The sequence below is a fragment of the Mesoterricola sp. JemC181 genome (assembly GCF_055384585.1).
This window is the reverse complement of sequence record NZ_AP045076.1, coordinates 2182094-2237018: the sequence shown is the minus strand read 5'-3', so window position 1 is coordinate 2237018 and position 54925 is coordinate 2182094. Positions and strand designations below refer to the sequence as shown.

At 68.7% G+C, this 54925-nt stretch carries 56 protein-coding genes (2 of these 56 cut by a window edge); 26 read left to right on the top strand and 30 right to left on the bottom strand.

The features are described from left to right. Positions 1-311: the final stretch of a hypothetical protein gene (locus ACZ5MC_RS09780; RefSeq protein WP_306600150.1), read on the top strand. It extends 4750 nt beyond the left edge of the window; only the last 311 of its 5061 coding nucleotides appear in the window; its start codon lies beyond the left edge, outside the window; the stop codon is at positions 309-311. A gap of 56 nt (positions 312-367) precedes the next feature. On the opposite strand, the gene ACZ5MC_RS09775 is transcribed toward ACZ5MC_RS09780, so the two are convergent. Both ACZ5MC_RS09775 and priA read right to left on the bottom strand, forming a co-directional pair. Next, positions 368-1336, bottom strand: coding sequence for a DUF1573 domain-containing protein (locus ACZ5MC_RS09775; protein WP_306600149.1), 969 nt, complete (start codon positions 1334-1336; stop codon positions 368-370). A gap of 29 nt (positions 1337-1365) precedes the next feature. Then, entirely contained in the window at positions 1366-3651 is a 2286-nt protein-coding gene (gene priA, locus ACZ5MC_RS09770; protein ID WP_464517639.1) for a replication restart helicase PriA, read from the bottom strand. 116 nt (positions 3652-3767) lie between these two features. Here priA and ACZ5MC_RS09765 point away from each other — a divergent pair, with 116 nt between their 5' ends. From ACZ5MC_RS09765 to ACZ5MC_RS09740, 6 genes are all read left to right on the top strand, one after another. Next, positions 3768-4508 carry a response regulator gene (locus ACZ5MC_RS09765; RefSeq protein ID WP_306600147.1) on the top strand — a complete coding sequence of 247 codons (741 nt, stop codon included), beginning with the start codon at positions 3768-3770 and terminating at the stop codon, positions 4506-4508. Positions 4509-4693: 185 nt separating this feature from the next. Further along, the gene (locus ACZ5MC_RS09760; protein ID WP_464517638.1) at positions 4694-8467 is read left to right on the top strand and encodes a response regulator; all 3774 of its coding nucleotides are present in this window, start codon (positions 4694-4696) and stop codon (positions 8465-8467) included. 177 nt (positions 8468-8644) lie between these two features. Beyond that, positions 8645-8959, top strand: coding sequence for an STAS domain-containing protein (locus tag ACZ5MC_RS09755; RefSeq protein ID WP_306600145.1), 315 nt, complete (start codon positions 8645-8647; stop codon positions 8957-8959). Next, entirely contained in the window at positions 8960-11680 is a 2721-nt protein-coding gene (locus ACZ5MC_RS09750; RefSeq protein ID WP_464517637.1) for a chemotaxis protein CheA, read from the top strand. It abuts the gene before it with no gap. After that, a complete protein-coding gene (locus tag ACZ5MC_RS09745) occupies positions 11677-12138 on the top strand; it encodes a chemotaxis protein CheW (RefSeq protein ID WP_464517636.1) in 462 nt (153 codons plus the stop codon). Before ACZ5MC_RS09750 ends, ACZ5MC_RS09745 begins: the two co-directional genes overlap by 4 nt. Before the next feature lie 61 nt (positions 12139-12199). Further along, positions 12200-16141 carry a methyl-accepting chemotaxis protein gene (locus ACZ5MC_RS09740; RefSeq protein WP_464517635.1) on the top strand — a complete coding sequence of 1314 codons (3942 nt, stop codon included), beginning with the start codon at positions 12200-12202 and terminating at the stop codon, positions 16139-16141. On the opposite strand, the gene ACZ5MC_RS09735 is transcribed toward ACZ5MC_RS09740, so the two are convergent. From ACZ5MC_RS09735 to ACZ5MC_RS09700, 8 genes are all read right to left on the bottom strand, one after another. Continuing rightward, positions 16138-16914, bottom strand: a complete 777-nt coding sequence (locus tag ACZ5MC_RS09735; protein ID WP_464517634.1) for a DUF5777 family beta-barrel protein — start codon at positions 16912-16914, stop codon at positions 16138-16140. The two genes, ACZ5MC_RS09740 and ACZ5MC_RS09735, sit on opposite strands and share 4 nt — an antisense overlap. Next, positions 16911-17375, bottom strand: coding sequence for a DUF2231 domain-containing protein (locus ACZ5MC_RS09730; RefSeq protein ID WP_306600140.1), 465 nt, complete (start codon positions 17373-17375; stop codon positions 16911-16913). Before ACZ5MC_RS09730 ends, ACZ5MC_RS09735 begins: the two co-directional genes overlap by 4 nt. 10 nt (positions 17376-17385) lie before the next feature. Next, complete coding sequence (locus ACZ5MC_RS09725; RefSeq protein WP_306600139.1) at positions 17386-17721, bottom strand: c-type cytochrome; 336 nt, start codon at positions 17719-17721, stop codon at positions 17386-17388. Between the two features lie 106 nt (positions 17722-17827). Continuing rightward, a complete protein-coding gene (gene lpxD, locus ACZ5MC_RS09720) occupies positions 17828-18892 on the bottom strand; it encodes a UDP-3-O-(3-hydroxymyristoyl)glucosamine N-acyltransferase (RefSeq protein WP_306600138.1) in 1065 nt (354 codons plus the stop codon). A gap of 72 nt (positions 18893-18964) precedes the next feature. Next, complete coding sequence (locus ACZ5MC_RS09715; RefSeq protein ID WP_306600137.1) at positions 18965-19291, bottom strand: GNAT family N-acetyltransferase; 327 nt, start codon at positions 19289-19291, stop codon at positions 18965-18967. After that, entirely contained in the window at positions 19288-20046 is a 759-nt protein-coding gene (locus tag ACZ5MC_RS09710; RefSeq protein ID WP_464517633.1) for a histone deacetylase family protein, read from the bottom strand. Before ACZ5MC_RS09710 ends, ACZ5MC_RS09715 begins: the two co-directional genes overlap by 4 nt. A gap of 4 nt (positions 20047-20050) precedes the next feature. Continuing rightward, complete coding sequence (locus ACZ5MC_RS09705) at positions 20051-20668, bottom strand: MBL fold metallo-hydrolase (protein WP_464517632.1); 618 nt, start codon at positions 20666-20668, stop codon at positions 20051-20053. Positions 20669-20670: 2 nt separating this feature from the next. Next, the gene (locus tag ACZ5MC_RS09700) at positions 20671-21285 is read right to left on the bottom strand and encodes a CheR family methyltransferase (protein WP_306600134.1); all 615 of its coding nucleotides are present in this window, start codon (positions 21283-21285) and stop codon (positions 20671-20673) included. 127 nt (positions 21286-21412) lie between these two features. Here ACZ5MC_RS09700 and ACZ5MC_RS09695 point away from each other — a divergent pair, with 127 nt between their 5' ends. From ACZ5MC_RS09695 to ACZ5MC_RS09675, 5 genes are read left to right on the top strand one after another with little or no spacing between them, the layout of a single operon-like run. After that, positions 21413-22261 carry a CheR family methyltransferase gene (locus tag ACZ5MC_RS09695; protein ID WP_464517631.1) on the top strand — a complete coding sequence of 283 codons (849 nt, stop codon included), beginning with the start codon at positions 21413-21415 and terminating at the stop codon, positions 22259-22261. Positions 22262-22265: 4 nt separating this feature from the next. After that, positions 22266-22646: a response regulator gene (locus ACZ5MC_RS09690; RefSeq protein ID WP_306600132.1), complete on the top strand. Its 381-nt coding sequence runs from the start codon at positions 22266-22268 to the stop codon at positions 22644-22646. Positions 22647-22682: 36 nt separating this feature from the next. Further along, positions 22683-23804 carry a protein-glutamate methylesterase/protein-glutamine glutaminase gene (locus ACZ5MC_RS09685; RefSeq protein ID WP_464517630.1) on the top strand — a complete coding sequence of 374 codons (1122 nt, stop codon included), beginning with the start codon at positions 22683-22685 and terminating at the stop codon, positions 23802-23804. Next, positions 23801-24667, top strand: coding sequence for a CheR family methyltransferase (locus ACZ5MC_RS09680; RefSeq protein ID WP_306600130.1), 867 nt, complete (start codon positions 23801-23803; stop codon positions 24665-24667). Before ACZ5MC_RS09685 ends, ACZ5MC_RS09680 begins: the two co-directional genes overlap by 4 nt. Continuing rightward, a complete protein-coding gene (locus ACZ5MC_RS09675) occupies positions 24664-25041 on the top strand; it encodes a response regulator (RefSeq protein WP_306600129.1) in 378 nt (125 codons plus the stop codon). The genes ACZ5MC_RS09680 and ACZ5MC_RS09675 overlap by 4 nt, the downstream gene beginning before the upstream one ends. A gap of 58 nt (positions 25042-25099) precedes the next feature. Here ACZ5MC_RS09675 and ACZ5MC_RS09670 read toward each other — a convergent pair whose 3' ends face one another. From ACZ5MC_RS09670 to ACZ5MC_RS09655, 4 genes are all read right to left on the bottom strand, one after another. Next, positions 25100-25519: a GxxExxY protein gene (locus ACZ5MC_RS09670; protein WP_306598196.1), complete on the bottom strand. Its 420-nt coding sequence runs from the start codon at positions 25517-25519 to the stop codon at positions 25100-25102. Between the two features lie 220 nt (positions 25520-25739). Beyond that, complete coding sequence (locus ACZ5MC_RS09665; RefSeq protein WP_464517629.1) at positions 25740-26780, bottom strand: IS630 family transposase; 1041 nt, start codon at positions 26778-26780, stop codon at positions 25740-25742. A 123-nt stretch (positions 26781-26903) separates the two neighbouring features. Further along, a complete protein-coding gene (nadC, locus tag ACZ5MC_RS09660) occupies positions 26904-27743 on the bottom strand; it encodes a carboxylating nicotinate-nucleotide diphosphorylase (protein WP_306600128.1) in 840 nt (279 codons plus the stop codon). A gap of 2 nt (positions 27744-27745) precedes the next feature. Continuing rightward, positions 27746-28096: a histidine triad nucleotide-binding protein gene (locus ACZ5MC_RS09655; protein ID WP_464517628.1), complete on the bottom strand. Its 351-nt coding sequence runs from the start codon at positions 28094-28096 to the stop codon at positions 27746-27748. A 64-nt stretch (positions 28097-28160) separates the two neighbouring features. Here ACZ5MC_RS09655 and ACZ5MC_RS09650 point away from each other — a divergent pair, with 64 nt between their 5' ends. From ACZ5MC_RS09650 to ACZ5MC_RS09640, 3 genes are all read left to right on the top strand, one after another. Next, entirely contained in the window at positions 28161-28619 is a 459-nt protein-coding gene (locus tag ACZ5MC_RS09650) for a tRNA (cytidine(34)-2'-O)-methyltransferase (RefSeq protein WP_306600126.1), read from the top strand. A gap of 72 nt (positions 28620-28691) precedes the next feature. Then, positions 28692-28970 carry a hypothetical protein gene (locus tag ACZ5MC_RS09645; protein WP_306600125.1) on the top strand — a complete coding sequence of 93 codons (279 nt, stop codon included), beginning with the start codon at positions 28692-28694 and terminating at the stop codon, positions 28968-28970. Continuing rightward, positions 28967-29260, top strand: coding sequence for a hypothetical protein (locus ACZ5MC_RS09640; RefSeq protein WP_306600124.1), 294 nt, complete (start codon positions 28967-28969; stop codon positions 29258-29260). Before ACZ5MC_RS09645 ends, ACZ5MC_RS09640 begins: the two co-directional genes overlap by 4 nt. Before the next feature lie 62 nt (positions 29261-29322). On the opposite strand, the gene ACZ5MC_RS09635 is transcribed toward ACZ5MC_RS09640, so the two are convergent. Further along, positions 29323-30267: a diacylglycerol/lipid kinase family protein gene (locus ACZ5MC_RS09635; protein ID WP_464517627.1), complete on the bottom strand. Its 945-nt coding sequence runs from the start codon at positions 30265-30267 to the stop codon at positions 29323-29325. After that, the gene (locus ACZ5MC_RS09630; protein WP_464517626.1) at positions 30264-31088 is read right to left on the bottom strand and encodes an RluA family pseudouridine synthase; all 825 of its coding nucleotides are present in this window, start codon (positions 31086-31088) and stop codon (positions 30264-30266) included. The genes ACZ5MC_RS09635 and ACZ5MC_RS09630 overlap by 4 nt, the downstream gene beginning before the upstream one ends. 88 nt (positions 31089-31176) lie before the next feature. Between ACZ5MC_RS09630 and ACZ5MC_RS09625 the strand changes: the two genes are divergently transcribed. From ACZ5MC_RS09625 to ACZ5MC_RS09615, 3 genes are read left to right on the top strand one after another with little or no spacing between them, the layout of a single operon-like run. Further along, entirely contained in the window at positions 31177-32004 is an 828-nt protein-coding gene (locus tag ACZ5MC_RS09625) for an MlaE family ABC transporter permease (RefSeq protein ID WP_306600121.1), read from the top strand. Next, positions 31997-32671, top strand: coding sequence for an ATP-binding cassette domain-containing protein (locus ACZ5MC_RS09620; RefSeq protein ID WP_306600120.1), 675 nt, complete (start codon positions 31997-31999; stop codon positions 32669-32671). The genes ACZ5MC_RS09625 and ACZ5MC_RS09620 overlap by 8 nt, the downstream gene beginning before the upstream one ends. Then, a complete protein-coding gene (locus tag ACZ5MC_RS09615; RefSeq protein ID WP_306600119.1) occupies positions 32668-33630 on the top strand; it encodes an MlaD family protein in 963 nt (320 codons plus the stop codon). The genes ACZ5MC_RS09620 and ACZ5MC_RS09615 overlap by 4 nt, the downstream gene beginning before the upstream one ends. On the opposite strand, the gene ACZ5MC_RS09610 is transcribed toward ACZ5MC_RS09615, so the two are convergent. The 9 genes from ACZ5MC_RS09610 to ACZ5MC_RS09570 form a co-directional block, all read right to left on the bottom strand. Continuing rightward, the gene (locus ACZ5MC_RS09610; protein ID WP_464517625.1) at positions 33631-34404 is read right to left on the bottom strand and encodes a hypothetical protein; all 774 of its coding nucleotides are present in this window, start codon (positions 34402-34404) and stop codon (positions 33631-33633) included. Positions 34405-34541: 137 nt separating this feature from the next. Next, positions 34542-35294 (bottom strand): hypothetical protein, encoded by a 753-nt coding sequence (locus ACZ5MC_RS09605; RefSeq protein ID WP_464517624.1) that lies wholly within the window; start codon positions 35292-35294, stop codon positions 34542-34544. A gap of 101 nt (positions 35295-35395) precedes the next feature. Continuing rightward, entirely contained in the window at positions 35396-36097 is a 702-nt protein-coding gene (locus ACZ5MC_RS09600; protein WP_306600115.1) for a flagellar brake protein, read from the bottom strand. Positions 36098-36106: 9 nt separating this feature from the next. Continuing rightward, on the bottom strand, positions 36107-36847 hold the full coding sequence (locus ACZ5MC_RS09595; protein WP_306600114.1) for a metallophosphoesterase family protein: 741 nt from the start codon (positions 36845-36847) through the stop codon (positions 36107-36109). A gap of 125 nt (positions 36848-36972) precedes the next feature. Next, positions 36973-38130, bottom strand: coding sequence for a thiamine phosphate synthase (locus ACZ5MC_RS09590; RefSeq protein WP_464517623.1), 1158 nt, complete (start codon positions 38128-38130; stop codon positions 36973-36975). 7 nt (positions 38131-38137) lie between these two features. Continuing rightward, positions 38138-38293, bottom strand: a complete 156-nt coding sequence (locus tag ACZ5MC_RS09585) for a hypothetical protein (RefSeq protein WP_306600112.1) — start codon at positions 38291-38293, stop codon at positions 38138-38140. A gap of 30 nt (positions 38294-38323) precedes the next feature. Beyond that, positions 38324-40441, bottom strand: coding sequence for an ATP-binding response regulator (locus ACZ5MC_RS09580; RefSeq protein WP_464517622.1), 2118 nt, complete (start codon positions 40439-40441; stop codon positions 38324-38326). A gap of 37 nt (positions 40442-40478) precedes the next feature. Continuing rightward, positions 40479-41966, bottom strand: coding sequence for a DUF7125 family protein (locus tag ACZ5MC_RS09575; protein WP_464517621.1), 1488 nt, complete (start codon positions 41964-41966; stop codon positions 40479-40481). After that, positions 41963-42346 carry a hypothetical protein gene (locus tag ACZ5MC_RS09570; protein ID WP_306600109.1) on the bottom strand — a complete coding sequence of 128 codons (384 nt, stop codon included), beginning with the start codon at positions 42344-42346 and terminating at the stop codon, positions 41963-41965. Before ACZ5MC_RS09570 ends, ACZ5MC_RS09575 begins: the two co-directional genes overlap by 4 nt. Positions 42347-42695: 349 nt before the next feature. Here ACZ5MC_RS09570 and ACZ5MC_RS09565 point away from each other — a divergent pair, with 349 nt between their 5' ends. Beyond that, the gene (locus ACZ5MC_RS09565) at positions 42696-43034 is read left to right on the top strand and encodes a ferritin family protein (RefSeq protein ID WP_306600108.1); all 339 of its coding nucleotides are present in this window, start codon (positions 42696-42698) and stop codon (positions 43032-43034) included. Positions 43035-43062: 28 nt separating this feature from the next. Further along, positions 43063-43872: a family 1 encapsulin nanocompartment shell protein gene (locus ACZ5MC_RS09560; protein ID WP_306600107.1), complete on the top strand. Its 810-nt coding sequence runs from the start codon at positions 43063-43065 to the stop codon at positions 43870-43872. Between the two features lie 168 nt (positions 43873-44040). Here ACZ5MC_RS09560 and ACZ5MC_RS09555 read toward each other — a convergent pair whose 3' ends face one another. The 4 genes from ACZ5MC_RS09555 to ACZ5MC_RS09540 form a co-directional block, all read right to left on the bottom strand. Next, positions 44041-45273 (bottom strand): ISL3 family transposase, encoded by a 1233-nt coding sequence (locus ACZ5MC_RS09555; protein ID WP_464517769.1) that lies wholly within the window; start codon positions 45271-45273, stop codon positions 44041-44043. 370 nt (positions 45274-45643) lie between these two features. Further along, positions 45644-45865, bottom strand: a complete 222-nt coding sequence (locus ACZ5MC_RS09550) for a hypothetical protein (RefSeq protein WP_306600106.1) — start codon at positions 45863-45865, stop codon at positions 45644-45646. After that, positions 45862-46134 (bottom strand): hypothetical protein, encoded by a 273-nt coding sequence (locus ACZ5MC_RS09545; RefSeq protein WP_306600105.1) that lies wholly within the window; start codon positions 46132-46134, stop codon positions 45862-45864. Before ACZ5MC_RS09545 ends, ACZ5MC_RS09550 begins: the two co-directional genes overlap by 4 nt. Before the next feature lie 253 nt (positions 46135-46387). After that, entirely contained in the window at positions 46388-48181 is a 1794-nt protein-coding gene (locus ACZ5MC_RS09540) for an ABC transporter ATP-binding protein (RefSeq protein WP_306600103.1), read from the bottom strand. Positions 48182-48282: 101 nt separating this feature from the next. Between ACZ5MC_RS09540 and ACZ5MC_RS09535 the strand changes: the two genes are divergently transcribed. Genes ACZ5MC_RS09535 through ACZ5MC_RS09510 form a run of 6 tightly spaced genes read left to right on the top strand, consistent with a single transcriptional unit; the run spans position 48283 to position 54374 of the window. Continuing rightward, entirely contained in the window at positions 48283-48810 is a 528-nt protein-coding gene (locus ACZ5MC_RS09535; protein WP_306600102.1) for a LabA-like NYN domain-containing protein, read from the top strand. After that, positions 48811-50508 (top strand): M28 family peptidase, encoded by a 1698-nt coding sequence (locus tag ACZ5MC_RS09530; protein ID WP_464517620.1) that lies wholly within the window; start codon positions 48811-48813, stop codon positions 50506-50508. Further along, complete coding sequence (locus ACZ5MC_RS09525) at positions 50509-51561, top strand: 3-dehydroquinate synthase (protein WP_464517619.1); 1053 nt, start codon at positions 50509-50511, stop codon at positions 51559-51561. Then, positions 51558-53471, top strand: a complete 1914-nt coding sequence (locus ACZ5MC_RS09520; RefSeq protein WP_464517618.1) for a tetratricopeptide repeat protein — start codon at positions 51558-51560, stop codon at positions 53469-53471. The genes ACZ5MC_RS09525 and ACZ5MC_RS09520 overlap by 4 nt, the downstream gene beginning before the upstream one ends. After that, positions 53468-53935, top strand: a complete 468-nt coding sequence (locus tag ACZ5MC_RS09515) for a hypothetical protein (protein WP_306600098.1) — start codon at positions 53468-53470, stop codon at positions 53933-53935. The genes ACZ5MC_RS09520 and ACZ5MC_RS09515 overlap by 4 nt, the downstream gene beginning before the upstream one ends. Positions 53936-53945: 10 nt before the next feature. Beyond that, a complete protein-coding gene (locus tag ACZ5MC_RS09510) occupies positions 53946-54374 on the top strand; it encodes a hypothetical protein (RefSeq protein ID WP_306600095.1) in 429 nt (142 codons plus the stop codon). Here ACZ5MC_RS09510 and ACZ5MC_RS09505 read toward each other — a convergent pair. Further along, positions 54361-54925 carry the end of a M13 family metallopeptidase gene (locus tag ACZ5MC_RS09505; RefSeq protein ID WP_464517617.1) on the bottom strand. 1454 nt of this gene lie beyond the right edge of the window, so the window shows 565 of its 2019 coding nt (coding positions 1455-2019); its start codon lies off the right edge, out of view; its stop codon occupies positions 54361-54363. The two genes, ACZ5MC_RS09510 and ACZ5MC_RS09505, sit on opposite strands and share 14 nt — an antisense overlap.

Genomic DNA, 54925 nt, shown 5'->3' with positions numbered 1-54925 from the left:
TCCCCACGGCCGCCGATCCCTGCACGGGCGGTTCGGGCAAGACCCAGACCAGCATCATGTGCGACCTGCTCAATCCCATCGTGGCCGACTCCCGCACCAACCAGAACTGCACCAGCGGCGTGGTCTGGGAGCCCATCGGCATCGCGTCCGACTTCTCGGCCCTGGGGACCCGCGGCGTGATCCAGATCGGCACCACCGCCGTCAACAACCCCGGGGCGGGTGCCAGCGCAACCACCCTGGCCACCAAGACCATCACCGGAAAGAGCACCGACCGGTATCCCAAGGCCCGGGTCTGGCGAACCGTCCACTAGGCTCCTATTGACGGCGCCCCCGCCGCCACCGCAAGGTGGCCGCGGGGGCCGGCCGTTCAATCCACGGCCGCGGTCACCCGGACCTCGAGGAACCGCTGGGATGGGTCATCAAGCCCCAGGATCACCTTCTCGTCATAGGTCCCTGGCGAGGCCGCTCCCGACAGCACGACCTTGATCGCGTGGCTGGGGGCAGCCCCCCCTGGCAGGGTGGGCACAGAAAGGAGCGAACTGGTCGTGCGGGCAGAGAGCACGCGGAAGGGCTTCCCTTGCCGGTGCTTCACCACCATTCGTCCGTACAGTTCCAGGCCGGCCTTGCCCGCCAATGCCACCCGGGCCGGGGAGGCAAGGATCGGCATCCGCCGGTCCCAGTTGACCCGCACCGTGATGACCGATTCCCGGGGGTTGGACAGGTGGAGGTCGATGAAATCCGTCCCGGAGAACTTCTCCGAGGGCAGGCGGTCCGCCACCAGGACCAGGTCCAGGAATGCCGCGGTGCCGCTCTCCCGGGTGGCCACTCCCAGCCAGGGCGCGGGCGAAAGCTGGACATCGTCGATCCGGATGGGCTGCCCGGTGGCCGACTCAAGCTTGACCACGGCCTTCCGCCGATCCTTCGCCTTCAGGTCCTGGAAGAACACAATGTCCTGACCGATGAGGACGTCCATCCGGACTTCCGCCTTGAGCGTGAGCGTCTGGATCGGATTCGCCGGGTCATCCGAGTGGATCTCGACAAATTTCGTGACCTCGCCCCGGAGCCCCGCGGCCATGAAGGCGACTTCCAGTTCCGTGGACTCCCCCGGCAGAAGGATTTCCTTGCCGACGACCGTGGACGTGCACCCGCAGGACGGCTTGACGCCCAGGATCCGAAGCGGGCCGCCACCCGCATTGGTCACCTTGAACCGGAACCGGCTGGTGCTCTCCCTTTCCACCTTCCCGAAATCGTGACGAAGCGTGTCCAGAACCATCCGGGGCGGGGCCTGGGCAAAACAAAGCGCCGGCATCAACACCGCGATCAGGGCAGGCCGCATGGAAATCCCTTCGACCCCCAGATTCTAGCCTAGACGCCGAAATTGAGGGGATCCCGGTCCAGCGTCACGGGCCCCCCCGGCTCCAGCGGCGCGGCGCGCATGGCCTCCCCCAGGGGGCCCCGGGCCGCCGCCTTGAGGATGAGCTGCATGCGGTAGCGGTCCTTCACCTTGGGGATGGGCGACTCCAGGGGGCCCAGGATGCGCAGGCCCGGGACCGTCTCCAGGCGCGCCCGCAGCCTGCGCAGCGGCTCCAGGGCCTCCCGGGGGCTGTCGCCCTCGCTGCGGTAGAGGCTCATGGCGGCGTAGGGGGGATAGCCCAGGGCCTCCCGGTAGGGCAGCTCCTCGGCGGCGAAGGCTTCGAAGTTCTGGGCCACGGCGTGGACGATGGCGGGGTGGTCGGGGCTGTAGGTCTGCAGGAGGACCCGCCCGCTGAGCTCGGCCCGCCCCGCCCTGCCCGCCACCTGGGTGAGGAGCTGGAAGGTGCGCTCGGCGGCCCTGAAGTCGGGGATCTTGAGGCCCAGGTCCGCATTGAGGATGCCCACCAGGGTCAGCTTGGGGAAGGTGTGGCCCTTGGCCAGCATCTGGGTGCCCACGAGGATGTCCACCTCGCCCGACTCCGCCGCCAGGAGGCCGGCCTCCAGGGAGCCCCGCCGGGTGGTGGTGTCGCGGTCCAGGCGCAGGATGCGGGCCTCCGGGAACAGGAGCCGCAGCTGGTCCTCGATCTGCTCGGTGCCCTCGCCCACGCCGCGCAGGTGCTCGGCCCCGCAGTGGATGCAGACCTCCGGAGGGGCCGTTTCATAGCCGCAGAGGTGGCAACGGAGGCGGAAGGCGCCCTTGTGGTAGGTGAGGCTCAGCGCGCAGTGGGGGCAGTCGAAGGTCTTCCCGCAGGCCCGGCACATCCAGAAGTTCTCGAAGCCCCGGCGGTTGAGGAGGAGCATGCACTGCTGGCCCAGGGCCAGCGCCTCCCGCATGCCCTTGAGCAGCATGGGCGAGAACACCACCTTCCTGCGCTCCTCCTTGTAGCATTCCCGCAGGTCCACCACCTTCACCGTGGGCAGGGTCACCCCCGCGGGCCGCTCCATGAGGCGAAGCAGGTTGTACCGGCCGTTCTGGGCCGCGTGCCAGCTCTCCAGGGACGGGGTGGCGCTGCCCAGGACCACGGGGCACCCCTCGAGCTGGGCGCGCTTGACCGCGAGGTCCCGGGCGTTGATGCGGGGATGCTCCTCGCTCTTGTACGAGCCCTCCTGCTCCTCGTCCACGATCACCAGGCCGATGTCCTTCAGGGGCGCCAGCACGGCGTTGCGCACCCCCACGAAAAGCGGCGCCTCGTCCTGGAGCAGGCGCAGCACGTCGGCCTGCTTTTCGGTGGCGTTCAGGCCCGCGTGGCCCACGGCCACCTTCCCCGGGAAACGGGCCTCCAGCCTCGCCAGGAGCCGCGGCGTCAGCCCGATCTCCGGCACCAGCCACAGGACCCGCCTGCCCCGCGCCAGCACCTTGCCGGCCAGTTCCAGGTAGACCTCGGTCTTGCCGCTGCCCGTGATGCCGTAGAGGAGGGTGCCGGAGAAGGCGTCCAGGTCCACGGCGGCCACGGCCCGCAGCTGCTCCTCGTTCAGGACGACGGTGCGGTCCGCGCCCTCCTCCCGGCGCTGGCTCATGAGGTCCAGGCGCTTCACCCGCTCCAGCACCCCCTGCTTGACGAGGTTGGCCACCACGGCCGGGCCCACGGCGCAGGCCTCCAGCAGCGGGGTTTCCAGCATGGCCCCCCCGGCGCCCTCCAGGGCCAGGAGGACCTTGGCCTGGGAGGGGGTCACCCGGGGCGGGTTGGGCGCGGCGGTGCGCCGCACCTCCGTGACGCCCGCGCCCCGCAGGCCCCGGCGGTGGAAGAGGGTGGGCAGGTCCAGGGTCCCGGCCTGCCACGCGGCTCCGGCCTCCGCCAGGCCCGCCCAGTCCCCCGCCTCCCGCAGGTCGCAGAGCCGGATCCCGGAAGGAAGGGGCGTCTCCCAGTCGGCCACCACCGCGTGGGGCAGGCAAAGGGGCAGCAGGTGCGCCAGTCCGCAGCCGTAGTAGCGCCCGGCGAAGTCCAGCAGCTCCCACAGCCGGGGCGGCAGGAGCGGGAAGGGGTCCAGGACCGTGTCCACGGGCTTGAGCTTCACGGCCGGCGGGGCCGGGTCCGGACCCAGCACCACGCCCAGGGTCCGGCCCGCGCGCAGGCGCACTTCCACCCGCATTCCGGGCTGGAGTCCGGCGGGAGCGAGGTACGTGAGCGGGGGGAGGGGCCTGGCGAGCTCGATGCGGGTGGGGATCAGGGAATCCATGCAGGGCGATGATAGCGCGGCCGGGGCCCCGCAAAGGAATCCCCGGACGCCCCCGGAGGCGGTTAAACTGCATAACCGCATAACTCCCCCCATCCCCCGAATTCCCAAGGTCCTCCATGGAAACCAAAGGCCATCTCCTCATTGCCGACGACGAGGAAGCGTACCTCCGGACCATCGCCCAGCTCCTCACCCTCCATGGGTTCACCGTGGACTGCGCGTCCAGCGCCACGGAGGCGAGGGAGAGGCTGGAGGCCTGCCGGTACGATGTCCTGGTGTCGGACATCCAGATGCCGGGCCCCCCGGTCCTGGACCTCATGCGCCAGATCCCGGCCCTGAACGCCGGCCTGCCGGTGGTGCTCATGACCGGCCACCCGTCCATGGACACCGCCCTGGAGGCCATGGGCAACGCCGTCCTGGCCTACCTGGTCAAGCCGGTGGATACCCAGGAACTCGTGATGCACATCCAGACCGGGGTGCGCCTGAGGAAGGTTCAGGCGCTCGCCCTGGAGTCCTCCATCCGCCTCCAGTCCTGGGCCAACGAGATGAAGGCCATCGAGGCCGACATCCGCTCGGCCCCCGCCTCCATGGGGGTCATGCCCCTCAGCGGCCTGGTGGGCCTGGTGCTCGGGAACCTGGCCTCCTCGACCCTCGAACTCAAGCAGTTGCTGGATCTGGCCCTCCAGGCGAACCCGGGCCAGGGGGTGTGCGGCATCCGCGAATGCCCCAGGCTCGGGCTATACCAGGAGACCATCCGCTCGGGCGTGGAGACCCTGGAACACACCAAGAGCGCCTTCAAATCAAAGGAACTCGGGGAGCTGCGCAAGAAGTTCTCGGCATTGCTCGAGGGAACGGTCTAGCGGCATCTGGTTCTTGACAATTTGAACGGTCTTCCGATAATTGGCCTGTTCAATCCGTCCCTTGGGGACACCCGTCTTGGCGGGCAGGATCCAGTCCTGCAAGTTGAAGGCGCCCACCTGGAGCTACCGTTTTTCTGGCTGCCGGGTCGTGCTTCCTCTTGACGCCTTGAGATCCGGGATCCCCCATGCACGTGAAAATCCTCCTCGTCGAGAATTCCGAGGCCCAGGCGCAGCTGGTCCTGCGCCCCCTCCGGGAGGCCGGCCTCGAGTTCGCCAGCGAGCGGGTCGCCTCCTCCCAGGATCTCCGCGCGGCCCTGGACCGCGGGACCTGGGACCTGATCCTGTGCCAGCACGCCCTGCCGGGCCTTTCCTACACCAAGGTGCTTTCGGACGTGCAGGCCCTCGCCCCGGCCCTGCCCTGCATCGTCATCGCCAATTCGGGCGACGAGGACCTGGTGAGCCGGGCCTTGCGCCTGGGCGCACGGGACTTCATCTCCATGGGCCGGCTGGCCAGGCTGCCCCAGGCGGTCAAGCGGGAACTCGCCAACACGCCCCGCCGGAGCCTGGGCTCGCCCGACCTCCCAGCCGCTGACACCGGCCTCCTCGAGGACCTGATGGACGAGGCCTACGGCCTCCACGAGGTGATCTTCGACGACCAGGGGCAGCCCGTGGATTTCCGCTTCGTCAAGCTGAACCCGGCCTACGAGCGGCTCACGGGCATCAGGGCCTCGGAAGTGGTCGGGCGCACGGCCCTGGAACTCGTCCCCGGGCTCTCCCGCACCTGGATCCGGAAATTCGGGAACGTGGCCCTGTCCGGTCAACCGCTTGCGGTCGACGACTACCGGAGCTTGCGGGGACGGACCTTCGCCGGCATCGCCTTCTGCCCCCAGCCGGGCCACTTCGCGGTGCTGTTCAACGACGTCACCGCGACCCTCGCCCTGGAGACGACCAAGGAGAGGCTGGCCACGGCCGTGGAGCAGATCACCGAGGGGATCTTCATCGCCGACCTGCAGGGGACCCTCCTTTACGCCAACCCCGCCCTGGAGCGCATTCTGGGCGCCGCTCCCGGCGGGACCCTGGGGCAGCCCGTGGCCAGGGTCCTGCCGGGCCTCCCCCTGGAGGACGCGGGCTCCGCCTGGCAGGGGCGCTTCCCCGGGCAGCCCGCGGACGGCAGCTCCCAGATCCTGGAATGCACGCTGGCCCCGGTGCGGGACGCCTCCGGGACGCCCACCTCCCGGGTGGGCATCGTGCACGACGTGACCAGCGAGGCCGACACCGAGCGCAGCCTTCGGCAGATGGAGAAGATGAAGGCCCTGGCGGAAGTGGCCGGAGGCGTCTCCCACGACTTCAACAACCTGCTCACCGCGATCCTCAGCGCCACCGAGCTCATCGAATGGCAGCTGGCCGCCGACAGCCCCATCCGCCTCAAGCTCCAGGTGATCTACCAGGCCGTGATGAGGGCCAGCGAGCTCAACCGGCAGATACTCGCGTTCAGCCGCAACAGCGAGGAGAAGTCCGCGCCCCTCGACCTCTCCCAGGTGGTGAAGGAGGCCATCCACCTCGTGCGGTCCACGTTCCCCGCCACGGTGCAGGTGCGCTCGACCCTCACGCCCGGCCTCTGGACCACGGGCAACGCCAGCCAGATCCACCAGATCGTCATGAACCTGTCCATCAACGCCCTGCAGGCCATGCTCCCCGCCGGCGGCACCCTGGAGTTCAGCCTGGAGGACCGATCGGGCACGTCGGCCGTCCTCACCGTGAAGGACTCCGGCTGCGGCATGGAGCCGGCCGTCATGGAGCGGATCTTCGAGCCCTTCTTCACCACCAAGGAGCGAACCGAGGGCAAGGGCCTGGGCCTGTCCGTCGTCCACGGCATCGTGGACGCCCACGGCGGGTCCATCTCCGTGCGCAGCGAGCCGGGCCAGGGCAGCGTCTTCCAGGTGGTCCTCCCCTGCAGCATCCCCGAGGCGCCCGCGTCCCTCGAACCGGTCCCCGAGGAGCCCACGGGCCACGAACGCATCCTCTTCGTGGACGACGAGGAGGTGCTCAGCGCCCTGGGCAAGCAGGGCCTGCAGATGCTGGGCTACCGCGTCACCTCCCGCTCCGACAGCCAGGAGGCCCTGGAGGAGGTCAGCCACCACCCCCAGGACTTCGACCTCCTGGTCACCGACCTCTCCATGCCCCACATGTCGGGCGTGGAACTCACCCAGCAGATCCGGAAGATCCGCCCGGACATGCCCGCCATCCTCATCACCGGCGCCTTCCAGGACCCCATGCCGCTGGAGGGCATGTCCACGCCCTTCGCCCAGGTGCTCCTCAAGCCGGTGACCATCCTGGACATGGCCAAGGCCATCCGGAAGGTCATGAACCTGCGTCCCGCGGCGCGCTCGCGGCAGGACCAGGCCGCGGAGCCGCGGCCCGAAGGGGCCTCGGTCATCCTTCTCGCCGAGGACAGCCAGACCACGAGGAGCCTGCTGCGCAGCTGGCTCGTGAAGGCCGGCTACGTGGTGGACGAGGCCCGGGACGGCCAGGAGGCCTGGGAGGCCATGGAGAAGAACCCCGGGCGCTACTCCATCCTCGTCACGGACATCGTCATGCCCAGGCTGGACGGGCTGCGGCTCTCGGGCAGGGTCCGCAAGCTGGACGCCTCCATCCCCATCCTGATGCTCTCCTCCTCCGACGACACCGAATCCGTCAAGGAGGCCCTCCACCTGCACGTGAACGAATTCCTCACCAAGCCCTTCGAGTCGGCGATGCTCGTCTCGACCGTGGAGCGCCTCTGCGCGGACCAGGCCACGCGGGTGAAGTTCATGCGCAGCCACGAGACCGCCCAGGCCGTGCGCATGGCCCAGCGCGCCATGGAGGCCATCCCCGAGAAGGACATGCCCATCTACTCCATCTCGGAACCCCTCACCGACGCGGGCGGCGACGTGTTCAGGGCCTTCCGCAGGGAGGACGGCTCGATCTTTTTCGCCATCGCCGACGTGGCGGGGCATTCGGTCATCAGCTCCTACGCGGTGGCGGCCTACCTGGGCATGCTCACCAACTTCCTCGCCTCCGACCTGGACCTCCGGGCCCTGGCCTTCAAGCTGAACCGGGCCATCCAGGCCGGTCCCTTCTCGGAGGTGCCCATCTGCGGCCTGTTCGGACACTGGAACCCGGGCACCGGGCGCCTCCACCTCCTGAACGCCGGCATCCCCCACGCCCTGTGGCACCGGGCCACCCGCGGCGCGACGCGGCCCATCGCCATCAACGGGGCCCCCCTGGGCATCCTGGACGAACCCATCGTGGAGGAGAAGGTGGTGGTCCTCGCCCCCGGGGACCGGCTGCTCCTGGGCAGCGACGGCTTCTTCGACGCCCCCTCGGCCGAGAAGCAGGCCTTCCTCGAACTCGCCGGGCCCATCTGGGAGAACCTGCGGGGCACCGACATCTTCCAGGCCATCAACCTGGTTTCCGAGGCGGCCCGGGCGCACGCCGGGGGCAACTTCGGCGACGACCTGCTCGTGGTGGCCCTGGAACAGCCCCCCCTGCCCCCCGACCCCGACCACCTGACCCTGGACCTGCCCGCCGACCTCCAGGCCATCGACGGCGCCTGCGCCGCCCTGGAGGCCTTCCTGGACAGCCGGGGCTGGACCGCCGCCCCGGGCGCCCAGGATCGCTACGACACGCTCCTGGCCGTGCGGGAGGCCCTTTCCAACGCCGTCCTCCACGGCTCCCCCGGCGAAGGCGCCCCCTTCGTCCAGCTCTGGGCCCACCGGTTCCCGGGAGACGGCTTCCGGATCGCGGTCGTGGACGAGGGCCAGGGGTTCGACCTGGCCGCCCATAGGCCCCCGGACACCGCCTCCTCGGAGCGGGGGCGCGGGATCCCGCTCATCCAGTTCTTCGCCACCCGGGTCGCGATGGTCGGCGGGGAGCTCACCATGGATTTCCGCCAGAACCAACCCTCTTTTATCGATTGACATGTCCGGCCACCGTCCGATACTGACTTCGATTTCAACCGCCCATTCGGTGCGGACTGTCTTGACGGGCGGGGCCAGGACCTGCAAGTTGGGGGCGCAATTTCACGGACCTTCAGGGATGCCGTGGGTTGGGCCCCCTTTTCCATTTCAACCAGCCCCATGAACCGGAGGATCGAGATGCCAGCGAACAACCCCAGCCCCACCGATTCCAGCACCCTCAGGATCCCCTCCGGCGGGAACCTGGTGGCCAGCACCGTGGAAGCCCGGCGCAAGGCCGCCATGGAGGCGCTGGCGGCCCCCTGCACGGAGGCGGTCCTGGACCTTTCCGAGTCGGAGGTCGTGGACTCCCTGGGCATCACCCTCATCCTCGGCCTGTTCAAGACCTGCCAGCAGCGGAAGATCGGTTTCCGGGTGGAGGGGGCCAACGCGGACCTGATGCGCGTGTTCAAGCTGTTCAGCCTCCCCAAGCTGTTCCCCATCAAGGAGAGATAGATGGCCAGCCTGGCTGATGAAAGCATCATCGCCGATTTCGTGGCCGAGAGCAGGGAGCACCTCAGCACCATCGAGCCCGACCTCCTGGCCATGGAAGACCTGGGATCCAAGGTCTCCCAGGAGGTCATCAACCGGGTCTTCCGGGCCATCCACAGCCTCAAGGGCGGCGCGGGATTCTTCGCCTTCGAGGCCCTCAAGCGCCTCAGCCACGCCATGGAGAGCGTGCTGATGCTCGTGCGGGACGGCAAGCTCCATCCCACCCCCGAGCTCATGGACAGCCTGTTCACGGGCGTGGACCGGCTGCGGGCCATGCTCGACGACATCCACGCCAGCGACAGCGTTCCCTACGCCAAGGAGCTCGCCGGCCTGGAGGCCATCCTCAGCGGCCAGGGCGTGAACCTGTCCGAGACGGTCAAGGGGCGGGAGAAGGGCACCAAGCGGGACTTCGACCTGGACGCCGAGGGGGTCCGCTCCGCCCTGCGCCGGGGAATGAACCTCTACCGGGCCATCGCCTACCTTCACCATGACATCAAGGACCAGGGCCTGGCCCCCCTGCAGTTCCTCAACAACGCCATGTCGGTGGGCACCTGCCTGGACGCCTTCATCGACATCGAGGTCATCGCGGACCTGGAGCACTGCCTGGAGCAGGACCTGCCCGTGACCCTCCTCTTCGCCAGCGTCCTGGAACCGGATCTGGCCGCCCTGGCCCTGAAGCTCCCCGTGGAGCAGGTCAAGGTGCTGGAGGTCAAGGCCCTCAAGGAGATGCTCAAAGCCAAGACCAAGGCGGCCAAGCCCTCCGAGGCCGCTCCCCCCCCGCCCCCGCCGCCCCCCGGGGAGGAGGCCCAGCCCGAGGCCGAGGCCGTCCCCGAGGACAAGCCCGAGGCCCGGGGGCCCGCGGCCAAGGAAGGCGGCAACGAGACCCTCCGCGTCCGCGTCGACCTGCTCACGAACCTCATGAACCTCGCCGGCGAGCTGGTGCTGGGCCGCAACCAGCTGGTGCGCGCCATCTCCGAGTACAAGGGCGAGATCCCCGGCCTGGGCGCGATCCTGCAGAACGTGAACCAGGTGACCACCGAGATGCAGGAAGGCATCATGCAGACGCGCATGCAGCCCATCGGGACGGTCTTCAGCCGCTTCCCCCGCATCATCCGGGACATGAGCCGGCAGCTCGGCAAGCAGATCGAGGTGCATATCGAGGGCGCCGAGGTGGAGCTGGACAAGTCCATCGTCGAGATGCTGGTGGACCCCCTCACCCACATCATCCGCAACTGCGCCGACCACGCCATCGAGGGCCCGGCGGAGCGCAAGAAGGCCAAGAAGAACCCCACCGGGGCCATCCACCTCCACGCCTTCCACGAGGGCGGCCAGATCAACATCGCCGTCCACGACGACGGCCGGGGCATCGATTCGAAGAAGGTCCTGGAGAAGGCCCTGGCCAAGGGCCTGGTCACCAAGGCCCAGGCCGCCGAGATGACGGAGCGGGAGATCGTCCACCTGGTCTTCGCGCCGGGCTTCTCCACGGCCGAGACCGTGTCGGACATCTCCGGCCGGGGCGTGGGCATGGACGTGGTCCGCACCAACGTCGAGAAGCTGGGCGGCCACGTGGAGGTGGAGACGGAGGTGGGCATGGGCACCACCGTCCGGTTGCGCCTGCCGCTGACGCTCGCGATCATCCCTTCCATGATCGTGGGGGTCGCCGACCACCGCTTCGCCATCCCGCAGGTCAACGTCGTCGAGTTCGTGTGGGTCAAGGCCTCCGAAGTGGTCCAGCGCATCGAGCAGGTGCAGGGCGCCCTCGTCCTCCGCCTGCGGGACAAGCTCCTGCCCCTGGTGCGCCTCGCGGACGTGCTGGGCATCCAGCGGGTGTTCACCCATCCGGCGACCGGCGAGGAGCTCCCGGACCGCCGCACCTCCATCGCCGACCGCCGCGCAGAAGCCTCCGCCGAGGATGCCGAGGCCTTCACCCGGGAAGGTGACCGCAGGGCCGATTGGCGCAGCGACCACAACATCATCGTGCTGCGGGTGGGCAAGAACCAGTACGGCGTCATCGTCGACGAGCTCTACGACATCGAGGAGATCGTCGTCAAGCCTCTGTCCAGCTTCATCCAGGGCACCAAGTGCTTCTCCGGGGCCACCATCCTGGGCGACGGCCGCGTGATCATGATCCTGGACGCCGGCGGCCTCTCCACCGCCGCCCTGCTCCACTTCTCCGACCTCCAGGCCGAGGAGCTGCGCCGGGCCGAGGAGGAGAAGCGCAACGCGGCCCTCAAGGCCTCCCGCCGCCGGTCCGTCATCCTCTTCGAGGGGGCCAGGGGAGAGCGGTTCGCCGTGCCCCAGGACCACGTGCTCCGGCTGGAGCGGATCCTCCGGAGCAAGATCGAGCTCATCGGGGAGCGCGAGTACATCGAATACCGCGGAGAGGGCCTGCCCCTCCTGCGCCTGGACCAGCACCTGGAGGTGCGGCCGCTGGCGAAGGACCTGGAGGAGCTCTTCCTGGTCATCCCCAAGATCCCCGGCCAGAACTCCACGGCCCGGCCCCCGGCGGGCATCCTCATCTCCGAGATCCTGGACGCGCTGGACGTCGAGGTCGAGCTCAAGAAGGTCGAGTTCGAGGGCCCGGGCCTCCTGGGTTCCGCGGTCGTCCAGAACCACCTGACCCTCTTCCTGGACCCGGTGAACCTGCTCCGGGCCGCGGGCCTCATGGGAGGTGACGCCGCATGAGCCAGTTCGCCACCTTCCGCGTCGGAGAGCGCCTGTTCGGCCTGGACATCCTCGGTGTCCGGGAGATCATCCGGGTCTTCAACATCACCGCCGTGCCCCGCGCGGACGCCCACATCCGGGGCCTCATCAACCTGCGGGGCCAGATCGTCACCATCCTCGACCTGTCGGTGCGCCTGGGCCACGAGCCCGCGCCCATCCGGGACTCCAGCCACATCGTCATCCTCAAGCACGCCGCCAACACCATCCAGGTCAACGGCCACTCCCAGGGCGGCACCTCCGACCTCATGGGCCTCCTGGTGGACGCCATCGGCGACGTGGTGGAGGCCGAGGCCGCCCTGGCCGAGGCGCCCCCCGCCAACCTCACCGACGCGGAGGAGCGCTTCCTCTCCGGTGTCCTGAAGACGGACGCGGGACTGCTGGTGCTGCTCAACGTCCAGGAACTCCTTTCCAGCGGCTAAGACCCTCCTCCTCCCAGGATCCGTTCCACTGCCACGCACGAACCCACGCCAGGAGATCCCCATGCAATTCCTCGACAACATCAAGATGGGCCCCAAGCTCATCGCCTCGTTCCTGATCACGGCCCTCATAACCGTCCTGGTGGGCACCTTCGGCGCGATCAAGCTGAAGAACGCCGATGATTCGGACGAGATGCTCTACCAGAAGATGCTCGTCCCCGTCGGCATCCTGGGCGACATCATGCAGTCCAACCAGCGCATGCGCGTGAACATGCGCGACGCCTACCTCTCGGGGGATCTGGACCGGTTCCAGACCCGGTACCAGGAACTCGAGCAGCAGGCCGCCAAGGCCGAGGACGCCTACGAGAAGACGCTGGTCTCCGAGGTGGGCAGGGTCGCCTTCAAGAAATACCTCGAGATCAAGAAGAGCTCCACCGAATCCAACAACACCTACTTCGCGCTCCTCCGGGCCGGCAAGAAGGCCCAGGCGGAAGACATGCTCTACAAGAGCAACTACAAGATCGTGCAGGACCTGAACGCGGCTTCGGCAGAGCTCATGAAGACGAAGATGGATCTCGCCAAGCAGACCTCCGACCACAACACCGAGCAGGCCTCTTCGGCCATCCATGCCATGGAGATCCTGATGGTGTTCGCCGCCATCCTGGGCGTGCTCCTGGGCATCGTCATCGCCCGGTCCATCACCCGGCCCATGGCCCTGGGCGTGGACATGATGAACGAGATGTCCAAGGGGCACCTCGGCAAGCGCCTGAAGATGGAGCGCAAGGACGAGATCGGGGAGCTGGCCCGCGCCATGGACGGCTTCGCCGACAACCTCCAGGGGGTGGTCGGCGGGCTCGCCGAGATCGCCAAGGGCGACCTGACCCGCGACTGGACCGCAACGGACGCCCAGGACGAGATCAACCCGGCCCTCAAGACCGTGCGCGCGAACCTGCTCGCCATGGTCGAGGACGCCGCCATGCTCAACAAGGCCGCGCTCGAGGGCAAGCTGGCCACCCGAGCCGACGCCACGCGCCACCAGGGCGACTACCGCCGGATCGTGCAGGGCGTCAACGACACCCTCGACGCCGTCATCGGCCCCCTCAACGTCTCCGCCGGCTATGTGGATCGCATCTCCAAGGGCGACATCCCCCCCAAGATCACCGACAAGTACAACGGCGACTTCAACGAGATCAAGAACAACCTCAACACCTGCGTGGACGCCGTGAACGCGCTGGTCGCCGACGCGGTCATGCTCGGCAAGGCCGCCGTGGACGGCAAGCTCGCCACCCGCGCCGACGCCACCAAGCACCAGGGCGACTTCCGCAAGATCGTCCAGGGCGTCAACGACACCCTCGACGCCGTCATCGGACCCCTCAACGTCACCGCCGATTATGTGGACAAGTGCGCCAAGGGCATCATCCCGCCCGTGATCACCGACAACTACAACGGCGATTTCAACGTCATCAAGGGCAACCTGAACAAGATGGTCGTCATGATGAGCGACCTGCTCTCCGAGACGGACAAGATCATCAAGGCCGCCGCGGACGGTCAGCTCGACACCCGAGCCGATGCCTCCAAGTTCGTGGGCGGCTGGAACCAGCTGGTCTCGGGCGTCAACGACACCATCACCAACATCGTCAATCCGCTCAACGTCACCGCCGACTACGTGGAGAAGTGCAGCAAGGGCATCATCCCGCCGGTCATCACCACCGAGTACAAGGGCCAGTACAACGTCATCAAGGTGAACCTGAACGCCATGGTCACGATGATGTCCGAGCTCCTCAAGGAGACCGACAAGATCATCCGGGCCGCCGCCGACGGCCAGCTCGACACCCGCGCCGACGCCTCCAAGTTCGTGGGCGGCTGGAACCAGCTGGTCTCGGGCGTCAACGACACCATCACCAACATCGTCAATCCGCTCAACGTCACCGCCGACTACGTGGAGAAGTGCAGCAAGGGCATCATCCCGCCGGTCATCACCACCGAGTACAAGGGCCAGTACAACGTCATCAAGGTGAACCTGAACGCCATGGTCACGATGATGTCCGAGCTCCTCAAGGAGACCGACAAGATCATCCGGGCCGCCGCGGACGGCCAGCTCGACACCCGCGCCGACGCCTCCAAGTTCGTGGGCGGCTGGAACCAGCTGGTCTCGGGCGTCAACGACACCATCACCAACATCGTGAACCCGCTCAACGTCACCGCCGACTACGTGGACAAGGTCTCCAAGGGCGTCATCCCGCCCGTCATCACCACGGAGTACAAGGGCCAGTACAACGTCATCAAGGGCAACCTGAACAACATGGTGGCCATGATGTCGGACCTCCTCGCCGAGACCGACGGCCTCGTGCAGGCCGCCATCGGCGGGCGCCTGGCCACTCGAGCCACGGCCACCAAGTTCGTGGGCGGCTGGTTCCAGCTGGTGGACGGGGTCAACAAGACCCTGGACGCGGTCATCGTGCCCCTCAACGTCTCGGCGGGCTACGTGGACCGCATCTCCAAGGGCGACATCCCGCCCAAGATCACCGACAAGTACAACGGCGACTTCAACGAGATCAAGAACAACCTGAACACCTGCGTGGACGCGGTCAACTCCATGGTGGCCGACGCCGCCATGCTGGCCAAGGCCGCCACCGAAGGCAAGCTGGCCACCCGCGCCGACGCCACCCGCCACCAGGGCGATTTCCGCAAGATCGTGCAGGGCGTCAACGACACCCTGGACGCGGTGATCAACCCCATCAACGAAGTGCAGCGGGTCATGGGCGCCATGGAGCAGGGGGACCTCACGGCGCGCATCACCGCCGACTACAAGGGGGACCTCCAGAACCTGCGCAACGCCGTGAACAACAGCGCCTCCAAGCTCGCCCAGGCCCTCACCGACATCAGCAGCGCCTCCAACACCCTGGCCTCCAGCGCCGACGAGCTCACCGCCACCTCGGCCACCATGACCAGCAGCGCTGAGCAGATGACCATGCAGGCCAATACCGCCGCCGCGGGGACGGAGCAGGCTTCCGCCAACGTGAAGAACATGGCGGCGGGCGTCGAGGAGATGAGCGCCAACGCGAACACCGTGGCCTCGGCCTCGGAGCAGGTCACCGCCAACCTGCGCACCGTGGGCGCGGCCGTGGAGCAGATGTCCTCGAACATGAAGACCATCGCCGCCTCCACGGAGCAGATGACGGGTTCGGTGAACACGGTGGCCACGGCCATCGAGGAGATGAGCGTCAGCCTGAACGAGGTCTCCAAGAACTCGGGCCAGGCCGCCACCGTGGCCGGCAAGGCCTCCACGAGCGCGGCGAACACGGCAGAGACCGTGAACAAGCTCGGACGCAGCGCCCAGGAGATCGGCAAGGTGGTGGACATGATCAAGGGCATCGCCGCCCAGACCAACCTCCTGGCCCTGAACGCGACCATCGAGGCCGCCAGCGCCGGCGAGGCCGGCAAGGGCTTCGCCGTGGTGGCCAACGAGGTGAAGGAGCTCGCCAAGCAGACCGCGGGCGCCACCGAGGAGATCCGCGCCCAGGTGGAGGACATGCAGGGCAACACGCAGCAGGCCGTCAAGGCCATCGACGACATCGTGCAGATCATCGGCGAGATCAACGCCATCTCGGCCAACATCGCCGCGTCGGTGGAGGAGCAGACCGCCACCACCAACGAGATCTCCAAGAACGTCGGCTACGCCGCCCGGGGCGCGGCCGAAGTGGCCCGCAACGTCCAGCAGGCCGCCACCGGCACCAACGAGGTCAGCCGCAACGTCCAGGAGGCCGTCAAGGGCGTCACCGACATCTCCCGCAACATCAACCAGCTCGCCCAGGGCGCCGGGGATGTGGCGAAGAACGCCGGTGAGGCCTCGAAGGGCATGAACGACGTCTCCCGCAACGTGGCCCACGTCAGCACCGCGGCCAAGGACACCACGCGGGGCGCCGGCGACACCAACAACGCCTCGAAGGAACTCGCCAGGCTGGCCGAGAAGCTCCAGCAGAACGTCTCCCGGTTCAAGCTCTAGAAGACGCGCACCAGGTTGAAGCCGAGGGCCCAGCGGTTCACGCCTCTGGGCCCTCCGCCGTAGTCGCCCCCGAGCACCTGGTGGGCGGTGGTGCCGTTGGCGGTGGTGGCCAGCAGGGTGAACCGGTGCTTGCGGGTGCCGAAGCGGTAGCCGAGGCTGCCGCCCGCGGAGTACGTGGCGGCGTCGAGCCGGGAGGGGCGCGGGTAGTATTCGGCCAGGACCTGATGGCTGGGCGCGATCTGCCACCGCAGGCCCGCGCCGAACGTGAACAGGGCCCGGTCCGACGACGACGTGCGCGTCAGCCAGGTGGGCACCACCAGCAGGGTCACGGGGCCCCGGCGGAATTCCGCCGGGAGCTGGAGGGCGGCCCCGGAGATGCCGATGGTGCCCTGGGGCAGCCGGACCTGCTTCACGGTCTCGTCGAACCGCTCCACCCTGGCTGCCAGGCGGAGGCTGGGCCCGTCCAGCAGCTGCTGCTGCAGGGCCAGGGTGACGGTCTTGTTGTCGGCGGTCCGGTAGAGCTGCGCGTTCAGGCCGGGCACGGCCCGGATCCCCACGTCCAGGCCAAGGCCCGGATAGGTGCCGCCGTCCAGGCCGTAGAGGTCCTTCCCCGCGCCCCGGGCGGGCTCCAGGAACCGGTGGGTGAACCGGATCCCGAGGTCCCAGTCCCGGAGCCGGTCGGCGTTGGGCAGGTTCAGCCCGAGGGGGATTTCCGACTCCTGGGCCAGGAGGGCCGTGGCCAGCAGGCACAGGGCGGATGCGCGGACGTTCATGGTCTCTCCTCGGAATGGGTGCCCAGCTCGTGGACCATCAGGCCGCCCAGACGCCCCGTCTGGATCAGCATCGTGAGCCAGGCTGCGCATAGGACCAGCCACAGGCCCAGCAGGAAGTTCAGCCTCGCCCGGCCAAGGGCTCCGGGCAGGAACCAGAGGAGGGCGAAGGCCGCGGTGAGCACGGCGAAGCCCGCAACCGTGAGCTGGGCGTAGTGTTCGTGGGCGGCCAGGGCCAGTCGCAGCGCAGGGGTCCGCTGGGCCAGGGAGGAGGCCGCCTCGCCGGTGACCAGGGCCGCCAGCCCGGACAGGACCCCCGCGGCCAGATCCATCAACGCCGCCAGGTGGATCCCCCTGCGCTGGGCGGGCCAGGCCAGGCCCAGCACCACCAGCGCCGGGGCGAACATCAGCAGGGCGATGGGGAAATGGACGATGAGCGGATGCAGGTGGTTGAAGGGGGGCATGGGGGCACCTTCACGGCCTGGCCGCCACGTCCCGGCCCTTGCGCGCGCCGCGGACGATGCGCACCAGGGTCGCGATCTCCTCCTCCGTGAACTGGTCCTTGTAGGACGGCATCTTCAGGCCGAAAAGCAGGCCCTTCCGGATGACGGAGGTCATCTCCGCATCCGTCACGCCCTCCATTTCCACGGCCGAGGTGAAGTTGCGCCCCTTCAGCCGGAGGCCCTCCGGAGAGACCCCTGAGCCGTCCCGGCCGTGGCAGGCCGCGCAGGTCCGTACGAAAACCTCGCGCAGTTCGGCTTCGGTGCGCGGTGGCGCTGCGAGGAGCAGGAGCGGCAGGAGGATGGGCATGGGACACCTGGAGGGGCAAGGGGAGGAACGGCTCCCAGGCAAGCATCCGTCCTCCCCGCAGGCCGCACAGATCCGGTCCCGAAATACCGACCCCTCCAGTCCGGAATCAGGCCAAGGAGCCCTGGGCCAGCGCCGCCCGCTCCAGCTCCGCCAGACGCCGCCGCAGTTCGGGCAGGTGCGGCAGCGAGCTGGTGGTGCGGAGGAATTTCCTCATGGGCTGCAAGGGGTAGCCCCCATAGGCTCCGGGCTCGGTGATGTCCTTGGTGACGGCGCTGAGACCGCCCAGGTGCACGCCGGAGCAGACGTTCACGTGGTCCGTGAGGGTGGTCCGGCCGCCCGTGACGCAGTGGTCGCCCACGGTGCTGGAGCCCGCCACGAAGAACCCCCCGGTGAGCAGGACGTGCTTGCCGATCTGGCAGTTGTGGGCGATGTGGCAGAGGTTGTCGATCTTGGTGCCCCGGCCGATGCGGGTGACGTCGAAGGCGGCGCGGTCGATGGCGCAGTTGGCCTGGATCTCCACGTCGTCCTCCACCACCACGATGCCCAGCTGGGGGACCTTGTGGTGATGCCCCTGGTCGTCCTGGGCGTAGGCGTAGCCGTCGCTGCCCACCGTGGTGTTGGGGTGGATCTCGCAGCGGTCGCCGACTTCGCAGCCGCGCCCCAGGAACACCATGGCGTGCAGCAGGGAATCGGCCCCGACCCGCGCGCCCTCCTCGATGACGCAGCCCGGACCGATGAGCGCCCCCTCCCCGATGACCGCGCCGGCGCCCACGTAGGCCCCGGGGCGGATGACGGCCCCCTTCCCGATCACCGCCTCCGGCGAGACGAAGGCGCCGGGATGCACGGGGGGCTGCTGGCGGAAGGGCTCGCGGGACGCGTCGAAGTGCCGCCGGAGCACGAGGGCCATGGCGAGCTTGACGTTCCGGGTGAAGAGGAAGGCGGCCCGGGCCCCTTCGGGGATGCGCCCTTCCAGCTTCAGGGGGAGGACGATGGCGCCGGCCCCGGCGGCCAGGGCCGTGAGGAGCATGCCCTCGTCGGAGGCGAACACGAGGCTGGCCCCGTCGGCGCGCTCCGGCGGCACGGCCCGCTCCAGGGTGACGCCCAGGTCCCCGAGGGTCCTGGGGAAGAGCTGGGCGAAGCCCGCGACAAGCTGATCGCATCCGATTTGCATGGGACTCCCATCGGCACGACCTGATCGACCGCACTCACCCATGGTAACCCAGGCGACCTCGTTTAACGATGCTCATCTCCGCCACGTGTAACGGTCGATGGTTTCGGGCGCGAACCCCATCTTGAGCCAGAAGTCCCGGGCCGTGTAACGGACCCGGTCGGCGACGATCAGGCCGTACCGGGTCTTGAAATGCGAGATGACGGCCCGGGCGTACCCGTGGCCCTCGTATTCCGGGTAGATCATGATCGAGAACACCGTGAAGCGGTCCGCTTCGATGCGGCAGCGGGACTTGCCCACCGGCGTCCCCCCCAGCTCCACGTCGAACCAGTCGTAGTCCCCCAGGTCGGGGCTGCGGGGGCGCTGGATCAGGTCCAGGCCTTCGTCGATGAGGGCGTTCATCCGGCGAACCCCCGGCAGAAGGCCAGGACGTTGGCGCCCAGGTGCGGGAGGTAGTAGCCCCCCTCCAGCACCGCGAAGCGCCGGCCGAGGCACAGGCGCAGGGAGGCCTCCCGCACCAGCTCGCCCAGGCGCGCGTAGTCGGGCGTGTCGAGCTTGCGGCCCACGTCCAGGCGGTAGGCGTCGAAGCCGGCCGACACCGCGAGGATTCCGGTGGGTCCGAGGCCGGCCAGGCGGGTCTCCACCACCTTCAGGTAGTCCCGGGCATCGTCGGCGAAGGGGTTGAAGACCGTGGCCCCGGGCCAGGAGGCCAGGGTGTTGCGGGTCCCGTCCCCGGTGTGGGCGTCGATGTCCAGGACGAAGGCCGCGTCGATGCGCTGCTCGGCCCGCAGGGCCAGCAGGGCCAAGGCCACGTTGCTGAAGGTGCAGTGGCCCCAGGCTTCGCCCGGCGAGGCGTGGTGCCCCGGAGGGCGGACGCAGGCGAAGGCCGGGTCGCCGCCGTGGGCCAGGCGCGCCGCCAGGATGGCCCCTCCCGCGGCCAGGCTGGCCATGGCGAAGCGGGGGCCGTCCTCGGCGACCCGGCGGAGATGGTCCTCGTCGTGGCCCAGGCGCAGCTGGTCCCAGGTCGCCGGCGATGGGGCGACCACTTCCCAGACGCCCCCGATCCCGCTCATGGCGGCCTCCATGCGCCCGGCCATGGCCGCGTTGTCCTCGGCGTACCCGGGGGCGCGGAAGCGTTCGTCGAAGACGATCCTCATGGGTTCAGTCCTGGATCGGCGAGTGCGACACGTTGGCCAGGCAGGCCCGGATGAAGTCCGACGCGTCCCGGGTTATGGGGCTCCCGTGGCCGGGATAGATGGACCGCACGTCCAGGCGGGAGAGGCGCTCCAGCGAGTCCAGGTAGGCCTGCGGATAGGACCCGAGGTGGTCGCTGATGCGGTAGAGGGTGTCCCCGGAGAAGAGCGTTCCGGTCGCGGGGAGGAACACGCACACGGAATCCTCCGAGTGCCCCGGGGTGTGAAGGAGGACCGCCGCCTGGTCCCCCACCGTCAGGGGCATGCCGTCCCGGATGGGGCGCGGGGCGCGGCCCGCGGGGTGCCAGGCGTAGACGTCCGGGGCGAACTGGTCCTCGATGCCCCGCAGGCCCCCCGAGTGATCGAAATGGCCGTGGGTGAGCACGACCTGCTCCACGGCTCGCTTGCCGACCCCCTTGGGCTGCCTGGCCATCACCCCCAGGAAATACTCCACGTTGGCGGAATCGGTGCTCCCGGTGTCGATGAGGGTGTTTCGATCGGCCGGTAGGTTGCTTTCCCCCAGCACCCAGTACGAGATGCATGAATAGTCGGCGTTGTCCGGCCGGTGGAGGGGAAGGACGCGCATGGTCAGGCGCCGGGCTTCCGGAACAGCGGGATGCCAGGTTCCACCTGGATGAAACGGCCCGCGAGGGCCCGGGGAAGCTCCTGGGCCCCGTCCATGGCCAGGTAGCCCCCAGGCACAAGACATTCATGGAACATCTCGAGCACACGCACCTGGTCGTCGGGCTGGAAATGCATGATGACGTTCTTGCAGACGATGAGGCCCTGCCCGGTCTCCGGCGGCTCGAGCGTGAGCAGGTCGTGCTGGAGGTAGCGCACCCGGTCGCGGATCTCCGTGGCCACCTGGTACACCTCGGGGTCGGCGGTGGCCTCGAAGTACGCGTCCCGGTGCTCCTGGGGCACCCAGAAGACGTCCTTGCGGCTGTACCTGCCGCTCCGGATCTGCTCGCCGAACTGCGGGAAGCTGCTCTCCTCGTAGTCGGTGGCGAGGATGTCCAGGTTGCGGAAGGGAAAGGGCCTCAGCTTCGATGCGAAGACGATGGCCAGCGTGAAGGCCTCCTCCCCGGTGGCGCAGCCCGCGTCCCAGACCCGGATCGAACGCCAGTGGGCGACGGCCGGAATGACGATCTCGCCGATGGCGTTCAGGGCATCGGTATCCCTGAAAAAGGACGTATAGGCCATGCTCCCAGCTTACTATACTCAAGAAGACCCCCGCCCCCGCCGAACAGGTAATCCCATGTATTTCGCCATGCGGAAGGACCCATGATGACCAGCCTCCACCCCTGCCCGGCGTTCCGAGGATCCAGGCATGGGCACTGAGACCATCCAGCCCTCCGACTTCCGGCTCATGCGGGAGTACATCGAGAAGAACTGCGGCATCGTTCTCGGCGAGGAGAAGGCCTACCTCGTGGAGACGCGCCTCGCGGGCCTCCTGATGGAGACGGGGTGCATGGACTACGGCGAGCTGTACCGGCGCGCCGCCAGCGAGACCGGCACCGCGATGCGCGACAGGATCGTGGACGCCATGACGACGAACGAGACGCTCTGGTTCAGGGACGGCCACCCCTTCGAGATCCTCCGGACCGTGCTCCTTCCCGAGCTCGCGGCGCCGCTCGTCGCGGGCCTGCGCTTCCGCATCCGCATCTGGTCCGCGGCCAGTTCCACCGGGCAGGAACCCTATTCCATCGCCATCACCATCCTGGAGTTCTGCCGCAACAATCCCGGAGTGAGGCCGGACCAGTTCGAGATCCTGGCCTCGGACATCTCCCCCTCGGCGCTCTTCCTCGCCCGGGCGGGGCGGTACGACGCGGCGGCCCTGGGCCGGGGCATGCCCGACGAACTGCGGGCCCGGTACTTCCGGCAGGAGGGCCAGGTCTGGGTGGTCGACGACGCCGTGAAGAAGATGGTCACCCTCAAGAAGTTCAACCTCCAGGACCCGCTGGATCCCCTGGGGCGCTTCGACATCGTCTTCTGCCGCTACGTCACCATCTACTTCTCCGAAGCCTTCAAGCGCCAGATCTTCGAGGGCATCTCCAGGCTCACGGCCCAGGGCGGCTACTTCTTCACCAGCGCCGTGGAGAACCTCCAGAGCTCCGAAGACCTCTTCGCACCCATCTACCACGGCTCGGGCACCTACTACCGCAGCCGGAAAGGCTAGCCCGATGCCCAGCAAGATCCTCTCCGTCGACGATTCCTCCACCATCCGGCGCATCGTGGGCCGCGTCGTGGCGACCCTGGGCATGGAGATGGTGGAGGCCGCCAACGGCCGCGAGGCCCTGGCCGTCCTGGAGCGGGACCACGCCGACATCGCCCTGGTGGTGCTGGACGTGAACATGCCCGAGATGGACGGCGGGGAGACCCTGGCCGCCATGAAGAAGGACCCGCGCTTCCAGTCCATCCCGGTCATGATGCTCACCACCGAGTCCGAGCGGGGACGCATCCTGGAATTCATCCAGGGCGGCGCCGCCAACTACCTGGTCAAGCCGTTCACGCCCGATGATCTGGCGGCCAAGATGGCCGCCTGCATGGGCGACCTTTTCTAGACCATCCCTCCGGGGATTCCACTACCATCGAGATCTATGTCCTCTCCCAAGCTCAGGATCCTCATCGTGGACGATACGGCGGTCTACCGCCGGATCCTCACGGAGGTCGTGGAGTCCTTCCAGCTCGACTGCGAGGTCGCCGCCTGCCCCAGCGGACGGCTGGCCCTCAACCGCCTGGACCAGGGCGAAACGGACCTGGTGCTCCTGGACGTGGAGATGCCGGACATGAGCGGGCTCGAGACGCTGCGCCTCATCCGGTCGCTCCATCCCGCCACGAGCGTGATCATGATCAGCGGCACCACGTCCGCCGCGGCCGCCTACACCGTGGAGGCGCTGGCCCTGGGAGCGCTCGAGTTCGTGAGCAAGCCCGAGGGGGCCGACGCCGAAGCCAGCCGGGCCGAGCTCAAGGACATCCTCCGGCCCCTGGTGCGCCACGTCCAGACCCGCGCCAACCTGCGCGTCGCGGCCTCCGGGATCCCTGCCCGGGAGGACCCCCGGATCCCCGCCCCTCCGGCGCCGCCACCGCCTCCGCCGGCCCCGCCCCGCCGCCACGCCCCGGGACCCACCCGGTTCGATGTGCTGGGCATCGGCGTCTCCACCGGGGGTCCCAACGCCCTGGGCGAACTGATCCCGGCCCTGCCGGCGAACCTGCGCGTGCCCGTGCTCATCGTGCAGCACATGCCCCCGCTCTTCACGGCCTCCCTGGCCGAGCACCTGAACCGGAACTCCCGCGTCCCCGTCCACGAGGCCGTCGAAGGCGAGCCGGTGCTCCCCGGCAAGGTCTACATCGCCCCCGGCGGCAAGCACATGGTCCTGCGCCGGTCCAGGGACGGGGACCAGGCCATCATCGGCCTGAACGAGAACCCCCCGGAGAACAGCTGCCGGCCCTCCGTGGACGTGCTCTTCAGGTCCATGGCCGCCCACTACGGCGGCAACATCCTCGCCGTGGTCATGACCGGCATGGGGAGCGACGGCTGCGAAGGCGTGCGCGCCATGAAGCGCGCCGGCTGCCACTGCCTCACCCAGTCCGAGGAGACCTGCGTGGTCTACGGCATGCCCATGGTGGTGGACGAGGCGGGGCTCTCCGACGAGCGCGTCCCCCTGCCCCTCCTGGCCTCCCGCATCTCCAGCCTCGTGGGGGCCGGGAGAACGTCATGAGTCCCGATGGAATCACCAGCGCCGAGTTCCGGCTGCTCCGGGACTACATCCAGGAGCACTGCGGCATCTGCCTGGGAGAGGAGAAGGCGTACCTCATCGAGGCGCGCCTCACCGGACTCCTGGCCAAGCACGGGTGCCCCGACTTCGGCACCTTCTACCGCCTGGCCAGGCACGACCCCTCCCCGGCGCTCCGGGAGGAGGTCATCGACGCGATGACCACCAACGAGACCCTCTGGTTCCGGGACGGCCACCCCTTCGCGATCCTGCGGGACAGGCTCCTGCCCCCCCTGGCGGAGGAGATCCTCCGGAAGGCCCGGGGCCGGATCCGCATCTGGTCCGCGGCCTGCTCCACGGGCCAGGAGCCCTATTCCATCGCGATGGCCATCCTCGAGTTCTGCCGCCTCAACCCCGGCGTCAACCCTGCCCAGTTCGAGATCCTGGCCTCGGACATCTCCCCTTCGGCCCTCTTCCTCGCAAGGTCCGGCCGCTACGACGAGAACGCCATGCGCCGCGGCCTTCCCCCCGAGATGAGGGACCGCTACTTCCATGCCGAGGACGCGTCCTGGGTCGTGAACGACGAGGTCAAGCGCCTGGTCACCTTCCGGAAGTTCAACCTGCAGGATCCCATGGATCCCCTGGGCCCCTTCGACGTGGTCTTCTGCCGCTACGTGACCATCTACTTCGCCGACGAGTTCAAGCGGCGAATCTTCGCCGGCATCGCCGGCCTCCTGGCCCCCTCCGGCCACCTCCTGATCAGCGCGGTCGAGTCCCTCCGGGGCATCGCCGACCACCTCCTGCCCAGGACCCACGCCGGCGGGCTCTACTACCAGTGCGACCCCTCGATTCCCGGAGGCGAGAAATGAAGATCCTGTCGGTGGACGATTCCACGACCATGAGAAGGATCATCGGCCGGGTCGTGGGCATGCTGGGCTACGACTTCGCCGAGGCCGCCAACGGGGTGGAGGCCCTGGAGCTCCTGGCCCGGGACCACGCCGACATCGCCCTGGTCATCATGGACATCAACATGCCGGAGATGGACGGGATAACCTGCCTGCAGACCATCAAGGCCGACGAGTCCCTCAAGCACCTCCCCGTCATGATGGTCACCACGGATTCCGACCGCACGCGCATCATCCAGGCGGTGCAGGCGGGGGCCGCGAACTACGTGACCAAGCCCTTCACGCACGACGACCTGGTGACGAAAATCGCGGCCACCCTGGGCGAGGACGAGTTCTAGTGTAGGCCGCCAGAAGAACAGGTAACACCTTGTCCCCCCCCTTCGCCTCGGGTCCAGTTCAGGGCTTGGTGTTGACGAGTCGCTTGATGCCCCCGTCCTTGAGGGGCCAGTTATGAAAATTGATCAGCAGGCCCACTTCGAAATTTGCAAAGTGGAGGCAGCTATTCAGTTGGGCGAAGTCGGCATCCGAAAACTTCGCAATGGCCTTCGCCTCGACGACCACCTTGTGGTCCACCACGATATCCATGATGTAGGCATTCTCGACGCACAATTCCTTGTAGGTGATGTCGAGGTGAACCTCGCGTAGGGCCTCGTGTCCGGCCAACCTGAGTTCATGGGCGAGGCAAGCCTTGTAGGCATTTTCCAGGAGTCCAGGCCCCAGAACTATCTGCACCCTGATGGCAGCGAGGATGATGGCTTCGGTGATATCTCGATGGGGATAGTTGTCGCCCCAATCTTCGCCCCAATGCCGACCCATGACTTCCTCCTTCGGGTCAGGAGTGCGCTCAATCACGCCGGGACGTTCAGGCCAGAATTCTTTCCTCGGTATCCTCGGCCTCCTCGGCGCCTCGGCGATGGGCTTTTCGACGGGTGCTTCGGCGCATGTAATCTTTGCTCCGACTGATACTTGAGAAAGCCATCGCCGAGGCGCCGAGGAGGCCGAGGATACCGAGGAAAAGAAAAAGGCAGGTTCGCCGTCAACCCTTGGCAGAGGCCGTCCGAATGGCCGCGAGGGCCTGCCGTGCTCGTGTCATCTTGGCGAGGATATCGTTCGCGGACGCGGTCCAAACAAATGGTTTCGGAGCGGCATTGTGTCTCGCGATATAGGTGTGGATCGCTGCTTCGAGTTCCGGGACGGCTCTGAAAATACCCCTTCGGATGCGGTTCTCCGTGATGTCCCGGAAAAATCGCTCCACCATGTTCAACCACGATGAACTGGTGGGGGTGAAGTGAACGTGGACCCTCGAATGGCCTTTCAACCAGCTTTTGACCGCCGGATGTTTGTGGGTGGCGTAGTTGTCGCAAATGATGTGCAGAGCGAGTCGCTTCGACGTACCCCGCTCAAGCCGCTTGAGGAACTTCAGCCACTCCTCATGGCGATGACGTGGCATCGTGGCCGAGATCACCGTACCATCCAGCGTGTTCATGGCCGCAAAGAGGGTGGTCGTTCCATTGCGCTTGTAGTCGTGCGTCATGGTGCCGCAGCGACCCTTCTTCATCGGTAGGCCAGGCTGAGTCCGGTCCAGGGCCTGAATCTGGCTCTTCTCATCTACGCTCAGCACGATGGCATGCTCCGGAGGGTCCAGATACAGGGCCACGATGTCCACCAACTTCTCTTCGAAATGAGGATCGTTGCTTAACTTGAAACCAACGGTGCGGTGCGGCTTGAGGCCATTCTGACGCCAAATGCGTCCCACCGTGCTCTCGCTCACCCCGGTGGCCTGCGCCATGGAGGCCCGGCTCCAGTGCGTGGCATTGACGGGCTGTTCCTGCGTCGTCTTATGGAGCACCTCTTGCCCCTTCAAAGCAATCACCCAAGACTTCCGGCCTCGACCTGGGCGTTCCCTCTCGAGGCCATCGAAGCCCGCTTCCTCCCATCGCTTGAGGCATTGCCAAGCAGTCCGATGATCACAGCCCAAAGCCTGGCCGATGTCACGAAAGGACTCGCCAGAAGCTCGATGAAGAACAATCTTGGCCCGCAGGACGCTGCGCGCAGGCAAGGTCCGGCTCCGCGCCATTACCTCAAGGCGTCTGAATTGCTCCACAGTTAGATCAACTCGCCCCACTTGCGCCAAAGTTCTCACCTGCCGCTTGGATGCGACGAGCTGTATTGGCGTTACAGGTATTTCTGGCGGCCTACACTAGAACCTGAGGCTCAGGTCCACCGACGGCGCGCTGTGGGTGAGGGCGCCCACGCTCAGGAAGTCCACCCCCGTCTCCGCCACGGCCCGGGCCCGGTCCAGGCCGAGGTTCCCGCTGGCCTCCAGGAAGACCCGGCTCCCGCCCCGCAGGATCACGGCCTCGGCCATCTGCGCGAGGGTCATGTGGTCCAGGAGCACCCCGTCCACGCCGGGCGTCGCGAGGCATTCGGCAAGCTGCTCCAGGGTCTCGGCCTCCACCTCGATGCGCACGAGGTTGGGGGCCGCGCTCCGGGCCTGCTCCACGGCCCCGCGGATGCCCCCGGCTGCGGCGATGTGGTTCTCCTTGAGCAGGACGCCGTCCCCCAGGGTGAGGCGGTGGTTGAACCCGCCCCCGCAGCGCACGGCGTACTTCTCCAGCAGCTTGAGGCCGGGCGTGGTCTTGCGGGTGTCCAGGATGCGGGCCCCGGTACCGGCCACGGCGTCCACGAAGGCGCGCGTGAGGGTCGCCGTGCCCGACAGGCGCTGCAGGAGGTTGAGCATCACCCGCTCGGCCATGAGGATGGCCCGGCTGGACCCCTCGATGCGCATCACGACGGCCCCGGGCTCCACCGCGTCGCCGTCCTGGGCCCCGGGAACGATCTTCAGCGCCGGATCCACGGCCCGGAAGACCTCCGCGGCCACCGGCAGCCCCGCCAGGACCAGCCGTTCCTTGGCCACCACCCGCGCCTCCATGGGCCGGTCCGGAACCGAGGCCGTGGTCCAGTCCTGGGTGCCCCAGTCCTCCCTCAGGAAGGCCCGGACGGCGTCGACGTAGGTCAGGGGATGCGGGGGGTTGAACATGGCTAGACCATCTTTCCGGCCATGGGCCGGCCGCCGAGGAGGTGGAAGTGCAGGTGGAACACCGTCTGTCCCGCGTCGGGGCCGGCGTTGGACACCAGGCGCCACCCCGAGGCCACGCGTCCTTCATCGTCGGCCAGCTTCTTCGCGACGAGCCCGATCTTCCCCATGAGGGGCGCCAGGTCCGGCGTGAGGTCGTTGAGGCCGGAGAGGTGGACCCGCGGGATGATCACGATGTGGGTCGGCGCCTGGGGCGAGATGTCCCGGAAGGCCAGCACGTCCTCGTCCTCGTGCACGAAGGAGGCGGGGATCTGCCTGGCGGCGATCTTGCAGAAGATGCAGTTGGGGTCGGACATGGTGGCTCCCGGTTGCCCTGTATTTTGCCCGGATTATGATCGGAGGTATCGAAAGGTTGACCCCGTGCCCTTCCACATCGTCCTGCACCAGCCGGAAATCCCCCAGAACACCGGCAGCATCGGCCGCCTCTGCGTGTCCACCGACACCCGGCTCCACCTCGTCCACCCCCTGGGCTTCGACACCTCGGACTACTACCTGCGCCGCGCGGGCCTGGACTACTGGGAGCGGCTGAACCCCACCCACCACGCCTCCTGGGAGGCCTTCCTGGCCGCGGAGCCGGAGATGCGGCTGTGGTTCTTCAGCACCAAGGGCGACCGCCGCCACACCGACGTGAGGTGGCAGGACGGCGACGGCCTCGTGTTCGGCCGGGAGACGGTCGGCCTGCCGCCAGAGATCATCGAAGCCCATCCCGAGCGGCTGGTGAAGATCCCCATGCGGGGGGAGTTCCACCGGAGCCTGAACTTGGCGCAGGCGGCGGCGGTGGGGCTGTACGAGGCACTGCGGCAGACGGAGGGCTGGTAGCGAAGTGGGAAAGTGGGTATTCCCACTTGCGACGGTATCCCACCTGACCCATACTTTTCCCGGAGGGTGGCAATGGCCGTCACTGAACCCAGGAAGTCGCTCCGTCCCGACAGCAAGGGCCGCATCACCCTCGGCAGCCTCGCCGCCGGCGCGAGCAGTTTCAAGGCCTACCGGGACGGCAAGGGCCGGATCATCCTCGAGCCGCAGGTCGAGGTGCCGGCCATCGAGGCGTGGCTCTGGAACAACCCCGAGGCCATGAAGGCCGTCCAGAAGGGATTGAAGGATTCCGCGGAAGGACGCATCGTGGAGCGCGGCAGTTTCGCCAAGCACGCGCAGGAGCCCGATGAGTGACCAGGCTGAGATTCACGGCTGAAGCCGATTCGAACTTATCGGATCTGGAAAGGGACAAAGGGCTTTCGAAGCGTCTCAAGGCCGTCAGGAAGGCCCTGGGCATCCTGGAGGTGGACCCTCGCCACAAGGGATTGAACACCCACGCGTATTCCTCTCTCACGGGTCCCGGCGGGGAGAAGGTCTTCGAGGCCTACGCCGAGAACCGCACCCCCGCCGCCTACCGCATCTTCTGGCACTACGGGCCAGGCAAGGACGTGATCACGATCCTCGCGATCACGCCGCATCCCTAGGACCCGTCCCACCTCAAGCAACGCGGTTTAAGCTTGGTGTGGGATGGGTCAACTCATGATGTCTAGAACGGACAATCCGCCGTCACCCGCATGGGGAAGGCCCCCTTCTCCACCGTGATCTCCGCCCGATCCCTTCCGGGCGCCGGCTCGCCGTCCATATGCCAGGGGCAGGGCCGGTCCAGGCGCACCACGGCCCGCAGGAGGCGGCCCTCCTGACGCAGGGGGGTGCGCCCCCCCTCCCGGAACAGCTGGGGCACCTCGGCCAGGATATCGAGCACGCCGGGGCGCTTGAGCCGGACCCAGCTGAGCATTCCGTCGGCGGGGTGCGCGCCGGACGCGATCCAGAGGCCGGAGCCGTACTGGGGCAGGTTGGCGAAGCACAGGCTCCAGGCGGAAGCCGGCAGCTCGGGCTCGGGGCCCCTCCAGGCTGCCCTGAGCTTGTCCATGCGGCCCGCGGCCTCCTGCGCCGGAAGGTCGGCCTCCCAGCGCAGGCCCACGTCCTTGTGGTTCTTCCAGAGGGCCACGCAGTTGCGCGCGTAGGTCCTGAAGCCGCGGCCGTGGGCCTGGTCGAAGGCCAGGGCCACCTCGGCCTCGAAGCCGGTGCCGCAGAGGTTCAGGAAGGGCGCGCCGTCCAGGCGCCCCAGGTCCATGGCCAGGTCCCGGCCCTCCAGGAGCCTCAGGACGGCGCCGGCGGGGTCCAGGGGCGTGCGCAGGCCCCGGACGATGCCGTTGCCCGAACCGCCCGGGATCGCGCCCAGGGGCACCGGCAGGCCCAGCCCGGACAGGGCGGCGCCGGCGTGGTGGAGGGTGCCGTCGCCGCCCCACACGAGGAGCGGCCCCCCCGCGGCCAGGGCCTGGCGGATCCAGGGCTCGTAGTCGAAGGGAAGTTCCAGGGGCACCGGTTCCAGGCGGTCCCGGACCTCCCGGGGGAGCCGGGCCAGGAGCGCGGCGGGGTCCATCCGGCCGTGCCCCGACAGCGGGTTGAAGACCAGGGGCGTCCGGATCACGCAGGGTCCCCCAGGAACCGCCCGGGAGGCGCCACCAGGTCCATGCGCGCGCCGGTGATGGGGTGCTCGATGGAGAGCTTCCAGGCGTGGAGCCACAGGTGGTCGGACTTCTCGCCGAAGTAGAGGCCGTCGCCGTAGACCGGCGCCCCCAGGTGGGAGAGGTGGACCCTTATCTGGTGGGTGCGCCCGGTGTGCGGGGTGGCCACCACCCAGAAGCCGGGGAGGAAGCCCCCGGTCTCCTCCGCCGTGGCCGGGCGGAAGTCCGTGACCGAAGGCCTCGGATCCAGCAGGTCCCCGGTGCAGCCGAAGCGCGCCGGCCTGGATCCGCGCACGCGGCCGATGGGCAGGTCCACCGTGCAGGGCTCCAGGTGCCGGGATACCCGGGCCAGGTAGGTCTTCCCGATGGTCCGGGCCTGGAACTGCGTGCCCAGGTGGGCGGAGGGGTCCTTGGCGATGACCAGGATGCCCGAGGTGCCCTGGTCCAGGCGGTGCTGGAGGGCCAGGAACTGCCCGGGGCGCTGCCGCTGCAGGAGGGCGGTGAGGTCGTGCAGGTCCGAGGCCTGGGTGCCCTGGGAGGCCATGCCCGCGGGCTTGTCCACCACCAGGAGGAAGTCGTCCTCGAATAGAACGGGGACGACCAGGTCCAGGGGCTGGCCCAGCGAGTCGTCCAGGGACACCGCCACTTCGGTCCCGGGCCTCAGCTGCTTGGAGGCCACCTTGATGCGCTTGCGGTGGGCCTGGACGCCCCCGAGCTGGAGCACCTCCCGGGCCTTCCTGCGGCTGAGGCCGGTATGGGCCGAGACCAGCTGGTCCAGCCTCATGCCCTCCTCGGCGGGGTCTACCGTGAATTTCCAGCTTTGTGTCGCCATCCCATTAGCTTACCGTGCCTGGACTTGGTAGGGTGATTGCATGGAATCCGAAGGTCCCGCGTTCAGGCTGCTCGCGCTGCCCGGGGAGGCCGCCCGCGGTCTCGGGGGAAACATCCGGTCGGCCTTCGCCCAGGTAGGCTCGCTCGCCTGGCTTTTCATCGCCTGCGTGAAGGGGGTCCTGCGCCTGCGGGGCGAGCAGGTGCGCGTGGTGCTGGAAGTGACCCGCACCCAGATCCGGTTCACGGCCCTGGACGCCCTGCCCCTCTGCACCCTGGCGGCCCTGCTGATCGGCGGGATCACGCTGCTGCAGGTCTTCGGACAGCTCTCGGGCTTCGGCATGGAGAACTACATCTGCCAGATCCTCGCCCAGCTGGTCATCCGCGAGCTGGGGCCGCTTCTGGTGGGCATCGTGGTCATCAGCCGCAGCGGCACGGCCATCGCCACCGAGATGGCCTCCCGCCAGCTCAGCGGGGAGATCGACGCCCTCTACCTCAACGGGGTGGACCCGGTGCAGTACCTCCTCGTTCCCCGGCTCCTGGGCGGCATCATCTCGCTCTTCGCCCTGATCATCTACTTCGACACGGTGGCCCTCATGGGCGGATTCCTGGTGGCCTGGCTCCGGCTGCCGCTGTCGTTCTCGGCCTTCGCCGACGCCCTGGTGCGGGCCGTGGGCCCCCGGGAGCTGGCGGCGACCCTGTGCAAGGCCCTCGTGTTCGGCACCGCCATCCCGCTGCTGTGCACGTCCTTCGGCCTGCGGGTGAGGGTGAGCACCACCGAGATCCCCCAGGCCGTCACGAAGGCCGCCGTGGGCTCCCTGGCGATCCTGCTGCTGGCGGGCGCCTTCCTGTCGGTGCTGATCTATGCCTGAGCCGCTCCTCGCCCTGGAAGGGGTCTCCCTGGCGTCCCCCGACGGGCGCATGGTGTTCGAGGGGCTCGACTGGCGCCTGGAGAAGGGCGCGCGGTGGCACCTCCAGGGCGGCCTGGGAACCGGGGCCACCGCCCTGCTGAGGCTCTGCTCGGGCCTGGCCCGGCCCCAGGCGGGCCGGGTGCTGCTGGACGGCGCCGAGGTCGACGTGGACGCCTTGAGCCACCCCTACATCAATTCCGGCGACCTGGGCTGGGTGCCCACCGACGGCGGGCTCGCCGTGAACCTGACCCTCCTGGACAACGTGGCCCTGCCCTTGCGGTTCGCGCGAAAAGCCGGGCGGGACGAGGCCCGCGAGGAGGCCATGCGCTGGCTGGAGCGGGCCGGGCTGGAGCGGTCCGCCGCCGCGAGGCCGCGCATCCCCGCGGACCGGGCCAGCTGGATGGCGGCCCTGGCCCGGGCCGGCGCCAAGGGCTCGAAGCTCTGGCTCGTGGACCGGCCCGCGGGGGGCCTGGACGCCGGCAGCCGCCGGGCCGCCCACGCCATGCTGGAATGGGCGGCCCGGGATCCGGAGACCACCCTCGTCCTGGTGGGGGACGACTGGATGGGTGACCTGGGAGCGGAGCTGCGCATCGAAGACGGACGCCTCACGGCCGGGAGGACCCCATGAAGCTCGAAAAGGACGACGCCAAGATCGGCCTGCTGGTGTTCCTGGCCCTGGCGGTGTTCGCCGGATTCCTCTTCCACCGCAGCCTCACGGCCATCCTCACCAAGGAGACCCCGTACCAGGTGGCCCTGGAGACCGCCTCGGACCTGTCGGAGGGCACGGAGGTCCAGCTCCAGGGCCTGCGGGTGGGCCAGGTGAAGGGGATCCGCCTGCAGCGCGACGGCGTGGAGTACCGGTTCCTGGCGACCCTCGGCCTGCGAACCGACATCGTCCTGTGGCAGGGCACCCGCGCCGTGGTGGTGGCCAAGCCCCTGGGCGGCTCCTTCGTGGACCTGCAGCTGCCCGAGCCCCCCCTGCGCCTCGCGGCGCTCCAGCCCGGCGCCACCCTGCGCGGCGCCGCCAGCGCGTCCCTGGCCACCCTCCTGGAGGACGCCAGCCACCTCATCGCCAACCTGGACGGCGCCGTCACCGACCTGCGCGGCCCGTTCAAGGCCAAGGGCGCCGGGGCCGTGCTGGACAGCCCGAGGATCGCCAAGGTGCTGGCCGACCTGGACGAGACCCTCCTGGAGTTCCGCAGGCTGGCCCTGGAGGGCCAGGCCCTGGCCCGGCACGGCGACGCCTCCATGGCCGTGGCCGACCGCAGCCTGGTGAACCTGGACAAGAGCCTCGCCACCGTCCAGGGCCTCCTGGACAAGCGCTCCGGGGACCTGGACGCCATCGTGGCGCACCTGGCGGTCACCCTCCGGGAATCCGGCGAACTCGCCAAGGAGGCCCGCGCCCTCCTGAAGACGGCGGGCCCCGGCGCCGACGCGGCCCTCAAGGCCCTGGACCGGAACCTCCGGTCCACCGAGGAGCTCCTGGAGATCCTCAAGGCCAAGCCCAACCGCATCGTCTGGGGCAAGCCCTCCCAGGCCGAGCGGGACGACGCCGCCCGGCGCGCCGAGGAGAACCGGAAGAAGTAGCTACCTGGCCCCGGTGCGGGCGGCGGTGGGATCAGGCACCGACGCGAAGATGCCGGAGAACTGCGAAACCCCCGACTGGGTCATCAGGGCGAGGCCGGTCCTCGCGCCCTTGAGACGGAAGGCCACCCCGGTGAACGTCATGGCGGACCCGTCCGCGGCATCGTAGGGCGTATAGGTGAACGCCACGTTGAACCCGTTTGTCCCGGCCACGGGCTGCGTCACCGTGCCCGAAAGGGAGCCCAAGGCCGAGTCCCCTCCGGAAAGGGTGCCGTTCTCCCCGATGTGGACCGTCGCACCGGTTCCATTGGAGGCGTCCTGCGCGGAGGCGGTGTAGGTGCCCGCCAGGTCCTTGAGCGCGGTGGTCCCGTTGGAGTCCGGCTCCAGGTTGAAGGCGGCCGACATCGCGGCGCCGGCGCCGTCGGTGGCCGTGAGGCTGATGGCGCCCGCGGAGGCGCCTCCGCCGAGCGTCAAGCGGTTGGGGGCCCCCTGGACGTCGGGCGCGCCAGGCGCGAAAGCAAAGGCCTGGCCCTCCACCATGCTGCCGTTCAGATCGAACGTCCCGTAGACCAGGCTGCGGTCGGTGGCCAGCCAGCTGAAGGTCCCGTCGCCCGCCTTGATCAAGGCGTAGTGGAGCCTGCCGGCCGCGTCCTTACCGGAATAGATCCCGCCCATGTTCCCCAGGGTGGGAGCGGGGAGGTTCCTCGTTCCGCCGCATCCGATCAGGCTAACGAGCGCCAGGGACAGGGCGCCCAGGGGAAATCTAGTCAAGGTCATTGCCGTCCTCCATGGGTTGCAGGCAAGACCAATAATAAATTATTAATTTATTTCCGCAATGCAAGGCACATTATTTTTTAACCCCTTTTGAGCGGGCAAAAAGAGCAAACGGACGCAGGTTTGATGGTTATTAAATATTACGGAACCTTGGTGAAGATCCCTGCCAGCTGCCCCGTGCCGTTGTCGGTCATGAGCACGATCGAAGGACCGGTCCCCGGCCGGTAGAACGCCAGACCGGCGTAGGCCTTGGGCGCTGCGCCCGCGGGGGTGTAGGTGATCGCCACGTTGAACGCGTTCACGCCCGGGGCCACCTGCTGGAACGTGCCGGTGAGGGTCCCGGCCGGGTCCGACCCCGTCAGGCTGCCATCGGCGGCAAGGGTCAGGGTGCCGCCGGCGGAGGAGGCGGTGTTGGCTGCGTCGGCCGCATACGTGCCCGCCAGGGCGGAGAGCTGGACCGTCCCGTTGTTCGGGGTGTCCGGCGTCAGCGACGTGGTGGCCGTGCCCGCGGCCAGGGTGATGGTGTCCGTGATCGCCGAGGCCGAGCCGGTCCCGCTGATGGTGCCCTGCTGGACCGGGTATCCGATGGCGACGAGGGCCGCGGTGGGGAAGACGGTGATGGTCCCGCCCAGGGCGCTCCCGCTCAGGGTGAATTTCCCGGAGCCCTGGAGCATGTTCGAATCCAGGCTGCGGAAGGTGAAGGACGTGGGAAGAACCAGCACATGGTAGGTGGTGTTCCGGGTGTCCGTGGCGGCCCAGACGCCTGCCAGGCTGACCGACGGAGGCGGCGGGGGGGCGGCCGGGGATGAGCTGGAACTTCCTCCGCAATTCATCAGGGCGCTCGCCAGGAGGGCGGTGGCGCAGACGATACCTGCACGACGGAATCGCGTCATGTTTGCTCCTTGGCTCTGAGAAGTCGTCTCAAAATAAATTCAAAATAGAATTTCGCAACCGGAATTTATTATTTATAAATTTCAAGGTTCAAGAAAGGGGCTCAGTGCCCCCTCATGGAGGTGGACCGGTCCATCCGCCGGGCCTGGATGAACCGCTGCAGGACCTCGCGGGTCTCGGGGGGCAGGTCCACCAGCACCAGACCCACCCGGGTCGGCAGCTCGTCGCCCTCCAGGGCCTCGGAGTGGCGCACGTCGCCGGAGACCGTGAGCACCTCGTTGCCGGGGAGGTTCGTGACCACCTCGAGCTGGTCGTGGTAGGCGAAGGTGAGCGCGTCCTTGAAGCCGAGACCCATGCCCATGTCCGTGAGGTTCAGCAGCTTGGCCTCGAGCCGCTGGCCCTGCCAGAGGATGGTGGCCTCCAGGGGGGGCAGGTCCGGGGTGGCCACGCGCACCTCGCGCCGGGGGTGGATCTCCAGGGGTTCCGTGGGCCACGCGGCCTGGAGCACGGGGGGGAGCTTGGGCTCGGACTCGGTGAGGATGGGTTCCAGGAGCCGGGTGCGGATGGAGATCACCTCGTCGCCCTGGATGAGGGTGAGGGTGACGGCGGTGCCCGCGGGGGGCAGGATGTCCCTGAGCTTGAGGCCCTCCAGCTGGATGGAGGTGCCCGTCTCCAGGCTGCGCACATGCAGATGCCCGAGCATCTTCACGGCGCCTTCCGCCCGCAGGCTGGCCGAGGTTCCGGATTTCTTCGCCTTCTTGAGGATGGCTTCCAGGTGCTGATCGAGGGATTGCGGGGCTTTCATGGGGGTGCCTCAGATTCCGTGGTGCAGGCGTTCGGCGAGGTTGCTGTGGAGGCCCGCGGCCAGGATGGCCCGGGACGCGCCGGCGTGGTCGTAGTCCAGGCGGTGGAGCTTGACCCGGCGATGCAGGGGATCGTAGGTCATGAAGGAGAGCCTCGGGTCGCGGTCCCGGGGCTGGCCCACGGACCCGGGATTGATCAGGTACTTGCAGCCCTCCCGCAGCTGGAACCAGGTGCCCGCTTCGAAGGTGACGAACGTGAGGCGCTGGGCCGGGTCATCCAGCTCGTAGGCCCCGGGCAGGTGGGTGTGCCCGAAAAAGCACACCTGACCGGGAAAGCCGTCGAAGGCCGCCAGGGCCTCCCGGGGATGCAGCAGGTAGTCGTCCTCGTCCAGGGGGCTGCCGTGGGCGATGGTGTAGCCCGCTTCCAGCGTCAGCGGCCCCATGGGGATGTTCTCGAGGAACCAGGCGTTCTCCTCGGAGAGCTGCCCCCGGGTCCAGCTCACCGCCATGCGCGCGGGGAGGCTGAAGGCGTTGTCGGACCCCGGGGTGATGCAGGCCCGGTCGTGGTTGCCGCGCACCAGCACCCGGGGCTCCAATTGGCGGATGAGGTCCAGGGTCTCGTTGGGGTTGGCTCCGTAGCCCACCAGATCGCCCAGCAGGACGAAGCGTTCGATGCTGCGCTTTTTTGCATAGCGCAAAACGATCCGCAGCGCGTGCAGATTCGAGTGGATGTCGGAGAGGATCAGGTCCATGGGAGTCTAGTGCTGCCGTAGTGTCGCAGATTTCCTGAAAACCGGGGCAGACCCGGAGCCGGAGGCGCGAATTGGGAGTAAGGAATTGACGATTTAAAGGTTACCCCAATGCGGGAGCGAAATTGTCACGGATAGGTGCACCCATCTTTTTTTACAAGCTCGTCAGCCAGTTCGCCAGGAGTCCGCCCCAGGGGCAACACCATGGGAGCCTCCCACCAGGCGGCGGTCCGCCGACGGTAGCGGCCCAGGAACGCCTCGCGCTCGGCCGCCAGGGGCCGGTCGGGGTCTCCCCCCACCCGGGCCCACGCCAGGGCCGGCACCTCCGCCAGCCACAGGGCCGTGAAGCCCGCCTCGCGCACGCGCCGCCGGGTGGCCGGGTCCTCCCAGGCGCCCCCGCCCAGGGCGGCCACGCAGGGGCGCTCGAGGCACCGGGCGACGCTCTCGGCCTCCAGGAGCCGGAAGCCCGCCTCGCCCCGCTCCCGGAAGAGGTCCGGGATGGACCCGCCGATCTCCCGGTCCGAATCCCGGGCCGGCAGGCCCAGGCGCCTGGCCAGGGCCCGGGCCAGGGTGGACTTCCCCGCCCCGCTGCCCCCGATGATGACGACGCCCCGCCCCCGCTCCAGGACCGGCCGCGCCGCCCACCGCGCCGCCTGGGCCGCCCACAGGAGCTCGCGGGGATTGCCGCTGCGGCTGATCTCCCCCACCATGGCCAGCGCCTCCGCCCCGGCGCCGAAGCAGGCGGAGGCGTCCACGCCCGTGAGGCCCCCGATGGCCACCGGGGCCACCCCCCGGGTCCGCAGGGCGGAGGCGCCTTCCCGGAGGCCCTGGAGCCCCACGGGGGGCTCGTGGTCGCCCTTGGTGGACGTGGGGCGGAAGGGCCCGACGCCGGCGTGGTCGAAGGCGGGGTCCGGGGCGTTCCACTCCCCGGGTCCGTGGGTGGAGGCGCCGAGGTGGCAGGCCCCCAGGCCCGGCAGGCGCAGGGCCTCCGCGGGCGGCAGGTCCGTCTGTCCCAGGTGCAGCCCCCAGGGCGCCAGTCCCTCGGCGGCGGCCAGCACCGCCAGGTCGGCGCGGTCGTTGACGCAGATGGCCGGCCACCCGCCCCGCTCCGCGGCGCCAGCCAGGGCGGCCCGCAGTTCCGTCCATTGGGCGGCGGCGTCCAGGGGCTTGCCCCGGAACTGCACAAGGGGAAAGCCGGCTTCGCCCAGGTTCAGGATCTGGGTGGATAGGGGCACGGGCGACCGGGGGTCGGTGATGGGATACAGGGGGGGCAGGTGGAGGACCATCCCCCCATTAGACCGCGAATGCCTCCAGGCCGTCGAAGCTCCGGGACGCCTCCCTCCCCAGGGTGTTCCCCAGGAAGGCGTGCTCCCGGCTGTCCAGCACGATCGGCAGGTCCTGTTCGATGGGCAGGCCGGCGTGGTGCTCCCCCACCACGCAGGTGGGCAAGCCTGGCCTCGATCCCGTCGAGCTTGGCGTTCAGACGCTCCAGACCTCCTTGGCCAGGGTCCGGTGCAACATGCTGGTGAATTCGGACGCCCGGTAGGGCTGCCGGAGGATGCCGGCCAGCCCCTGGATGGCCAGGGTCCGGTCCGGGACCTCGAAGTGTCCGCCGAGGACCACCGGGACCTCGCGGTCGATGGCGCGCATCGCCCTGAAGGCCCGCTTCCCGCCGAGGGCCGGCATGGCGAAGCCCATGAGGACGAGGACCAGATCCCGGTGATGCTGCCGGAAGAGCGCGATGGCCTCCATGCCCCCTCCCGCCTCGAGGACGGAGAAGCCCAGATCCTCGGCCAGCGTCCGCACCCCCCGCAGCGCCTCGGGATCCTCGTCCACCATGAGGATGGCGCCGGAGCCCCGCTCCTGGACCCGGACCTCCAGGTCCTTGGCCGTCCGCGCCTCGGTCATGGCGGGCAGGTAGATCTTGAAGGAGGAGCCGCATCCGGGCCGGCTCCGGACGGTGAGCCCCCCGCCGTGGCTCCGGATGATCCCGATCACCGCGGCCAGGCCCAGGCCCCGACCGGTGAACTTGGTCGAGAAGAAAGGCTCGAAGATCCGGGCCAGGACCTCGGGGGCCATGCCCGCGCCCGAATCGGTCACCTCCAGGGTGGCGAAGCGGCCCGGGGCCGCCGGGAGCACCCAGTCCGGGGACTCCCCCCGCGCCTCCGGCAGCGCCTCCGACCGGGTCCGGACGGCGATGTGTCCGGGGGCGCCCTCGAAGGATTCGCTGGCGTTGGTGATGAGGTTCAGCAGGACCTGGAAGATCTGGGTGGCGTCCCCCTTCACGAAGGGCAGGCGTTCGGACAGATCGAACGCCAGGGTGACCGAACTCGGGATGGAAGCCTGGAGCAGGAGGCTGATCTCCTTGACCACCACGCCGAGGTCCACCTCGGCCAGGTCCTGGTGCCCCTTGCCCACGTAGGCCAGGAGCTGGCGCGTGAGGTCGGCGGCCCGGTGGGCGGTCTTCTCGATCACCGCGAAGTAGGGGGCCGCGTTGCCGTGCTCCTCCACCGCGGTGGCGCCCATGCTGGCATTGCCCAGGATCGCGGTGAGGAGGTTGTTGAAGTCGTGGGCGACCCCGCCCGCCAGGACACCCAGGGATTCCTGCTTCTGGACCTCCTGGAGCTGGCGCTCCATCCTGCTCAGGCGGGCGATCTCGGCGGTGGCGCGGTCGGCCTCCTCGGCCATGGACTGGGCCTTGACGGCCGCGATGACGAGGCATTCGTTCGCCTCCTGCAGCTGGGCGCGGGTCGTGCCGATGGCCTGGGCCACCGGCGCCACGGACCGGAGCCGGGACGCGAGGCGCCGGTCCACCTGGGCCAGGCGCCGGGGCAGAGCTCCGGGGCGACTGGCCCGGCGCCTGGAGCCGGCGTGGCGGGTGCGGGCCATCCCGGAGCCCTCCGGCCGGCCCCTCAGGGCCCTTGGAGCCGCCGGGACGGGCAGGTCGTCCGGGTGGGCCATGTCCGGCGCGAAGACCTGGACATTGTTGCGCCCCAGGGCTTTCGCGCGGTACATGGCGGCGTCCGCATGCCTGACGACGGCCTCGAGATCCTGGCCGTCGTCGGGATACCGGCTGATCCCGATGCTCAGGGTCACGGGGACCGGCCGCCCATCGATCATCTGGGGCCGGGCCATCGCGGCCAGGAACTTCCGGGCGATGAGGGCGGCGTCATCGAGGGCCTCCACCTCCGGCAGCAGGACGACGAACTCGTCGCCCCCCTGGCGGCAGAGGGTGTCGGAGGCCCGCAGGCAGGCCAGCAGGCGCTGGGCCACGGACTGCAGCACCTGATCGCCCAGGGTGTGCCCCAGGGTGTCGTTGATGAGCTTGAAGTTGTCGATGTCGAGGTACATGAGCGCCAAGCTCTTGCCGTTGCGCCGGGCCAGCGAGATGGCCTGGGTGAGGCGGTCGGTGAGCAGGGAGCGGTTGGGCAGCCCCGTCAGGAAATCATGCTCGGCGGCGTACGCGTGCCCGGCGGATTCGCTCTGGGCGGCCTCGGCCTGGCGCTGGGCCTCGACCGTGGCGAGCACGAGGCGCTCGTTGGCGTCCCGGAGGTCCACGCGTGTCGCGGGCATGGGCCCGCGTTCGTAGGCTGTCATGACTCTTTTCCGTTCCAGCATGGCCATTCCGGACCTCCTACCATGGCTCGGGTCCCGTCCCCGGCGGCTCGGGGCCGGTCGCCTTCCTGTGGGCGGGCTGGCCCCCGAGGAGCCCCTCGAACTCGGCCAGGCGCTTGCCGATGATGATGCCGCCGTCCGTGATCTCGTACTGCCGCAGCTGGTCGCTGTGGTCGCTGCCCCGGACCTTCACCACCGCCATCACCCGCCGCAGCCGGCTGCCGATCTCGACGTAGCGCTGGACGATGATCGCGTCCGTGAGGAAGGCGGAGCCGTAGGAGCTGAACCGCAGGTCGGTGAACCGGTCCTCCAGTTCCGCGGTCATCAGCACCGTCACCCCCATGCCTGAAAGCTGGGAGACCATGCGGAACAGGGACTCCTTGAATTCCTCCCGGAACGTCGGCGCCACCGCCAGCTCGAAGCCGGACAGGGAGTCCAGGACGACGCGCCTGGCCTTCAGCCGCCGGATGGCCTCCGCCAGGCGCTGGACGATCTCGTCGATGGAGAGGTCCGGCAGGCGCGTGTTGATGAGGCCGATCTTCCCGGCCCGGACCAGGTCGTCGATGGTGCGGGTCCAGGACTGGCTCGGGGTCTGCTCGAAGGCCACCATCACCCCCGGCTGGCCGAGGCGGACCCCCTCTTCCAGGAAGGCGGTGGCCAGGATGGTCTTCCCGGATCCCGAAGGCCCCGCCACCAGCAGGGAGTACCCCGCCGGGAGCCCCCCGCCCAGCATCTCGTCGAGGCCCGGAACGCCCATCGCCAGGCGGCGCCGGAGGTGCGGACCCGGGTCAGCGGCCTGCAGGGACCCGTCGTCCGCGGAGATCACGGCCGAAGGATAGACCTCGATGCCGGCTTCGGCGATGCGGAAGGAATGGATTCCCGGGCAGGTGGCCTGGCCCCTCATCTTCTGGATCTGGAGCTTGCGGACGATGGAGTTCCGGAGGACGCTCTGGGAGAGCACGAAAATGCCGTCGGCCACGGTCAGGGTGGAGGTGTTCCCGCCCTCGGACGGCGGGTCCCCGATGAGGAAGGACGTGATCTGCCAGCTGCTCAGCTGCATCCCGAGCCGGTGGGCGAATTCGTCCGAATGGGATCCGCCGATGCTGCCGATCAGGGACCGCACGGAATCCACGAACACCAGTCCCGGGGCGTGGTCCAGGACCTCCTGCATGATGCGCGCCAGGACCTTCTGGTAGTCCCCGGTGCCCAGCTCGCCGGCCAGGCTCACGAAGCGTACCGACGTGTTGATCATGGCGGCATCGAAGAAGGCGAACTGCTGCTGGTAGCGCAGCATCTTGAGCGGGGACTCCCCCAGGACCGTGAAGTAGAGCGCGGGGCGGGCCTCGGTGGCCAGGGAGAACATCAGCTGGTGGGCCAGGGTGGTCTTTCCGGTTCCAGGCTGGCCGACGATGAGGTTGAAGGAGAATTCGGGGAGGCCGCCGCCCAGGACGGCATCGAGTCCAGGCACGCCGGTGGGCAGGCGCTTGATGGTCACGTTTCGGGTCATGGGGCGGACTCCTTGGATGCGGGTGGGGACGGGACGCGCCAGACGGGATCCAGCAGCCGCCGGGCCAGGCCCGGCCCCACCAGGGTCTCCAGCAGTTCCGCGAAGGCAGCCAGGAGCTCGACGCTGGCCTCGGCCGCGGCATCCGGATCGCGGGCCGCCAGGCAGTCTGCGAAGGCTTCCGCAGGGAAGGCGCCATCGGGCGCTTCCGGCCCGGCCGCCAGCCATGGGAATTCCCCCTGGGCCAATTGGATGGAGCGCCGGAAGAGGGAATCCACGCCGCGCGGGCCGATGATCGGCGCCAGCTGCGCCACCACCCGGGTCCAGGCGCGAACCGAGGCCGACGCCACGCTCGCGGAATCGGAAGGGGCGCCGGGAGCCACGATGACTCCGCGGACCAACCCACGCAGCGCCTCGGGATCTCGAACCATAGCGTTTGTCTCCACCCCTCCATCGCACGAATTGGGCCATGAATTTAAGTCAAATTATTTCTGTTTTAGGGTTGGAACATGGAGGATTTCCCTCCGGCAGGGGGATCAGAATGGTTGGGTTGATCCTTCAATTGGAACGAACGGGGCCCGGTGGCGATTCCGTCGATTTGAAGGCGGCCATCCATCACCCTGATTGGAAGCCCCGCCCGCCCGGGCCCTTCGGCCTACATCCAGAGGCGTTAACGGATGGCCCGGATTTTGCTCCCCCACCCTGCCACGTCTTCGGGAGGCACGGACCACCATGAGCAGCGGAATCATCGAACCTGGACTGTCCAGCGAAGCGCACAACATCCACCGGGCCCTGGCCAGCCTGCAGGAGGAGCTCGAAGCCATCGACTTCTACCACCAGCGCGTGGACGTGGCCCGGGACGAGTCCCTGAAGGCCATCCTGGCCCACAACCGCGACGACGAGATGGAGCACGCCATGATGCTGCTGGAATGGCTGCGCCGGGCCATGCCCGAATTCGACCCCCAGATGCGCAAGTTCCTGTTCTCCACGGGGGACCTGGTGGCCCTGGCCGCCCGGAAGGCGGAACCCGGGGCCCAGGGGCTCGGGCTGGGACTTGGAACCACGAAGTGATTGGGCGTCCAGCCCGGGAGGGAAATCCATGACCGATCTGTTCAGGCGCGCAATGGCGCCCATCGTCGACAAAGCTTGGGAAGAGATCGACCTCCACTGTTCCCGGATCCTGAAGGGCAACCTGTCGGGACGGAAGGTGGTGGACTTCGTCGGTCCCCTCGGAATGGCCTTCGCGGCCGTGAACCTCGGCCGGCTGACCGCCAGCGGCCCGGCCGCGGGCGAGGTGGCCTGGGGCCTGCACCGCGTCCTGCCCCTCGTGGAGATCCGCGTCCCCTTCACCCTGGGGATCTGGGAACTGGACGACGTGGAGCGCGGCGCGAAGAACCCCGACCTGAAGGCCCTGGGCGAAGCCGCCCGCAAGGCCGCGGCCTTCGAGGAGCAGGCCATCTACCGGGGCTTCCCCGGAGGGTGCATGCTCGGGATGCTGGAAGCCTCCCCCCATCCGCCGGTGCCCCTGCACGCCGACCCCAACCGGCTCACCGAATCCGTGGAAACCGCCCTGCTGGCCATCCAGGAGGCTGAGATCGGCGGCCCCTTCGCCCTGGTGCTCGGCACGGCGCCCTACAAGAGCCTGATGGTGGGCAGCCCCAAGGCCTACCCTCTGCGCCAGCGCGTCGAGGCGATGGTCACCGGGGGCATCCACTGGAGCCCGGCGCTGGAGGGCGGCGCCCTGCTGTCCCGCCGGGGCGGGGACTTCGAACTGACCGTGGGCCAGGACCTGGCCATCGGCTACAAGAACCACGACGCGCGGGAGGTGCACCTCTACCTCACCGAATCCTTCGCCTTCCGGGTCCTGGAACCGGCCGCGGCCGTGGCCCTGGAGCTGGTCGACGGCTAGCTCCGGTTCAGGTTCCCGTCTTTTCCCGGCGATCCTCGGCCCCTCGGCTGCCTCGGCGATGCCTTTCTTTTCCTGATCCATCCGGCGCATCGATTCATTGCACCGAGGGGTCCTGAAACAGAAAGGCATCGCCGAGGCAGCCGAGGTTCGCCGAGAAAAAAAGGTTCTTCACGGATTTCCGGGGAAGGCCGCACGGATCTTGAGGAAGAAGTAGGCCTCATCCCGGTACCCATAGGCGATCCGCTTCAGGACCTTGATCTTGTTGTTGATCCCCTCCAGGATGCTGGTGTTCAGGTGCCACCGGCAGTGCGAGAGGATGTCCTCGATCCGCTTGGCCAGGTTTTTCGCAAAACGTACCAAAGGCGGCAGGCCGCTTGAGGTGGCCATGGCCAGCCAGTTCTCCCAGGCCTTCCGGGCCCAGCCCTCTCGCTTAAAGCCCCACAGGGCCTTAAGGGCGTCCTTCATGACGTAGGCCGTCATGAGGGCTTGGTTCGCCTCCAGGAGCGCGTTGAGCCTGGTCTTGCTCTCCCGGTTGGGCAGGTTCTCCCAGTTGCCCAGCAGGAGCCACTTGGCCCCCTTGATGAGTTCCCGGGCGGCCTTGTCGTCCCGGCACCGATTGGCCTCGTTGACCCGGATTCGGTCGAGCACCTGCTTTCCGAAATTGGCCAGGACATGGAACTGGTCCAGGACGATCTCGGCATTGGGGCAGTGTTGGCGGACTTCCGCTTCGAAAGTGGGGGACATGTCCATGGCCACCGCCGCGATCTTGCGGCACCGCCGCTTGCCGAGCCATTCGAAGAAGGGCCTGATATCCGCCTTGCCCCGGCCTTTGCCCACCCAAAGCACTTGGCGGGTTTCGGTATCGACGAACACCGTGGCGTAGCTCTGCCCCTTATGGAGGGCGAACTCGTCCATCATGAGCAGCCGGACCTTGCCTGGTCTGGCTGGCTCCAGCGTGCGCTCCAGATAGGCCTTGTCGATGTCCTTCACTGTGCCCCAGTGGAGGCCATAATGCTCGGCAGCCCGCTTGATGGGCATGACCTTGCACATGCGGGCCACACTCTCGGCCATGCGGTTGGTGACCCGTGCATAGGGTTCCAGCCAGTCCAGGGCCTCCAGCTTGGGTCCGCAGGCAGGGCAGGCCACCCGGGCACGCCAGACCACCAACACGGTATCCGCGTCGAACACGGGCAGGTCCCGGATCTCTCGCTGGGACCAGTCGTGCACCGCTGAAACCTTGCGCTGGCAGCCGCTGCAGGTCCGAGGGTGGACACCGAAGCCGAGCAACTCGATCCAGACCTGGGCGCGGGTACCCTTCTCCCCCGGTTCGAACCTTTCCACGGTTCCGACGCGATGCCCTTTCCATCCGCCCAAACGGGCAATAAGCTCCTTGGTAGGCAGCAGCGGCCTCCTCTCATCCTGGTTTCTCGACAACTCCAAGATGCCTGAAGTCCACTGCTGCCGACCTGTTACCCGATGAATCCGGCAATCTCGATCGAAGGGCCTATCGCCGAGGCGCCGAGGAGCCGAGGATCGCCGAGGAATAAAAAGAAGATCTTTTCTCGGCGAACCTCGGCCCCTCGGCGCCTCGGCGATAAGCTTTTCGTTTCAACTTACCTGGATGACGGGCTCAGAACGGCCCCTATCGACCGGACCCGGCCTCCTCGTCAGCACCAAGCTAAAGTGAGTGTGGGTCGGCGCCACCCCTCAAATCCGTGAAGAACCGAAAAAAAGGGGTGTCCAGGTACACCCCTTGGGTTTCAAGCCTCACTCAGCTCTTGCGACTCCCGGCCACCAGCAGGCCGACGCCCGCCAGCACCGCCACCGCGCCCAGGATGGGCTGCAGGGGGACCGTCCGGGTCCGGTCGGCCGTGATCCGGATGGGCCCGGCATCCACCACCTTCTCCCGGCTCGTATAGGAGAAACCCTGGTAGATGAAGACCAGGGCGCCGCCCACGATCAGGATGACGCCGATCAGGCTGGCCGGTTTCATCGGTGGTACCCGCCCCGGCGGCGGGTCTCGTGCGGCCAGTGGGAGCGGGGCAGTTCCCGGCGGGCGCCATCCAGCCTGTCGGAGTAGTACCAGCGGTCGTCCGTGTAGAAGTAATGGTAGCCGCCCTGGGCGTAGTACGAATCGTCACCCAGTTCGACGACGGTCGGAAGGATCGGGACGACCGACAGGCCGCCATCAGGCCGGGCGGTCACCATGCAGCCCGTGACCACCAGGGCCATGGGCACCAGGAAAGCCAGTTTCAGATTCATCGCAGTTCCCCTTGGGACGGGGCGGCACCCGTGCGCTCCCGGCCGGAGCCCCGGTTGGCCGTCCCGGTGGTTGGTAAGATCCGTCCTCTGAAGGCCCTGGCGCGAATCGGAAGGGCCTGCCCAACGGGAGCAATCCCCAGGCCACGATCTAAGCAATCTATTTACATATGTTTATAGCGATCGATCCCGGCCGCTGGAACCAGCGGAGCATCACAATGATCGATCCGTTCACTCAATCCGGAGCAGCGGGCCGTCAGGAAGCGGCCGCCTCCCCCTCGAACTGGAGCCGCACCAGCTTGGCGTAGGTGCCGCCCTGCTCCATGAGGCCGTCGTGGCTGCCCCGCTCCACCAGCTGCCCCTGGTCCATGACCCAGATCTCGTCGGCGTCCTTGATGGTGCTGAGGCGGTGGGCGATGGTGAAGGTGGTCAGGCGGTGGCTCACGCGCTCGATGACCTGCTGGATCTTGTGCTCGGTCTCGCTGTCGATGTTGGCGGTGGCCTCGTCCAGCAGCAGGATCTCGGGCTCCTGGTAGAGCATGCGCGCGAAGGCCACCAGCTGGCGCTCGCCGGCGGAGAGCTTCTGGCCCCGCTCCCCCACCTGGGTCAGGAGGCCCATGGGCAGGCGCCCCACCAGGTCCTCCAGCTGGCTCTGCTCGAGCACCGAGGCCAGGCGCTCGGCGTTGAAGGGCCGGCCCAGCACGATGTTCTCCTCCAGGGTCCCCGAGAAGATGAAGACGTCCTGGAGCACCAGGCCGAAGAGGCCCCGCAGGCGCTTGAGGCCGGCTTCCCGCACGTCCACGCCGTCCACCGTGACGCTGCCCCCGTCCACGTCGTAGAACCGCATGAGCAGGTTGATGAGCGTGGACTTCCCGGCCCCGGTGTGGCCCACCACCGCCACGCGCCGGCCCTTGGGGATGACGCCCGAGAGGTCCCGCACCACCTTGCGGCCCCCGGCCTCGTAGGCGAAGGTGACGCCCTCCAGGCGCACCTCCTTCGTGAAGGCCACCTGCCTGGGCTCGGCCACTTCGCGGATCTCGTCCTGGTTGTCCAGGAGCTTGAAGATGCGCTCGCTGGAGGCCAGGGCGGTCTGCATGACGTTGTAGCGTTCCGCCAGTTCCCGGATGGGCCGGAAGAAGCGCCCCGACTGCTGGATGAAGGCCAGCAGCAGCCCCAGGGTGAGGGTGCCGGCCTTCAGCTTGTAGCCGGAATAGAGGATCAGCGCGGCCAGGGTGCCGTTGGTGATGAACTCCACCACCGGGAAGAACACCGCGTACGCGAAGATCGTGCGCAGGAACGCGTCCAGGTACTTCTGGTTCAGGTCGCCGAACAGCGCGCGGCTCGCGGCCTCCTGGGCGTTCATCTGCACGAGCGACATGCCCGAGAGCTGCTCGGCCAGGTAGGCCTGGATGGCCGCGTAGCGGCCCTGCGTCTCGCGGTAGGCGGCCGACGCGTAGCGGCGGAAGATCTCGGTGGACAGCAGCAGGAGCGGCATGATCCCCACCGCCACCAGGGCCAGCCCCACGTGCTTGCTGAACATCCAGAGGACGATGGCCGTCAGGGAAAGGGCGTCCCCCACGATGGCCACGAAGCCCGACGAGAACATTTCATTGAGGTTCTGAACATCGCTGATGACCCGGGTCATGAGCCGGCCCACGGGGTTGCGGTGGAAGAAGTGGGTGCTGCGCTTCATGAGGTGGCGGAACACCTGCATGCGCAGGTCCAGCATGGCCATCTGGCCCACCCAGGCCAGGAGGCCGTAGCGCACCACCTGCACCACGAAGCCCAGCAGGACGAAGCCCAGGAAGGCGGCCACCAGGGGGCCCGAACCCCGCAGGGTCCCCTGGGCCAGGTGGTGGTCGATCAGGCGCAGCGTGAACTCCGAGGGGAGCACGTCCAGCGCCGCCCCCGCCGCCATGAGCACCAGGAGGGCGCAGAGGCCCGCCCAGTAGGGGCGGAGGTAGCCCACGAGGCGCACCAGCAGGGCCTTGCGCCCGGGTTGCTCCTCGACCTGGTCGGACTGGAAAAAACTACTGGAAGAATCAGCCATGAAACCATTCTTTCATGATTGCTGTCATGCCATCATGTTTGATCCGCATGTGCGGATCTATTCAAATTCCCGGGGAAAGCCCCGAATTCAGGATGGCAGCCATGATGCGATGTGCCGTTTTCATCGATGGTAACAATATCTTCCATTCCGCACGGCAGCTCGGCTTTGAAGTGGACTACAGCCGCCTGCTAGCTCTTCTGGTCGGCAGGGACCGGGAGCTCCTCCGGGCCTTCTTCTACACCGGCGTGGACGAGACCGCGGACCGCCAGCGGGGCTTCCTCCACTGGATGCGCCGCAACGGCTTCCGGGTGGTGCAGAAGCCCGTGAAGCTCGAGCGCGACGGCACCCGCAGGGCCCGCCTGGAAGTGGAGATCACCACGGACATGATGAACTACGCCGACAAGGTGGACCTCATCATCCTGGTGAGCGGCGACGAGGACTTCGCCTACCCCCTCCAGGCCCTGGCCCAGAACGGCGTCCGGGTCGAGGTGGCCGGGTTCAGGTCCGCCATGGCCAACAAGGTCATGGACGTGGCCGACCGCTACATCGAACTGGACCTCCTGGGGGACCGCTTCCGCAAGGAAGCCGGCAGCGACGACGACGCGGACGAATACCGGGAAAAGCTCTAGATGCGCCCAATCCTCCTCTCCTGCCTGACCCTCGTCCTCGCGGGCCAGAGCCCGGAGGAGCGCATGCGCCGGGACCTGACGTTCCTGGCCTCCCCGGCCCTGGACGGGCGCGGCAACGGCACCCCCTCCCTGGACGCCGCCGCGGAGTACGTGGCCGCAAGCTACCGCAGCCTCGGGCTCAGCCCCGAGGTGCAGCGCTTCCCCTTCGTGGCGCGGATCCGGCGCGCCGAGAGCCTGGCGGCCCTGGGCGGCAGGCCCCTGGCCTGGGGCAAGGACATCGAGGCCGTGGGCTATTCCGGCGACGGCGCCCTGAAGGACCTGCCCCTGCGCTTCGCGGGCTACGGCATGAAGGCTGGCGACTACGACGACCTGGGCGGCCTGAAGGGCCAGGCCGCCGTGATCTTCCGCAAGGTCCCCGACCTGCCGGTGTTCAAGATGGCCCGGCGCATGGAGACGTCCCTCCCCGTGCGCATCCAGAAGCTCCAGGCCGCCGGCGCCGCCCTCGTCATCATCGCGGAGGAGGGGGACGCCCCCGCGCCCCTCCAGAAGGAGGAGGGCCCCAATGCCGTCGGCGTGCCCGTGGTGAGCGTGCCCATGGCGGCCTTCGCCGGCGTGCTGGACCTGCCCGCCCTCAAGGCCCGCATCGCCCAGACCGGAAGGGCCCAGGAGGCCCCGGTCCCCGCGGCCCGCTTCGACCTGACCCTCAGGCTCGCCCGCGAGGAGGCCCAGGTGCCCAACCTCACCGTGCGCCTCCCGGGCACGGACCCCGCGCTCAAGGACGAGTACATCGCCGTGGGCGCCCACATGGACCACCTCGGCCACGGCGAGCGCCACAGCATGGGGGGCTCCGCCGCCCGCGGCCAGGTGCATCCAGGCGCCGACGACAACGCCTCCGGCACGGCCATGGTCATGGAGCTGGCCCGCCACTTCAAGGCCCATCCCGCCCCGCGCCCCATCGTCTTCCTGCACTTCGGGGGCGAGGAGGAGGGCCTGCTGGGCTCGGCCGAGTGGATCAAGCGCCCCGCGGTGCCTCTGGCTTCCGTAAAGTTCATGGTCAACCTGGACATGGTGGGGCGCCTGGATCCCGTGAACCCGACCCTCAACATCGCGGGCCTGGGCGCGCCCAAGGCCGCCGTCGCCCGGGCCGGGACCCACGCCCCCCAGGGCGTGAAGCTGGGCGGCGACACCGGGGTGGCCGTGGGCGGCTCGGACCACATGTCCTTCTCCGCCGCGAAGATCCCCACGTTCTTCTTCTTCACCGGCCTCCACGGCGACTACCACCGGCCCACGGACACCTCCGACCGCATCAACTACCCGGCCATGGCCCAGGTTGAGACGATGGTGGAGAAGGTCGTCGGGGACCTGGCCGCCGGTCCCGTGCCCGCCTTCGACCCCGAGACCGCCAAACTGGCTTCGGGCGGCGAGCGCAACGCGCTGGCGGTGTATTTCGGCATCCTCCCGGACTTCGCGGACTGCCCGGACGGCTTCCGCATCGGCGGCACCATGGCCGGCACCACGTCGGAGGCCGTGGGCCTCAAGGCCGGCGACATCATCGTGAAGTTCGGCGACGTGACCGTGAAGAACATCTACGACTACATGGCGGCCCTCGGGAAGTACAAGCCCGGCCAGAAGGCCGTGGTCAAATGGCTGCGCGCGGGCGCGGAAATGCAGGCCGAGGCCTCGCTGAAAGGCCGCTGAATGGAGATCGCCCTGCCGGACGGCTTCCCCACCCGCGTCTTCGTGGAGGAGAAACCCGCCCCGGGACTGCTTCCTTCCGGCGCCTGGACCCTGGTGGGCGACGAGGCCGTGCGCGCCTCCTGGCGCGAGGCCGGCATGCCGGAGCCTCCGGGCGCGCTGTGGGTCCCCGTCTCCGAGGCCGGCAAGCGCCTGGCCGCCCTCATCCCCTGGCTGGAGGCCTGGGCCGCCATCCCCCTGGACCGGCAGTCCACCGTGGTGGCGGTGGGCGGGGGCGTCCTCACGGACATGGCGGGCCTGGGGGCGGCCCTCTACATGCGGGGCATCGCCTGGCAGGCCTGGCCGACCACCCTCCTGGCCCAGGTGGACGCGGGCCTGGGCGGAAAGACCGCCTGCGACCTGGAGGCCGGCAAGAACCTGGCCGGCGCCTTCCATCCCCCCTCCCGGTTCGTGGCCTGCCGGTCCTTCCTGGAGACCCTGCCCGTGCGCCAGCTTGAATCCGGGGCCTGGGAGCTCTTCAAGATGGCCCTGGTGGAGGGCGACCTGGCCTGGGCGGAGGACCTCCTCGCCCCCGGCGTGCCCTCCCCGGAAACCCTGCTCCGGGCCCTGCGGGCCAAGGCCTGGATCGTCCACCGCGACCCGAGGGAGGCCGGGGAGCGCCGCCTCCTGAACCTGGGGCACACCCTGGGCCACGCCCTGGAGGCCGCCTCGGGCTACCGGCTCCTGCACGGCGAGGCCGTGGGTCTGGGCACCCTGGCGGCCTGCGCCCTGGCGGACCAGGAGGGCCTGGGGCCCTTCCCGCCTGCGTTCCTGGCGCGCGCAGCCTCCCGCATGAGGCACCTCCTGCCCGCCGTCCCGCCCTGGGAGGCCTGCCTTCCCTTGCTCCGGGTTGACAAAAAGAGCGCGTCCCCGGGGCCCGGCGGCGGATCGGCGATACACTGCATCCTGCCCCGTCCCGGCGCCGCGGCGGAACAGAAGGTGCTCCCCCCCGAAGCCTGGCGCGGCCCCCACGAGCGCATGACCACCCTCCTCATCGACCCCGAGATGCCCACGTGACGAACAAGCTGCTTCCCGCCCTGGCCCTGATGACGCTGATCGGGACCGGCGCTCCCGCCTTCTCCGAGGACGATCCGAGGGCGCTCATGCTCCAGGCCCGGTCCATGCAGCGCCGGGGCGGCGGCGACGACCCCAAGGGCGCGGCCGCGCTCTACCGCAAGGTCATCGCCCTGATGCCCGGGAGCTCCCAGGCCCAGCTCCGGCTTTCCGAGGCCATTCTCGAATCCGGGGACCTGGAGGGCGCCGTCGCCCCCGCGGTCAAGGCCGCCGAGCTGGACCCCCGCAGCGGGGAGGCCGCGGCCCACCTCGCCCTTCTCCGCTACTACCTCAGCCAGGGCAGCCCCGGCGCCCAGGTCCAGGCCGCCCGCGCCCTCAAGAGGGCCACCGCCCTCCTGCCCAACGACGCCGAGATGTGGACGCGCCTGGCGGAGATCGAGGAGAACGAGAAGGACGAGGAGGGCGCCCTTCAGGCCTGGCTCGCCGTGGGCCGGCTGCACCCCTTCCCCAGCTACAAGGGAAAGCTGCTCTACGAGTACGCCTACGAGCGCGCCGTGGAGCTCGCCATGAAGCGCAAGCAGTACGAGGCCCGCCGGGAGGCGGTGCTCGCGCTCTGCTCCCGTCCCAATCCCGACCAGCGGTACCTGCGCATGCTCGAGGAGCTGGCCCGGGACCAGGTGGACGCGGGCTTCCTGGGCCACGCCGAGGAGAGCTTCACGCGCCTGGCCCAGTTCGTGCCGCAGGAGCCCGCCATCTGGGAGAACATCGCCCTGGTGCAGCTGCGCACCTCCCGGTTCGACGTGGCCCTGGCCACCCTGGAGAAGGCCGAGGCCCTCCACACCTCCATGCGGATCTCCTTCAACATCGGCCTCTGCCTCATGAAGGTGGGCCGGCTCCAGGAGGCCGAGGCGAGGTGGAAGGCCCTGCTCCCCTCCATCCAGGAGGCCAAGCCCGAGGATCCCACCCTGGCGCTGCCGGTCAAGGTGCTCTACGCCTCCTGCCTGCTCATGGAAGGCCGCGCGAGGGACCTCCTCGACGTGGTCCGGACCTGGCCGGAGGCCGCCACCAACGCGGAGCTGGCCTCCCTCCAGGCCCAGGCGCTCATCCAGCGCGGCGACTGGAAGCCGGCCCGGAACCTCCTGCGGGAGGGCATCCAGCGGTTCCCCAAGCAGGACCTGTTCAAGAAGGCCTCCCGCATCCCCCCCGGGACCTTCGAGGAGGGGATGATCTTCAAGTCCGAGTCCCGCGGCGCCCTGACCCAGCTCGACCAGGAGGCCATGGCGGTGCTCTGGTCCGAGTTCAACGCCTGGGACAAGTGCCTGGCCGCGGTGCGCGCCGCCCGCAGGACGGGTCCCGTGCGCAACGTCGACCTTCTCCTGCTGGAAGCCAACGCCCTCGAGAGCCTCGGCCAGGATGACCAGGCCATGACCGTGCTGCGCGAGGGCCAGCGGCTGGATCCCGCCAACCCCACCCTCCAGAACAACCTCGGCTACCTCCTCCTGGAGAAGGGCGGCGACCTCGCCGAAGCCGCGCGCCTCATCCAGGCGGCCCTGGAGAAGGAACCCGGCAACAGCTCCACCATGGACAGCTGGGGCTGGGCCCTCTACAAGCAGGGCAGGTTCAAGGAGGCCGAGGAGGCGCTGCGCAAGGCCTCGGCCATCAGCCCCTACAGCCCCGAGATCCACAAGCATCTGGGCGAGGCCCTCCTGAAGCTGGACCGCCTCCAGGAGGCCCTGGACGAGTGGGAGCGGGCGCTGGCCTTCGTCTTCCCCGACCGCAAGGGCCTGGAAAAGCAGGTGCTCGATCTGCGGACGCGGGTGGCCCGCAATCGCAGCGCGGCCCTGGCGGAGGCCGGGCCCGTCCCCGAGCCGGACGACGCCGGCGCGGACGACGACGGACCGGATCCGCTATGAGGGGTCTCGTCGCCGCGGCCTGCCTCGCCCTCCCCCTCTGCGCCCAGGCCCCCCCCGTGAAGGCCCAGTACGCCTGGGGCTATGCCAGCCCCGACGGCCAGGGCAAGGGCACCCTCAACGTCCTCCTGGACCCCGCCACCGGCAGGACCATCGTCGAGCTGCAGGGCCTGGGCGAGCGCCTCCTCCTCCTCGAGGGCAACCCCAAGGACGGCTTCCACCTGCAGATCCCCCGCCGGGAGGTGGACCAGAGGGCCCCCTCCCTGGCCGGGCTCAGCCTGCCCTTCCTTCCCAGGCTGGGCAGCCCCGAAGGCCTCTACCAGCTCCTCACCAAGGGCGAGGCCGCCGGCGTGAAGGTCACCAGCAGGGACAAGGACGGCCCGGTGAAGATGCGCTACCAGGGCGTGGACGAGAACGGCAAGGAGCTGACGGTATGGCTCACGCGCACCCGTTGGGAGCGCGGCTAGGAGGCTGTGCATGGACGAGGACCGCCAGGGCATCATCGACGCCGAGCACCTGCGCCTGCTGGCCCTGGGCTGGCGGATCTCGGCCGGGATCAGCGCGTTCATCTCCCTCTTCGGCCTGCTCTACGTGGCCATCGGGGTCCTCCTCTCCACCGTGCTCTCCCACCTGCCCCAGACCGGCCACGGCGGCCCGCCGCCCCCCGCCGTCGTGGGGTGGATCATGGGCTGCTTCGGCTTCGCGTTCTTCCTTCTCTCGGCGGCGCTGGCGGTCCTCAAGTTCTACGTGGCCAGGAACCTGGACCGGAGGAAGGCCCGCACCTTCTGCCAGGTGGTGGCCGGCCTTTGCTGCCTGGGCATCCCCTACGGCACGATCCTGGGCGCGTTCACGTTCATCGTGCTGAGCCGGATGACGGTGAGGGACCTGTTCGCTACCAGATCCTGACCCGGTCCTTGGGCTCCAGGTAGAGCTTCTGCCCCGCCTTCACCCCGAAGGCCCGGTACCAGTCATCCAGGTTGCGCACCGCATCGGCCCGGTACTCGTCCGGCGCGTGGCCGTCCGTGAGGACCTGCTGGCGCAGGGCCGGCTCGCGCCGCTTCTCCCGCCAGGACTGGGCGAAGCTCAGGAAGAACTGCTGGTCGCCGGTGAAGCCCTGGCGCACCGGGTCGGGCCTGCCGCCCAGGGACAGGTGGTAGGCGTCGAACGAGGCCGCGAGGCCGGCCACGTCGGCGATGTTCTCGCTGAGGGTCAGGGCGCCGTTGACGGCGAGGTCGGGAAGGGGGCGGTAGGCGTCGTACTGCCTGACCAGCTGCGCCCCGGAAGCCTTGAAGTGGGCGAAGTCCTCGGGAGTCCACCAGTTGCTCAGGCGCCCCCGGGCGTCGAAGAGGGCGCCGGTGTCGTCGAAGCTGTGGCTGATCTCGTGGCCGATGGTGGCGCCGGTGGCGCCGTAGTCCAGGGCCTCGGCCCGTGCCGGGTCGAAGAAGGGCGGCTGGAGG

What these genes read in the sequence shown, in the direction of transcription:
- ACZ5MC_RS09605 (WP_464517624.1), bottom strand. Translation starts at nt 35,294, where the DNA reads ATGACGCGATTCCGTCGTGCAGGTATCGTCTGCGCCACCGCCCTCCTG.
- ACZ5MC_RS09675 (WP_306600129.1), top strand. Translation starts at nt 24,664, where the DNA reads ATGAAGATCCTGTCGGTGGACGATTCCACGACCATGAGAAGGATCATC.
- ACZ5MC_RS09550 (WP_306600106.1), bottom strand. Translation starts at nt 45,865, where the DNA reads ATGAAACCGGCCAGCCTGATCGGCGTCATCCTGATCGTGGGCGGCGCC.
- ACZ5MC_RS09545 (WP_306600105.1), bottom strand. Translation starts at nt 46,134, where the DNA reads ATGAATCTGAAACTGGCTTTCCTGGTGCCCATGGCCCTGGTGGTCACG.
- ACZ5MC_RS09630 (WP_464517626.1), bottom strand. Translation starts at nt 31,088, where the DNA reads ATGAGGCTGGACCAGCTGGTCTCGGCCCATACCGGCCTCAGCCGCAGG.
- ACZ5MC_RS09575 (WP_464517621.1), bottom strand. Translation starts at nt 41,966, where the DNA reads ATGACCCGAAACGTGACCATCAAGCGCCTGCCCACCGGCGTGCCTGGA.
- ACZ5MC_RS09775 (WP_306600149.1), bottom strand. Translation starts at nt 1,336, where the DNA reads ATGCGGCCTGCCCTGATCGCGGTGTTGATGCCGGCGCTTTGTTTTGCC.
- priA (WP_464517639.1), bottom strand. Translation starts at nt 3,651, where the DNA reads ATGGATTCCCTGATCCCCACCCGCATCGAGCTCGCCAGGCCCCTCCCC.
- ACZ5MC_RS09735 (WP_464517634.1), bottom strand. Translation starts at nt 16,914, where the DNA reads ATGAACGTCCGCGCATCCGCCCTGTGCCTGCTGGCCACGGCCCTCCTG.
- ACZ5MC_RS09600 (WP_306600115.1), bottom strand. Translation starts at nt 36,097, where the DNA reads ATGAAAGCCCCGCAATCCCTCGATCAGCACCTGGAAGCCATCCTCAAG.
- ACZ5MC_RS09740 (WP_464517635.1), top strand. Translation starts at nt 12,200, where the DNA reads ATGCAATTCCTCGACAACATCAAGATGGGCCCCAAGCTCATCGCCTCG.
- ACZ5MC_RS09755 (WP_306600145.1), top strand. Translation starts at nt 8,645, where the DNA reads ATGCCAGCGAACAACCCCAGCCCCACCGATTCCAGCACCCTCAGGATC.
- ACZ5MC_RS09700 (WP_306600134.1), bottom strand. Translation starts at nt 21,285, where the DNA reads ATGGCCTATACGTCCTTTTTCAGGGATACCGATGCCCTGAACGCCATC.
- ACZ5MC_RS09510 (WP_306600095.1), top strand. Translation starts at nt 53,946, where the DNA reads ATGGACGAGGACCGCCAGGGCATCATCGACGCCGAGCACCTGCGCCTG.
- ACZ5MC_RS09540 (WP_306600103.1), bottom strand. Translation starts at nt 48,181, where the DNA reads ATGGCTGATTCTTCCAGTAGTTTTTTCCAGTCCGACCAGGTCGAGGAG.
- ACZ5MC_RS09690 (WP_306600132.1), top strand. Translation starts at nt 22,266, where the DNA reads ATGCCCAGCAAGATCCTCTCCGTCGACGATTCCTCCACCATCCGGCGC.
- ACZ5MC_RS09610 (WP_464517625.1), bottom strand. Translation starts at nt 34,404, where the DNA reads ATGACCTTGACTAGATTTCCCCTGGGCGCCCTGTCCCTGGCGCTCGTT.
- nadC (WP_306600128.1), bottom strand. Translation starts at nt 27,743, where the DNA reads ATGTTCAACCCCCCGCATCCCCTGACCTACGTCGACGCCGTCCGGGCC.
- ACZ5MC_RS09655 (WP_464517628.1), bottom strand. Translation starts at nt 28,096, where the DNA reads ATGTCCGACCCCAACTGCATCTTCTGCAAGATCGCCGCCAGGCAGATC.
- ACZ5MC_RS09730 (WP_306600140.1), bottom strand. Translation starts at nt 17,375, where the DNA reads ATGCCCCCCTTCAACCACCTGCATCCGCTCATCGTCCATTTCCCCATC.
- ACZ5MC_RS09535 (WP_306600102.1), top strand. Translation starts at nt 48,283, where the DNA reads ATGATGCGATGTGCCGTTTTCATCGATGGTAACAATATCTTCCATTCC.
- ACZ5MC_RS09565 (WP_306600108.1), top strand. Translation starts at nt 42,696, where the DNA reads ATGAGCAGCGGAATCATCGAACCTGGACTGTCCAGCGAAGCGCACAAC.
- ACZ5MC_RS09705 (WP_464517632.1), bottom strand. Translation starts at nt 20,668, where the DNA reads ATGCGCGTCCTTCCCCTCCACCGGCCGGACAACGCCGACTATTCATGC.
- ACZ5MC_RS09530 (WP_464517620.1), top strand. Translation starts at nt 48,811, where the DNA reads ATGCGCCCAATCCTCCTCTCCTGCCTGACCCTCGTCCTCGCGGGCCAG.
- ACZ5MC_RS09580 (WP_464517622.1), bottom strand. Translation starts at nt 40,441, where the DNA reads ATGACAGCCTACGAACGCGGGCCCATGCCCGCGACACGCGTGGACCTC.
- ACZ5MC_RS09590 (WP_464517623.1), bottom strand. Translation starts at nt 38,130, where the DNA reads ATGGTCCTCCACCTGCCCCCCCTGTATCCCATCACCGACCCCCGGTCG.
- ACZ5MC_RS09685 (WP_464517630.1), top strand. Translation starts at nt 22,683, where the DNA reads ATGTCCTCTCCCAAGCTCAGGATCCTCATCGTGGACGATACGGCGGTC.
- ACZ5MC_RS09725 (WP_306600139.1), bottom strand. Translation starts at nt 17,721, where the DNA reads ATGCCCATCCTCCTGCCGCTCCTGCTCCTCGCAGCGCCACCGCGCACC.
- ACZ5MC_RS09665 (WP_464517629.1), bottom strand. Translation starts at nt 26,780, where the DNA reads ATGGCGCGGAGCCGGACCTTGCCTGCGCGCAGCGTCCTGCGGGCCAAG.
- ACZ5MC_RS09710 (WP_464517633.1), bottom strand. Translation starts at nt 20,046, where the DNA reads ATGAGGATCGTCTTCGACGAACGCTTCCGCGCCCCCGGGTACGCCGAG.
- ACZ5MC_RS09560 (WP_306600107.1), top strand. Translation starts at nt 43,063, where the DNA reads ATGACCGATCTGTTCAGGCGCGCAATGGCGCCCATCGTCGACAAAGCT.
- ACZ5MC_RS09695 (WP_464517631.1), top strand. Translation starts at nt 21,413, where the DNA reads ATGGGCACTGAGACCATCCAGCCCTCCGACTTCCGGCTCATGCGGGAG.
- ACZ5MC_RS09625 (WP_306600121.1), top strand. Translation starts at nt 31,177, where the DNA reads ATGGAATCCGAAGGTCCCGCGTTCAGGCTGCTCGCGCTGCCCGGGGAG.
- ACZ5MC_RS09760 (WP_464517638.1), top strand. Translation starts at nt 4,694, where the DNA reads ATGCACGTGAAAATCCTCCTCGTCGAGAATTCCGAGGCCCAGGCGCAG.
- ACZ5MC_RS09670 (WP_306598196.1), bottom strand. Translation starts at nt 25,519, where the DNA reads ATGGGTCGGCATTGGGGCGAAGATTGGGGCGACAACTATCCCCATCGA.
- ACZ5MC_RS09715 (WP_306600137.1), bottom strand. Translation starts at nt 19,291, where the DNA reads ATGAACGCCCTCATCGACGAAGGCCTGGACCTGATCCAGCGCCCCCGC.
- ACZ5MC_RS09645 (WP_306600125.1), top strand. Translation starts at nt 28,692, where the DNA reads ATGGCCGTCACTGAACCCAGGAAGTCGCTCCGTCCCGACAGCAAGGGC.
- ACZ5MC_RS09745 (WP_464517636.1), top strand. Translation starts at nt 11,677, where the DNA reads ATGAGCCAGTTCGCCACCTTCCGCGTCGGAGAGCGCCTGTTCGGCCTG.
- ACZ5MC_RS09750 (WP_464517637.1), top strand. Translation starts at nt 8,960, where the DNA reads ATGGCCAGCCTGGCTGATGAAAGCATCATCGCCGATTTCGTGGCCGAG.
- ACZ5MC_RS09620 (WP_306600120.1), top strand. Translation starts at nt 31,997, where the DNA reads ATGCCTGAGCCGCTCCTCGCCCTGGAAGGGGTCTCCCTGGCGTCCCCC.
- ACZ5MC_RS09680 (WP_306600130.1), top strand. Translation starts at nt 23,801, where the DNA reads ATGAGTCCCGATGGAATCACCAGCGCCGAGTTCCGGCTGCTCCGGGAC.
- ACZ5MC_RS09765 (WP_306600147.1), top strand. Translation starts at nt 3,768, where the DNA reads ATGGAAACCAAAGGCCATCTCCTCATTGCCGACGACGAGGAAGCGTAC.
- ACZ5MC_RS09515 (WP_306600098.1), top strand. Translation starts at nt 53,468, where the DNA reads ATGAGGGGTCTCGTCGCCGCGGCCTGCCTCGCCCTCCCCCTCTGCGCC.
- ACZ5MC_RS09615 (WP_306600119.1), top strand. Translation starts at nt 32,668, where the DNA reads ATGAAGCTCGAAAAGGACGACGCCAAGATCGGCCTGCTGGTGTTCCTG.
- ACZ5MC_RS09525 (WP_464517619.1), top strand. Translation starts at nt 50,509, where the DNA reads ATGGAGATCGCCCTGCCGGACGGCTTCCCCACCCGCGTCTTCGTGGAG.
- ACZ5MC_RS09595 (WP_306600114.1), bottom strand. Translation starts at nt 36,847, where the DNA reads ATGGACCTGATCCTCTCCGACATCCACTCGAATCTGCACGCGCTGCGG.
- lpxD (WP_306600138.1), bottom strand. Translation starts at nt 18,892, where the DNA reads ATGCAAATCGGATGCGATCAGCTTGTCGCGGGCTTCGCCCAGCTCTTC.